At 68.8% G+C, this 45,240-nt stretch carries 41 protein-coding genes and 3 pseudogenes; 23 read left to right on the top strand and 21 right to left on the bottom strand.

Annotated features, from left to right (window positions below; genetic code table 11):
- Positions 1-767 precede the first annotated feature (767 nt).
- Positions 768-1,145 carry an alpha/beta fold hydrolase gene (locus MMF94_RS40320; protein WP_241042773.1) on the top strand — a complete coding sequence of 126 codons (378 nt, stop codon included), beginning with the start codon at positions 768-770 and terminating at the stop codon, positions 1,143-1,145.
- Positions 1,142-2,053: a DUF1028 domain-containing protein gene (locus MMF94_RS40325; RefSeq protein WP_241042774.1), complete on the top strand. Its 912-nt coding sequence runs from the start codon at positions 1,142-1,144 to the stop codon at positions 2,051-2,053. The genes MMF94_RS40320 and MMF94_RS40325 overlap by 4 nt, the downstream gene beginning before the upstream one ends.
- A gap of 298 nt (positions 2,054-2,351) precedes the next feature.
- On the opposite strand, the gene MMF94_RS40330 is transcribed toward MMF94_RS40325, so the two are convergent.
- The 4 genes from MMF94_RS40330 to MMF94_RS40340 all read right to left on the bottom strand — a co-directional run bounded on the left by MMF94_RS40330 (position 2,352) and on the right by MMF94_RS40340 (position 5,096).
- A complete protein-coding gene (locus MMF94_RS40330; protein WP_241042775.1) occupies positions 2,352-3,170 on the bottom strand; it encodes an endonuclease/exonuclease/phosphatase family protein in 819 nt (272 codons plus the stop codon).
- A gap of 506 nt (positions 3,171-3,676) precedes the next feature.
- Positions 3,677-3,811, bottom strand: a complete 135-nt coding sequence (locus MMF94_RS43515; protein WP_277398950.1) for a hypothetical protein — start codon at positions 3,809-3,811, stop codon at positions 3,677-3,679.
- 76 nt (positions 3,812-3,887) lie between these two features.
- Entirely contained in the window at positions 3,888-4,349 is a 462-nt protein-coding gene (locus MMF94_RS40335; RefSeq protein ID WP_241042776.1) for an SRPBCC family protein, read from the bottom strand.
- Between the two features lie 81 nt (positions 4,350-4,430).
- Entirely contained in the window at positions 4,431-5,096 is a 666-nt protein-coding gene (locus MMF94_RS40340) for a DUF2306 domain-containing protein (protein WP_241042777.1), read from the bottom strand.
- 309 nt (positions 5,097-5,405) lie between these two features.
- On the opposite strand from MMF94_RS40340, the gene MMF94_RS40345 reads away from it, so the two are divergent.
- The gene (locus MMF94_RS40345) at positions 5,406-7,697 is read left to right on the top strand and encodes an ATP-binding protein (protein WP_241042778.1); all 2,292 of its coding nucleotides are present in this window, start codon (positions 5,406-5,408) and stop codon (positions 7,695-7,697) included.
- Positions 7,698-7,745: 48 nt separating this feature from the next.
- Here MMF94_RS40345 and MMF94_RS40350 read toward each other — a convergent pair whose 3' ends face one another.
- From MMF94_RS40350 to MMF94_RS40360, 3 genes are all read right to left on the bottom strand, one after another.
- Complete coding sequence (locus tag MMF94_RS40350; protein ID WP_241042779.1) at positions 7,746-9,242, bottom strand: carboxylesterase/lipase family protein; 1,497 nt, start codon at positions 9,240-9,242, stop codon at positions 7,746-7,748.
- Between the two features lie 68 nt (positions 9,243-9,310).
- Positions 9,311-9,790, bottom strand: a complete 480-nt coding sequence (locus MMF94_RS40355; protein WP_241042780.1) for an SgcJ/EcaC family oxidoreductase — start codon at positions 9,788-9,790, stop codon at positions 9,311-9,313.
- A 415-nt stretch (positions 9,791-10,205) separates the two neighbouring features.
- On the bottom strand, positions 10,206-10,556 hold the full coding sequence (locus tag MMF94_RS40360) for a hypothetical protein (protein ID WP_241042781.1): 351 nt from the start codon (positions 10,554-10,556) through the stop codon (positions 10,206-10,208).
- Between the two features lie 243 nt (positions 10,557-10,799).
- Here MMF94_RS40360 and MMF94_RS40365 point away from each other — a divergent pair, with 243 nt between their 5' ends.
- From MMF94_RS40365 to MMF94_RS40380, 4 genes are all read left to right on the top strand, one after another.
- Positions 10,800-11,825, top strand: a complete 1,026-nt coding sequence (locus tag MMF94_RS40365) for an aldo/keto reductase (RefSeq protein WP_241042782.1) — start codon at positions 10,800-10,802, stop codon at positions 11,823-11,825.
- 529 nt (positions 11,826-12,354) lie between these two features.
- Positions 12,355-13,083 (top strand): SDR family NAD(P)-dependent oxidoreductase, encoded by a 729-nt coding sequence (locus MMF94_RS40370; RefSeq protein WP_241042783.1) that lies wholly within the window; start codon positions 12,355-12,357, stop codon positions 13,081-13,083.
- Positions 13,084-13,346: 263 nt separating this feature from the next.
- Positions 13,347-14,645 carry a hypothetical protein gene (locus MMF94_RS40375; protein WP_241042784.1) on the top strand — a complete coding sequence of 433 codons (1,299 nt, stop codon included), beginning with the start codon at positions 13,347-13,349 and terminating at the stop codon, positions 14,643-14,645.
- A gap of 182 nt (positions 14,646-14,827) precedes the next feature.
- A complete protein-coding gene (locus MMF94_RS40380) occupies positions 14,828-15,130 on the top strand; it encodes a hypothetical protein (RefSeq protein WP_241042785.1) in 303 nt (100 codons plus the stop codon).
- Between the two features lie 11 nt (positions 15,131-15,141).
- Here the strand turns inward: MMF94_RS40380 and MMF94_RS40385 are convergent, their stop codons facing one another.
- The 3 genes from MMF94_RS40385 to MMF94_RS40395 form a co-directional block, all read right to left on the bottom strand.
- Positions 15,142-16,002 carry an SAM-dependent methyltransferase gene (locus MMF94_RS40385; RefSeq protein WP_241042786.1) on the bottom strand — a complete coding sequence of 287 codons (861 nt, stop codon included), beginning with the start codon at positions 16,000-16,002 and terminating at the stop codon, positions 15,142-15,144.
- Positions 16,003-16,442: 440 nt separating this feature from the next.
- Positions 16,443-17,507 carry an alpha/beta hydrolase gene (locus MMF94_RS40390; RefSeq protein WP_241042787.1) on the bottom strand — a complete coding sequence of 355 codons (1,065 nt, stop codon included), beginning with the start codon at positions 17,505-17,507 and terminating at the stop codon, positions 16,443-16,445.
- 23 nt (positions 17,508-17,530) lie between these two features.
- A complete protein-coding gene (locus tag MMF94_RS40395; RefSeq protein WP_241042788.1) occupies positions 17,531-18,997 on the bottom strand; it encodes an FAD-dependent oxidoreductase in 1,467 nt (488 codons plus the stop codon).
- A gap of 659 nt (positions 18,998-19,656) precedes the next feature.
- Here MMF94_RS40395 and sfnG point away from each other — a divergent pair.
- Positions 19,657-20,781, top strand: a complete 1,125-nt coding sequence (gene sfnG, locus MMF94_RS40400) for a dimethylsulfone monooxygenase SfnG (protein WP_241042789.1) — start codon at positions 19,657-19,659, stop codon at positions 20,779-20,781.
- Positions 20,782-21,272: 491 nt separating this feature from the next.
- Here the strand turns inward: sfnG and MMF94_RS40405 are convergent, their stop codons facing one another.
- The 3 genes and pseudogenes from MMF94_RS40405 to MMF94_RS40420 form a co-directional block, all read right to left on the bottom strand.
- The gene (locus MMF94_RS40405) at positions 21,273-22,301 is read right to left on the bottom strand and encodes an LLM class flavin-dependent oxidoreductase (RefSeq protein WP_241042790.1); all 1,029 of its coding nucleotides are present in this window, start codon (positions 22,299-22,301) and stop codon (positions 21,273-21,275) included.
- Positions 22,302-22,564: 263 nt separating this feature from the next.
- A pseudogene (locus MMF94_RS43935) lies at positions 22,565-23,364 on the bottom strand (TauD/TfdA dioxygenase family protein).
- A 321-nt stretch (positions 23,365-23,685) separates the two neighbouring features.
- Positions 23,686-24,306 carry a TetR/AcrR family transcriptional regulator gene (locus MMF94_RS40420; RefSeq protein ID WP_241042793.1) on the bottom strand — a complete coding sequence of 207 codons (621 nt, stop codon included), beginning with the start codon at positions 24,304-24,306 and terminating at the stop codon, positions 23,686-23,688.
- Between the two features lie 60 nt (positions 24,307-24,366).
- Here MMF94_RS40420 and MMF94_RS43645 point away from each other — a divergent pair, with 60 nt between their 5' ends.
- The 8 genes from MMF94_RS43645 to MMF94_RS40455 all read left to right on the top strand — a co-directional run bounded on the left by MMF94_RS43645 (position 24,367) and on the right by MMF94_RS40455 (position 31,289).
- On the top strand, positions 24,367-24,459 hold the full coding sequence (locus MMF94_RS43645) for a putative leader peptide (RefSeq protein ID WP_338104434.1): 93 nt from the start codon (positions 24,367-24,369) through the stop codon (positions 24,457-24,459).
- Positions 24,460-24,551: 92 nt separating this feature from the next.
- On the top strand, positions 24,552-25,097 hold the full coding sequence (locus MMF94_RS40425) for a DUF4242 domain-containing protein (RefSeq protein WP_241042794.1): 546 nt from the start codon (positions 24,552-24,554) through the stop codon (positions 25,095-25,097).
- A complete protein-coding gene (locus MMF94_RS40430) occupies positions 25,094-26,164 on the top strand; it encodes an acyl-CoA/acyl-ACP dehydrogenase (protein WP_241042795.1) in 1,071 nt (356 codons plus the stop codon). The genes MMF94_RS40425 and MMF94_RS40430 overlap by 4 nt, the downstream gene beginning before the upstream one ends.
- On the top strand, positions 26,140-26,889 hold the full coding sequence (locus tag MMF94_RS40435; protein WP_241042796.1) for an ABC transporter ATP-binding protein: 750 nt from the start codon (positions 26,140-26,142) through the stop codon (positions 26,887-26,889). Before MMF94_RS40430 ends, MMF94_RS40435 begins: the two co-directional genes overlap by 25 nt.
- Complete coding sequence (locus MMF94_RS40440) at positions 26,886-28,064, top strand: ABC transporter substrate-binding protein (RefSeq protein WP_241042797.1); 1,179 nt, start codon at positions 26,886-26,888, stop codon at positions 28,062-28,064. The genes MMF94_RS40435 and MMF94_RS40440 overlap by 4 nt, the downstream gene beginning before the upstream one ends.
- On the top strand, positions 28,061-28,852 hold the full coding sequence (locus MMF94_RS40445; protein ID WP_241042798.1) for an ABC transporter permease: 792 nt from the start codon (positions 28,061-28,063) through the stop codon (positions 28,850-28,852). The genes MMF94_RS40440 and MMF94_RS40445 overlap by 4 nt, the downstream gene beginning before the upstream one ends.
- A 105-nt stretch (positions 28,853-28,957) precedes the next feature.
- Complete coding sequence (locus MMF94_RS40450; protein WP_241042799.1) at positions 28,958-30,544, top strand: ATP-binding cassette domain-containing protein; 1,587 nt, start codon at positions 28,958-28,960, stop codon at positions 30,542-30,544.
- 301 nt (positions 30,545-30,845) lie between these two features.
- Entirely contained in the window at positions 30,846-31,289 is a 444-nt protein-coding gene (locus MMF94_RS40455) for a VOC family protein (protein ID WP_241042800.1), read from the top strand.
- A 141-nt stretch (positions 31,290-31,430) separates the two neighbouring features.
- Here MMF94_RS40455 and MMF94_RS40460 read toward each other — a convergent pair whose 3' ends face one another.
- The 5 genes from MMF94_RS40460 to MMF94_RS40480 form a co-directional block, all read right to left on the bottom strand.
- Positions 31,431-32,333 (bottom strand): VOC family protein, encoded by a 903-nt coding sequence (locus MMF94_RS40460; RefSeq protein ID WP_241042801.1) that lies wholly within the window; start codon positions 32,331-32,333, stop codon positions 31,431-31,433.
- Positions 32,334-32,487: 154 nt separating this feature from the next.
- Complete coding sequence (locus MMF94_RS40465; protein ID WP_277398952.1) at positions 32,488-33,567, bottom strand: alcohol dehydrogenase catalytic domain-containing protein; 1,080 nt, start codon at positions 33,565-33,567, stop codon at positions 32,488-32,490.
- 197 nt (positions 33,568-33,764) lie between these two features.
- The gene (locus tag MMF94_RS40470) at positions 33,765-34,151 is read right to left on the bottom strand and encodes a nuclear transport factor 2 family protein (protein WP_241042803.1); all 387 of its coding nucleotides are present in this window, start codon (positions 34,149-34,151) and stop codon (positions 33,765-33,767) included.
- On the bottom strand, positions 34,148-34,609 hold the full coding sequence (locus tag MMF94_RS40475; RefSeq protein ID WP_241042804.1) for an AtaL-like protein: 462 nt from the start codon (positions 34,607-34,609) through the stop codon (positions 34,148-34,150). The genes MMF94_RS40470 and MMF94_RS40475 overlap by 4 nt, the downstream gene beginning before the upstream one ends.
- A gap of 203 nt (positions 34,610-34,812) precedes the next feature.
- Complete coding sequence (locus MMF94_RS40480) at positions 34,813-35,691, bottom strand: alpha/beta fold hydrolase (RefSeq protein ID WP_241042805.1); 879 nt, start codon at positions 35,689-35,691, stop codon at positions 34,813-34,815.
- 308 nt (positions 35,692-35,999) lie between these two features.
- Between MMF94_RS40480 and MMF94_RS40485 the strand changes: the two genes are divergently transcribed.
- Positions 36,000-37,070 carry a helix-turn-helix transcriptional regulator gene (locus MMF94_RS40485; RefSeq protein ID WP_241042806.1) on the top strand — a complete coding sequence of 357 codons (1,071 nt, stop codon included), beginning with the start codon at positions 36,000-36,002 and terminating at the stop codon, positions 37,068-37,070.
- Between the two features lie 318 nt (positions 37,071-37,388).
- Here the strand turns inward: MMF94_RS40485 and MMF94_RS40490 are convergent, their stop codons facing one another.
- The 3 genes and pseudogenes from MMF94_RS40490 to MMF94_RS40500 all read right to left on the bottom strand — a co-directional run bounded on the left by MMF94_RS40490 (position 37,389) and on the right by MMF94_RS40500 (position 39,561).
- Positions 37,389-37,973 carry a TetR/AcrR family transcriptional regulator gene (locus MMF94_RS40490; protein WP_241042807.1) on the bottom strand — a complete coding sequence of 195 codons (585 nt, stop codon included), beginning with the start codon at positions 37,971-37,973 and terminating at the stop codon, positions 37,389-37,391.
- Positions 37,974-38,410: 437 nt separating this feature from the next.
- Positions 38,411-38,688, bottom strand: a pseudogene (locus MMF94_RS40495) (IS481 family transposase); the annotation flags it as partial.
- Positions 38,689-38,766: 78 nt separating this feature from the next.
- Entirely contained in the window at positions 38,767-39,561 is a 795-nt protein-coding gene (locus MMF94_RS40500) for an SDR family NAD(P)-dependent oxidoreductase (protein WP_241042808.1), read from the bottom strand.
- A gap of 469 nt (positions 39,562-40,030) precedes the next feature.
- On the opposite strand from MMF94_RS40500, the pseudogene MMF94_RS40505 reads away from it, so the two are divergent.
- The 6 genes and pseudogenes from MMF94_RS40505 to MMF94_RS40530 all read left to right on the top strand — a co-directional run.
- Positions 40,031-40,504: pseudogene (locus MMF94_RS40505) on the top strand (hydantoinase/oxoprolinase N-terminal domain-containing protein); the annotation flags it as partial.
- 48 nt (positions 40,505-40,552) lie between these two features.
- Positions 40,553-42,064 carry a hydantoinase/oxoprolinase family protein gene (locus MMF94_RS40510; RefSeq protein ID WP_241042813.1) on the top strand — a complete coding sequence of 504 codons (1,512 nt, stop codon included), beginning with the start codon at positions 40,553-40,555 and terminating at the stop codon, positions 42,062-42,064.
- Positions 42,065-42,076: 12 nt separating this feature from the next.
- Positions 42,077-44,017 carry a hydantoinase B/oxoprolinase family protein gene (locus MMF94_RS40515; protein WP_241042809.1) on the top strand — a complete coding sequence of 647 codons (1,941 nt, stop codon included), beginning with the start codon at positions 42,077-42,079 and terminating at the stop codon, positions 44,015-44,017.
- 58 nt (positions 44,018-44,075) lie between these two features.
- Positions 44,076-44,498, top strand: a complete 423-nt coding sequence (locus MMF94_RS40520) for a hypothetical protein (protein WP_241042810.1) — start codon at positions 44,076-44,078, stop codon at positions 44,496-44,498.
- 152 nt (positions 44,499-44,650) lie between these two features.
- On the top strand, positions 44,651-45,034 hold the full coding sequence (locus MMF94_RS40525) for an MOSC domain-containing protein (RefSeq protein WP_241042811.1): 384 nt from the start codon (positions 44,651-44,653) through the stop codon (positions 45,032-45,034).
- Between the two features lie 11 nt (positions 45,035-45,045).
- Positions 45,046-45,240: NAD(P)-binding protein (locus MMF94_RS40530; RefSeq protein ID WP_241042812.1), on the top strand; the 195-nt coding region annotated here is incomplete at its 3' end.

The raw sequence follows: 45,240 nt of genomic DNA on the forward strand, positions 1-45,240 counted from the left end.
TACCCCTTCGACATGGGGCACTACGACCCACTCGGACAACTCGAGGGCGTGCACGGACTGAGCGAGGAAGACAAGGAACTCATCCGCAGCCAGACCGCGTCACGACTGCTCAACATCAAGGACTGACACCCGATCGACGCACTGGACGATCAGCCGAACCGCGACAGCGCGGTTGAGAGGGCCTGGCGTGGCGCGGCAGAAATCGCCGCAGGATTCTCATTGGACCAGCAGGACGAGGTAAACAGCATCTCCAGCTCGGGTGCGGATGCTCCAGGGGTAGATCTCGGCACACCTGCCGCGGGCGGGTAAGTGATCGCACCGCGGGCGGGTGGCCCTGCGCGTCGTCGACCGCGGGTTCGGCTGGGCGCCCGTCACCGCATTGACCGGGCGCGCCACGCCCTGAGCTGCAGGCGGCGCGTCACGTGCGGAAATCCGCATCGTGCCATCAGGGTCGGTTACCGGACGGTGGGTTCTCTCACCATGGTTGAACCGAGTCGTGTGTCAAATTCGCGTCCCGTAAGATCGTCGGTGAAATCATTCATGGGTCACCGGCGCCGCGAGCACTCGCACTGTGGTAATTTCGATCGTGGGACAACCGGTTGCGTTTCTTTTCGGCGCGCCGTTCGGGCGAATTCGCGTAGTCATGGCGAAAGGCCGGTGTGTTCAGTTCTACCGGCGCCACGACGGCACACGGAGCCCCGACTGGCGGATCTGACACATGCATATCAGCGAGGGCGCGCCTAAGCCCGGACGGAGTGAGGGGAGCTGTGACCACGAGCCGGACGGTGGACGGCCCTGCTGGGCCGCTGAACGTCACGATCTACGGAGACCCGGTGCTGGACGGGACCGTCGTGCTGATGCATCCGATCAACTCTGCGGCGATGGTGTGGGAACACGTGTCCGCAGTGCCGAGGCGCCCGACAGCGGCGCTGGACCTGCGTGGGCACGGCGGCTCCACCCTGCAGGGCCCCTTCACCGTCGAGGGCAGTCACGTCGACGACGCGCTTGACGTGCTGGGCCTGGGGTGGGTCCACGAGGTGGCGGCCCTGCATTCCGAGCGTCTGCCGATGCTGGGGGTGCCGGTCCGGGTCGGGGCGCTGATCGACGAGCACATCGCCGGTGTCGGGGCGGGGGCCGGCCGGTGACGTACTCGATCGTCGCCCGCGATCCGGGGACGGGGCAGCTCGGTGTGGGCTCGCAGTCGCACTTCTTCGGCGTAGGGCGGGTCGTCGGCTGGGCAGCCTCGGGCGTCGGGGCCGTCGCCACGCAGGCGTTCGTCAACGTCGGTTACGGGCCGGCCTCGCTCGAGGCGCTGGCTCGCGGGCTCCCGGCGCAGGAGGTCGTCGACACGGTGACTGCGGCCGACGAGCTGCGTGGCTACCGGCAGCTCGGGGTCGTCGACGCCTGTGGCACGGCGGCGTCGTTCACCGGGGAGAGCTGTGCGCCCGCGGCGGGTGGGCTGGTCGGCGACGGCGTGGCCGTGCAGGGCAACATGCTCGGCTCCGAGCGGGTGTGGCCGGCCATGCTCGAGGCCTACGAGAGCACTGGTGGCGATCTCGCCGACCGCCTGCTCGCGGCGCTGGCCGCGGCCGAGGAAGCGGGCGGCGACGTGCGGGGATCGCAGTCGGCGGTGCTGAAGGTGGTGTCGGGCGAACGGTCCGATACCCCTTGGGCCGAGACCGTCGTCGACATCAGGGTCGACGACCACCCGGATCCGGTCGGTGAGCTTGCCCGCCTGCTGCCCCGGCAACGGGCGTTCGACCTGATCGGCGGCGTGATCTTCGCGCCGGACCTGATGATCGGGCCCTACCGCCGGGTGCCTCCGGAGCTGCTCGCGGAGAAGCTCACCGGCCTGGCTGAGGCGGCGGAGCTACTCGGTGCCGGCAACCGGGAGGCGGACTTCTGGCGTGCGCTCCTGCTGGCCCGCAGCGGCGACCGGGAGACCGCCCGTGCCCTGTTCGACGACCTGTTCGCCGCCCGCCCGCGGCTGCGGGGCTTCTTGGCCGGGATCGCCCCGCTGGGATTCCTCGACGACGTCGAGGAGTACGTGTGACCGCTCGCGCGGCGAGCCGCGGCCCGCGCCGGGTGGACACCCGCCGATGCACCGACCTGGCCGTCGCGATGGTCCAGTGCGACACATGAAACCCGCGGGGGCGCAGTTGCCTCGCAGGCTACCTATACAGCGCACGGACAACTCGAGTCTGTACGTGCCGTAACGACTAGTCGATGGCGGCGTCGATCGCCACGCGCAAGATCTCCGCGCCAGCCGTCGCATACCTGCCACCCACAATTGCCGTGGGTCTTGCAGAGTTCGTGCTCGTGCAATCGGTACGGCCGAGGTTGTTGCCTCGTCACGGCGCTGCAGACCATGACCCTGAACGGTCACCGGATGACGAGCGATCCCGGTCGATGACAATTGTCGCGCTGACGATGCGGTGATCGCTGAGGCCGACGTAGTCGGTTCGGACGTCGGCAGGCTGCGCATCATGGGCCAGGATGTGATCCAACTGCAGGCACGGCCGCCGGGCAGGAAATGTAGGGCCCGCAGTCGCCGCCCGCCATCCACGTCCGGCGAGAACGCGACCCAGCACGCGGGCCGGTAGGTTGAGATCCCCGGCAAGCGCGATGGGCATCTTCACGCAGGCCGTCAGTGTGAGCGCACGTCGCAACTGCGACAGTGCCTGCCATGGCGGCCACGACAGATGCGTCGCGAGGACAGCGACGTCGCCGAAAGGCATGGTCATCACGGCCGGCAACGCCACCCGAGGCTCACGGTCGATGAGTCGGCCGCCAGCTGTCCGGCCATCGCGCGGACCGGACGACAGAACGATCCGGTTCCGCTGTTGCAACGGATGCCGACTGAGAAGTCCGATGCCGTACGCAGGGCTTCCGTCGTCCCCTCTGTCAGTGCAGTTGTCACTACCGTCACGACCGCCAACCAGCGCACCGCGATGGTCGAGCAGCATCGTTGGCGCGAACAGTCCACGCCACCCCAGTCGCATCGCAAGCTCGGTAACCTGATCGATGCCGCCACTGCGCGGCAGCCCGCGGTCAATCTCCTGCACCGCGAGGACATCGACCTCCAGGCCGGCGATCGCCGCTGCGACCACGCCGATATCGACCCGGCCGCTTCGTGGATCCCAGCAGTGGCGCAGGTTCCATGTCGCCATCCGAAATCTTGCTGATAGTGGGTCAACCCCGTACCGGTCATCTCCTCGCACAGCGAACATTCGATCCGGCTGGAGGCACGGTTCGGCCGCTGCGCATTGGGTCTGTCGCCCGTGATCGGTGTGGTCTCGTCGCGGTCTCTGCAGCCGAGCTGATCACCGTTCTCGGTCCCGCCACGCGCTGCAGAGCGATGAGACCGGTGACGGGCGCGGCTCGGGGTAGCCGGCGACTGCCTGATCGGTCGCGCGAGGTGTCGGTGCTTGATTCCTGGGCGTGCACGGCCATCCTTCCTCGACGCCGAATTCCCGTCGTACCAAGGAAACCGTGAGCAACGCGGACCGTGGTACGCGCGTTAGTGGTGGTGGTCTTGCCGCCCAGCACTGGTAAGTGACTCGGCCGCTGATCTGGTCTGAGATCTCCGGCCCCGGTAGTGATCTCGTCCGTTGGCCAGGCTGTCAGGTGCGTTGGCAGCGCACTTATGGCGTCCGTGGACTGCATGCGCACGGGTTCACAGCTGTGCCGGTAGCTCGGGCAGGCCGGCGAGTTGGGCGGCCACCACGGCGTTCGACCCCGCGGCCGCCCGGTCCGCGTCGTCCTGCACCCCGAGCCGGCCGGCCGCCAGGTGATCTTCCCGCGGCGTCATCCCGGCCGTGCGCTCCGCGTTGCCGATGGGTTCCGGCGGACGCGCACAGTCGTCGGAGACCTGCGAGGAGGTCGCGTCACGTCGTGGTCACCTGGCCCGGGGCGGTTGCCGCGTAGTCAGCAAGATCGGTCGCCATCCGCTGCATGACCCCGGGAAGGAAGAGTGGCGTCATCCAACCGATCCCAGGCCGCGTGCGCCAGGTGCCGTGCCAGTTGATCATCGTGCCGCCCGCCGCTGTCGGCTCCAGTTCAACTACTGCGCGATAGTCCTTGATCGAGAAGTTGAAGGCGTCCTCGTAGGCGATGCGCCGGCCATCCACGAGCTCGGTCAGTCGCTCGCCCGTGACGACCCGGCCCGTGCGGAAGGCGCGGACGGTCCCGACGTCATCACGGCCGCCCGGGCCGAGTCCGGTCGAGCGGTCTTCCACCAGTTCGTCCAGTCCGGAGGACCATTGCGGCCAGCTGCGTCCGTCGATCAGTAGGTTCCAGACGGTGGTGACGGGGGCCGAAGTCGTCGCGCTGACGTGGTAGTGCGGCATTTGCAGTGAACTCCTGAGTGGGATTCTCGGTGGAGCCTGGCGCGGCTTGGGGCGTCGGCCAGGGCGGTCAGTGTGCGTTGGTCAGGAGTGGATCTGCGCGGCGCCGACCGGCCCGCCGCTCTGCGCCGGGGTGATGCTGCTGTCGCGTCGCTGCTGGCGGCGGGCCAACGGCTGCAGGGTCCGGTTGACGATGAAGTACTCGGCCACCAGGACGTTGCCCAGGATGGATGCCCACACGGCGGTGACGTAGATGTCGGCGAACGTGAGCGACGGGAAGGTCGTCTGCTGCAGCGCGATGCCGCTGAAGAGGTAGATGCGCAGGGTCACGGCAGCGAAGGTGAGCGAGTAGTTGCGGATCATCCATATGCGGTGCAGCTGCACCTCGCCACGGCGGATTGTCCGGAACGCCCGGAAGAGGGTGTAGAGCCAGGCGACCGACAGGATGTAGAACGCGACCTGGGCGGCGAAACCGCTGATCGAGTAGGTGGCAGCGATGAACGCGGCAACCGCCGCCACGACGACGCTCACCATGTAAACGCGCCCGGAGACCCGGTGCAGCGCCGGGTAGCGGCCACGCAGCCGGGTGGCGAATTGGAACGGCCCGATGAACAACGCCAGGGCCCCGGGGGCCGCGTGGATGAGCAGTGACAGGAAATGTGGCATGGGGTCCGGGCCGAGTGGGAGCGCACCGGACAGCAAGGACGGGATGGCGATGAACGCGATGGCGATTGCTGAGATGGTCAGCACGCCCCACAGCACCCGCGACCTGTTCAGCGATGGTGATTCCGATGTCAAGGCATCCTCTTGTGGTCTGATGAATGTCCCGGATCGCGTCGATCACGGCGTGGACCGTGCGCGCGCAGCCCTTCACGTTCATGACTGTCAACGGCCGGTCACTCTTGCGACCGGTGACAGTCTTCGGCCGAGGCTCGCCGTGCGTACACCCACAGCGTGTCCACAGTGCCTTCACAACAGGCATGCTTGAACTGTGGAGCCGAAGTTCCCGTTCGTCCGCCGTCGTCCGATCATTGTCACCGGTGCCGGGAGGCTGCACGCGTGAGCGACTTCGCCGAGCTGCTGCGCCGGTACCGAACTGCCCGGTCGCTGACGCAGGGAGAGCTCGCGACCCGTGCGCATATCACGCAGAAGGCTGTCGGGGCGCTGGAGCGGGGCGAGCGGCGTCGACCCTATCCGCACACGGTGCGCGCGCTCGCCGACGCGCTCGGCCTGGACGACGACGAGCGTGCCCGACTGGTCGCGGCCGTCCCGCGGCCCGAGACGTCGACCGCGGCCCGAACGACGTCGTCCGGACTCGTCCGGATTCCCGCTGACGATCGGTTGCCCGCACCCGCCTCCCCGGTGATCGGTCGCGACGACCAAGTGGAAGCGATCGTGGGTGCTCTGAGAGTGCCATCGCGTCCCGTCATGACGTTGACGGGGCCAGGCGGGGTCGGCAAGACCACCCTCGCACTGCTGGTCGCGGCTGCGGCGCGCGAACAGTTCCCGGCCGGCACCGTGCTGGTCGAACTCGCCGACATCCGCGGCGCGGACGACGTCGTCCCGGCAATCGCCAGCGCGTTGGGTGTTCCCGACACCGGCACGGGCGACCTCGTCGGCGCCGTCGCATCCTTCGTGGGAAATCGACGCCTGCTGCTCGTGCTCGACAACATCGAGCATGTCCTTCCGTGCAGGGCGGCGGTGGCCACGCTGGTCTCGGCTTGCCCGGCGCTCACCATCCTGTCCACCGGTCGGACCCCGATGCGGATTCGAGCCGAACGCGAGGTGCGCGTGGAGCCGCTGGACCACGACACGTCGGTTCGGCTCTTCCGGGAGCGGATGAGCGCCCGTGGCGGCTGTGTCGCCGGGGACCAGCGCGACGCGGACGCGATAGCCCAGCTGTGCCGCCACGCCGACGGCCTGCCGCTGGCTCTCGAACTCGCGGCGACTGCAGCGTCCCGGATCGGCCCCCGCACACTCCTCCAGACGATGGACGCACCTCCGGACAGTGCCCCCCACGACCTGCCCACCCGACAGCGGAGCATCACGGCAACCCTCGACTGGAGCACGCGGCTACTCACCGAACCCGCACGAAGACTCCTGGCTCGCCTGTCGGTATGCGTCGGCGGGTTCACCTGGCCCGACGCCCAGGCCGTCAGCGGTCTCACCGCCGCTCATGCAACGTGGGCACTCACCGAACTCGTCGAGCACTCCCTGGTGATCCACGTCGGCGACATCGGGGGCGAAGAACGGTTCCGACTGCTGGAACCCATACGACAGCACGCCGCCGAGCACCTCGATCACGACCAGGCCGACGACGCCCGAACCGGCCTGACCAACTCCGTCCTGGCCACCGCCCGCGCCCTGGCCCGTGACCTACACGGCGCCGGCCAAGTGACCGCGCTGCACCGACTCGAAGCGGGGCTGGGCAACCTGCGGGTCGTGCTCGACCAGCTCATCGAGCACGACCGCGACGACGACGCCGCCGAGCTGCTCTGGCTTGTATGGCTGCACCTGGCCATCCGCGGACACGCTCGCGAGGGCAGCACCTGGGCCGCTCGCCTGCACCCCCGGGCGCTGACACTGCAGAGCCGGATCCGGCTGCTGGTGGCATGGGCAGGCCTGGAACACCTCGCCGCCCCCACGGACGCCTGCCGGCGCAGCCGGCAGGCCCTCGACCTCGCGACCGGCGACGATGAGGACGAGCTACTCGCCACCCAGGCCGCGACGCTCGCCGCGTCGACGGCAGTGTTCTCGCGGGACCTTCCCCTGGCCCGCGGACTGGTCGCCGAGGCCAACCGCCGAGCCGACGCTCTCGGCGACCCCTACTGGATCACTCACGCTCGCATGGCAACCACGCAGATCGCGCTGCTCGCCGGTCACGCACCCGACATCGAGCAGGCAGCACGGGATGCCGAAACGGCAGCGCGGTGCCTCGGGTCGGCGTTCGAGACAGGGGCGGCGCTGAATCTTCGCGCCGTCGCCGCGCAGCTGGGCGGCCGCAATGACGAGGCAGCCGGGCTGCTGGCGGAGTCGATCGACCTCGCGGTCGCCGCCGTGAACAGCTGGACGCTGACCTACATGCTCTCGACCCTTGCCGTCGTGGCGGTCCGGCTCGGAGACCCCGATGCCGGTGCCCGCCTGTTCGGTGCATGGACCGCCTACGCAAACGCGCACGGGGTGGTCGAGGACTTCCCCACCACCCATGACCTGGTCACCCGCGACATCGACCAGGCCCGCCGTGACCTCGGCTCCGACGCGTTCGACGTTGCCTGGCGATCCGGGCGGGAGGCGGGCATGGCAGAGCTCGTCGAGATCGCCCGGAAGGTTCGCGACCAGGCAATCCACTGACCTTCCCGTGGTGCGGTGGGCTCTCCCGTGGCCGCGGGCGGGCGCTGGTCAGCGCACGCCCTCCCAGAGCCGGCGCTCGTCACCAGCCGGGTCGTCGACCGCCCCCACCCCATCGTTGATCAGACCGGTCGTGCGGGCATCGACGGTGTAGGGCGCCCACCCGGGGTCGCCGCGGCGGATGAAGCTCACCCACGTGGCGTGCGCGGTGTCGGCCACGACCTGTGACGCGGAGTCGCCGACCCGCGGGCGCGTGCTCGGTGCGTGCAGGGTGTCGAACACGAAGGGGATCTCCACGCCGTGGCAGGCGCCGAGCTGGCCGTCATAGGCGGGCGACCAGTAGTCGAAGCGGTATACCCAGGTCGAGGCGGTGCTGCCGGTGCGGGCCTCGGCCACGCGGACAGCCGGGACGCGGTAGAACCAGTCGCTGACGATCGCGGCCAGCAGGTCGCCGGGGCGGGCGTCGGGCCGGTTACGGCGGTAGACCTCGACGCCCTCCGCAGGCAGCCCGTACGCGCCGGCCGCGGAGGCGAGCGTGGCCTCGTCGACGGCGCCGATGCTGCCGTCGGCGACGAAGAACAGCCGTGCCTCGTCCTGGTTGGAACCGATCAGCAGTGCCACGTCGGCGCCCCGGCCGGCGGCGATCGCCTCGAGCGGCGGGCGGGGCACGACTTCGCCGTCCACAGTCGGCATGAACGGGAGCAGGCTGAGCGCCAGCGTGCCCCACTTCGCAGGGTCCGGAGCGGTCTGCACCTCCTCGGTGAGCGCCGACACGGCCGCGGTCACCTGCCGCACCGGGATCGCCGCGATCGCCTCCCGGGTGGGCTCGACGCCCAGCGCTTCGGCCAGGAAGCCGGCGACCATGCGCCCGTCCTGCGGGTCCAGAGTGTGCGCGGCGGCGCCGCTCTGCGCGATGGCCTGGTGGAACAGCCCAGCGGCGGCGGGCATCGACAGCAGCGTGATCACGCTCATCGCGCCGGCCGACTCGCCGGCGACGGTGACCCGGGCGGGGTCGCCGCCGAACGCGGCGATGTTGTTGCGCACCCAGGTCAGCGCGGCGACCTGGTCGAGCAGACCGGGATTCGCGACGTTGTCGCCGGTGTAGAGGAAGCCCTCGGCGCCGAGGCGGTAGTTGATGGTCACGGTGACCACGCCGTGGCGGGCGAAGGCGGCGCCGTTGTACTCGGCGACCGAGCCGGAACCGTTCGTGAACGAGCCGCCGTGGATCCACACCAGCACGGGCAGCGAGCCGGTGGTGTCGGGGGTCCAGACGTTGAGGTTCAGGCAGTCCTCGCCGGGGATGTCGACCTCGGGGAACAGCGGCCGGTACTGCGGTGGGTACGGTCCCTTCGGGCTGGTGGGGCCGTACCCGGTGGCGTCGCGGACGCCGTTCCAGGGTGACGCAGGGCGGGGGGCACGCATCCGGTCGGGCCCGAACGGCGGGGCCGCGAACGGCACTCCGAAGAAGGCCAGTGCTCCGCGGTCGGTGGTGCCGCGCAGCTCACCCTCCTTGACGCGGACGACCGGTGTGGACGACGTCTTGCTCATCTGTCACCTCAGTGCGACAAAGGTTCGGCTGGTGGTCAGGTCACGTTGGGGAGGGCCTCTGCACCTACCTATCGACGACCTTCGTGCACGTTCGTCTCAGCGTCAGGCTCTCGCTGGGCGCTGGTCATGGATTCAAGGGCCGCGACAGCTTCCAGTGAGAGCAGGCGGGAATTCTGCAGGGCCACGACTTCCCAGCGGTTGTGCTGCCACGCCATGACGAACAGCTGCATCGAGCGGCGGCTCTGCGGCGGCTCTTCCTCGGACGGCAGCATGATGCCGACGCGGTGGTGCACCACGCCCCAATCCGGCCGGAGGATCTTGGCGAACAGCACGTCGCCCTGAACCAGTCGTGACCCCTTCATCACCGTGTCGAAGATCCCCTGATGGATCGCGATCATTTCCTGGCGTCCCCGGTAGATCGTCCCCTCGAAATCTGCGAAGACGGCGTCGTCCGCGAAGTCTGCGAAGAAGCTGGTGGCGTCGCCGCGGTTCCATGCCTCGTTCATCCGGGCCGGGATGGCGCTCATCGCCTCAACCAACTCATTCATCCGATCACCTTCCTGTGCTGTCTATCAACATCAATTCAGAGGAGACGGCGCGTCTCCTGATCGTCGCCATGGCCGGCTCCTCCTGACCGTCGACGGCCGGCCGCACTCTCGTGACCGGTGACAGTCTTCGATCGGAGCTCGCTGTGCGTACACCCACAGCATGTCCACAGCACCACCACAATTGACTCGATCGATTCCGAGGAATCCCGCGGTACTGCCATCGCGACATCACACGCCGGGCGCAACACCGAGGGGTGCCGTGACGCTCGGGCCGTTCGCGGCTGATCTGGACGTCGCGCTCAGGATGTCCCTCGGAGGCGGAGAAGGATGCACGCTGCGTGAGGCTGCCCGTCTCCGGTTAAAGCGATCGACCGGTAGCGACGCTCGCGTCAATGGGTGGTGCTACCGGTGTCCGTCATCTGCGGGAGTTGTCCAGGTATTGCAGGATCTCGTGGGCGGCGAGCTCGATGTCCTTGTGGCCCCACTCCGCGGCTCGGTAATGGCAGGAGATGATCCCCATCCGATGGATGCGCGTGTAGTCGCCGAGGACGAAGGCGTAGCGGCGCTTGGTGTTATCGGCTGCGCCGTCGGTGAGGCCGAGATGCCAGGCGCCGTACTCGTCCCAGGTGTGGGTCTTGAGATAGCGGGTGCCGTCGGCAGCGGAGGGTTGGACGTCTCCCCAGCGGCTTCGGAGAACGTAGCGGCGGGCGTCGATGAGGTGGTGGGCGTGGTCGACTGCAGCGTCGTTGACCCGGTACTTCGGCATGCGGTGATGGTGGCGTAGCAGGGCTGTTCGTGCAGGACCGCTGTCGCGGTTGCCTTGGCGACGCCCTTGGGCCGCCCGCGATCGTGAGCCTCGCGGGGCGCGGGGAAAGGGCGGGCGCTTCGCTGCATGTCGACGGGTCCGTGGGCCGGTGGCCGAGATCACCCACCACCGGTCGGCTCGATCGACAGGATGTGCGGGATGGGGCCGCGACCAGCAGCGGCGGCCCTCGTGGAGGACAGCGGAATGGAATATCGCACGCTCGGCGGCACCGGAACGATCGTGTCGTCCCTGTGCCTGGGCACCATGACGTTCGGCAACGAGAGCGTCGAGGAGGTGTCGCACGCGCAGCTGGACCGGTTCGTGGAACGGGGAGGCAACTTCGTCGACACTGCCAACGTCTACTCCCGAGGCGTCTCGGAGGAGATCATCGGACGCTGGTTGAAGAAGCGCCCGCAAGCCCGTGACCAGGTCGTCATCGCGACGAAGGGCCGCTTCCCGATGGGGGAGGGGCCCAACGACGTCGGCTTGAGCCGGGTGGGGCTCACCCGTGCGCTGGAAGGGAGTCTCCGGCGGCTGCAGGTCGATTCCGTCGATCTCTACCAGGCGCACGCGTGGGATGCGTTGACACCGCTGGAGGAGACGCTCCGGTTCTTCGACGACGCCGTGCGGGCCGGCAAGATCCGTTACGCCGGAGTGAGCAACTTCCTCGGTTGGCAGCTGCAGAAGGCCGCGATGCTCACCGGGTTTCTCGGGCTGGCCCCGATCGCCACACTGCAGCCGCAGTACAACCTCCTGGTAAGGGAGATCGAGTTCGAGCTCACCGACGTCTGCGAGAGCGAGAACATCGGCATCCTGCCGTGGTCACCGTTGGCCGGGGGCTGGCTGACCGGCAAGTACCGCCGTGACGAGGTCCCGACGGGTACCAGTCGGCTCGGCGACAACCCCGAGCGGGGCATGGAGGCCTACGCGCCGCGCAACTCCCAGGAGCGGACGTGGCAGGTCATCGATGCGGTCGGCAAGATCGCCGAGTCGCGCGGGGTGTCGATGGCGCAGGTCGCACTGGCCTGGACCGCGGACCGGCCCGCGGTCACCTCGGTGATCCTCGGCGCCCGCACGGTCGAGCAGCTGGACGACAACCTGGCCGCGGCCGGACTGCACCTGTCCGACGATGAGACGCAACTGCTGGACGAGGTCAGCGCCCCGATCGTCGGCGACTACCCGTACGGCTTGCCGGGGCGCAGGCAGCGCGCCAATGGGCGGGAGCTCTGACCCCTCGGAACGCCACTGCCGGCAGTGGGCGGTGATCGAGCCGCTGCTCCCGCAGTTCAACATCCGGTGCGTTCGTCGTCGGCGGCGGGGCGGGCGAGAGATTCGTACCCACGGGGCACCCCTGATCGATTTGGGCTGGGCCGGGCTGTCCCTGCGGCTTGCAGATTTTTGTACGACAAGCATACAGTCGGATGCCACCGTCCGCCGCAGTTGCGACCCGAGGGAGCCGAGATGTCCGACGTCCCGCGGCGGCACGGCACCCTCGAACCGAAGGTGAAGAAGCTCATCTACATCGCCTCCGACGCGGCGGCGCACCGTAGGTGAAAGGCCGAAGCTGCACGTCGAGAATGCGATCGGCTCTGGCGGGACGCCCTAGGAGATTCTCGAGATCATGGAGATCCCATCGGTTCTCGGCATTCGCGCCCCGACGTCGGCGGTGCCGATCCTCCTCGAGGAGATCGATGCGGCGGGGGTGGCGCCGCCCGACGACAAGTCCTGACCCCCGACCTCGAGCTAGGAGCGGAATCCGATGGTGGATCGCCTGAAGGACAAGGTCGCGCTCATCACCGGCGCAGCCCGCGGCCAGGGCCGTGAGATGGCCGAGTTGTTCATGCGCGAGGGCGCGATGGCCGTGGTGTCGGGCGACGTCGTCGACGCAGCCGACGCCGAGGACAGCAAGGTCACCTTCGTGAAGATGGATGTCACGCAGCCCGATCAGTGGAAGTCCGTCGTGGCCGACATCGTGGCCGAGCACGGCCGTATCGATATTTTGATCAACAACGCGGCGGTGTGCGAGTACGAGCCGATCCTCGAGACGACGGACGAGCAGTACGACCGGGTGCTCGATATCGACCTGAAGAGCATCTTCCTCGGCATGCGCGAGGTGCTGCCCCACATGATCCGGCAGCAGGCGGGCTCGATCATCAACGTCTCGTCCATCTGGGGCCTCGCCGGCGTGCCCAGCTCGTACGCGTATCAGGCCGCCAAGGGCGCGATCCTCAACGTCAGCAAGAACGTCGCGGCCACCCACGGCCAGGACGGGGTGCGCTGCAACTCCCTCCACCCCGGCTACATCCTCTCGCCGATGAACGAGCACCAGGCACCTGAGATCAATGCGGCGCTCATCGCGGGCACCGTGCTCAAGCGACCGGGCGTGCCGATCGAGACCGCGTACGCGGCGTTGTTCCTCGCCAGCGACGAGGCCAGCTATGTCACCGGCACCTCGCTCGTCGTCGACGGCGGTTACCTCGCGCCCTGATCCGAAGGTGATGCCGGGGACGGGCGAGGGGGATCCGTCGGGCTCGGATGCGGTGGGGTCGGCGGGTCGGTTACGGGCTGGGCCTGCGACGTGGTTTCGGTTCTTGTGTGTGCCCACCTCTCGGTCCGCCCGGGGATGACGGCCGGCATCCGCATCCCGGGATCGGGCTGGCAGCAGGACAAGTACCAGTAACGCGCGTACCGCAGTTCTCCTGACGCTCGGTAAGCCTGATCCGAGGGGTCCGGCCTCGAGGAGGGGTGCTCGTGCGCGCACAGGAAAAGCGGACCGACACCACGCACGAGCGGTCCGTTAGTCGTCGATTACCCCGATCCACCTCAGCCGCGGGGCTCCTCGGTCTGCAGGGCGCGGCGGGCAACGCCGCCGTGACACGCGCCATCCACGCTCGACGACTGGAACTCGCCCACGCGCCGCACGTTCAGCGACCTGCGGTGCAGAACGTCTTGCTTTCTACCGCCCGGCCTTTGGTGGCCACGATCGGTACCGAGATGCGCACCCGATTCGGTCGCACCGACCTCAGCAATGCGGGTGACGCAGCCGTGGTGCAGATGATCGGCCAGGCAGGGCAGGCGCCGGACATGCACCGCCACAGTGCGGGCTGCGGCCACCGCGAGGTGGGGCAGCCCACCGTGCAACGCTCAGCCGTCCACGAGGTCCATACCGACAATGGTTCCGGACTGCGTGTCTCGGATCCGTCGGAGCCCCACGCCGGAGGGGCGACGTCAGGGGCTGCCGTGTCCGGTGCGAAGGAGAGCGCCGCGTCCGCGCCGGGCTCCCAGGCGGGGATGCAGACTGTGCAGCGCTATTACCAGGATGACGAATTCAGGATCCGACATACCCGGGACAACCAATACGCGGTGGACGGAATGAGTGAGGATTATCGGTCCAGAGTGCTGTGGGTGAGGGAGCGAGCGCGGGGACCGCGGTACTGTGTTCCGGTCAACGGACGGCACCGCACGATGCTCGACGGCGTTTATCGCGCGTACGTTCCGAGCACGCAGTTCTACGCCGACTGCGTGCAGACAGCCGAGGACATCATGCACAACGCGCCGCGCGAACTCGGCAATGAAGACAGCCAGTTCCGGGGAACCGGACAGGTCTTCGGCAGGGACGAAGAGGGCAATATCACGGGGGCGCTGGAGTACGACCGGAAACGGAGAGGGAGGGGCAAGCCGAGAGGCAGAGGCAACCCGAACCTGCACGAGCGCCCCAGCCTCGGCCAGGCGTACGCCATGGTCGAGACGAACTATAGGGATGACGTCGACAAGGACGGCGACATCGTCCTCGACGAGAACGGCAGACCAAGACGGGTGCCGAACAATAAGTCGCACTACCCCTATCACGCGGCGGCCGTGGTAGCCGAGGACGGTGAGGACCAGGTCACTCTGGAGGAGACCGCGGGAGACGCGCACGCCGAACGACGGGACCAAGCGGGATGGTTCTCCCTGTACAGGGTGGGCGACGAAGAACTGAGTTTCTTCGGCCAGCAGAAAAACCAGTTCAGCAAGGGTGCGGTCGCCGTGGTCATCGAAGCCCGCCTGTGACGCAGGCCCGCCAGGAGTCCGGGAACGACACGCTTTGCGTATCGGCCGTTGCCGGGCACTGGGCGGCTATGGGGATCCAGGTCGGAGGGCGATACGGGCACACCCGAGCGTCGATCGTTAACGCTCCGCGAGCCCGGTGCGAGGCATGGGGCATGACCGAACCGCGCAGCAGGTCGGGCAGATTGATCAAGGCCGGCCTTTTGCTGATCTGCGCAACCGCCGCGCTCTTCCTGCTGCCCGTGTTCGTGCACGCCGGGTTGACCCCGCCGGTCGATGGTGAGTCGTCCAGTTCGAGCAGCGGCCTGGAGATGTTCGCTACCTGGGGCGGCATCATTTCCGGGATCACGGGAATCGTCACGGCGATCGTCGGGATGGTGTCGAAGAGGAGGCGGACGCCACCCGGCCTGATCGGGCCACCAGCTGCAGGGCCCGGCGAACGCATTGCGGCCGATCTCGGCGAACACGATCGTGACCGGAACGTATGAGCGCATACGCGTTAGCGCTTGTGGCCCATCCCGGCCACCATCACGGTCGCCCACGGCCCGCCCACTCGGTCGGGGTCGGTCGGGCGCCAGTCGTTTGCGTACACAAGCCCTGGGTCCACCCACTCCAGGCCGTCGTAGTAGCGGCGGATCTGGTCCCACGTGCGCATGTACCCGCTCCCGACTTGCGACACGACTTCGGCCTCTAACTCCGCGCCGGCCTGCGGGTGGTCCTCGCGCAGCAGGTTGACCGTGAACAGGTAGGAGCCCGACGGCATTCGCTCGATGAGCCGCCGCGTCACGCCTGCCGGGTCATCCTCGTCGGTCAGGTGGTGCAGCACGCTCGCCATGAGCACGGCCCACGGCTGGTCCAGGTCGATCAGCGCCCGCGTGTCGGCTGCGTCGAGGATCGAGTCCGGGTTGACGGCGTCTGCCTGGGCCACGGACGTGGTCCGGTTATCCGCCAGCAGGGCCCGGCCGTGCGCGAGCACGATCGGGTCCTTGTCGACGTAGACCACCCGTGCGGCCGGGTCGATCTCGTGCGCGATCTCGTGAACGTTCTGCTGGGTCGGCAGCCCCGACCCGATGTCGATGAACTGCCGGATGCCGGCCTCACCGGCGAGGTAGCGCACGGCGCGCTGCAGGGCCCGGCGGTTGGTCACACAGACTTCCGTGGCGCCGCCGTTGTACTTCTTGTTGAGCATGTCGGCCGCGAGCCGGTCGACCTCGAAGTTGTTCTGACCACCGAGCAGGTAGTCGTATACCCGCGCTACGGACGGCTTGCTGAGGTCGATGGTCGGCCGCCGGCTGCCCCCATCGGACTTCGCGTAGTGCTCGGCGATCTTGTCCTGGAGCCACTGGGCGGGCTCGGCCATGTTTCAACCTCCGGCAAGTTGTGTGCTACTCACCGTAGCGTATACACGATCGACCGGAGCCGGAGTCACGACCGGCTGACAAACCGCATGTGCGAAGCGCAGCGTGCAACCAGAAACGATTGGGCCCGAACCGAGGTGTTCAAGATCTAGGCGCAAAAGTTTCCCTGGGTGCTCGTCCCGGAAAAGGGGAGTCAAGAGCGTCCACCGAATTCAGCGATGTGAGTCGACGCGACGAGTTCGTCAGGAGCATCGAGCCGTTCGTGGCGCGGCAGGGCCATTGCTATGTGAGGAGACAGCGCTGCGCAGCCTTCGCGCGACGCGCCTGGACCGGCCGGGTCTCAGCGGTCCTGGGCGCGTTCCGGCCGTGGTGCAGGCGGGCGGCGACGAGCAGTGGGCTGGTCGTGCTACAGCACGACGATGGGGCTTTGATCGAACACGGATCAACCTGTCAGCTGTTCAGGGAAATGAGTGCGGGTCCATTCGATGGCTTTCTCGAAGAAGAGATGGGCGTTGGGGTGAAGGTTGATGTTGTGGCCGGTGCTGGGCACTATCAGGCTGTCGTAGCTCGGGACCTGCGGGAAGAGCAGGCGCTCGGCGTTCCATGGGCTGAGCGGCGATGAGCAGGGGATGAGCTGGCAGAAGACGAGGTCGTCATCGCCCATCACGTTGAGCACCGGCTTGCGGAAGTTGAGAGTGGAGAGCAGTGGCAGTGCGATGGTGCCCAGATCGGTCGCGCTCTGCACGTCCTTGGTCGCCTCGTCGACCGCGACGACCTGGGGATCGATCGCCGGCCGGTGGTAGAAGTCGCCGCGCTGCCCCGGGACGGTGGTGAGATAGCCGGGGTCCATTCCGGCGAAGCGGCCCCCTTCCAGCCGCGCCGGGTGGGTGAAGGTCACCAGGATCTCGAACAGGCCTGGCAGGTCGGGGCCCCGGGAGACGCCGGTGGCGATGACGCCGTCGACCAGGTCCGGCTCGGACCCGACCGCGGCGTAGGTGACCAGGGTGCCGAAGCTGTGCCCGACGATCACTACCTTCTCGAAGGACTGCCCCCCGATCAAGCCGGTGCGCAGCGCAGGGACCAGCTGGCGGACGACCTCGGCATGGGAGAGGAGCGACATCTCCACGGAGGCAGGGCGGTTGCTCTCGCCCGTTCCCAACCGGTCGAGCCGGAAGGTGGCGATTCCGGCGGCGCGCATGGCGCGGACATAGGAGTAGCGCTCGGGTTGGTAGGGAAAGTCCCAATAGGAGCTGTTGTAGGTGGCGCCGGGAACGAGCAGGTGCACGACCCTGTCGCGCGGCGCGGCGCACAGTTCGCCGGAGACCCGAGCCGGCGTGCTGACGACGAGCGGAACACGGGTGGCGGTGAACTCGGTGCGACGGCAGTCCGGTTCGGCCGCCACGGCCGGAGCCAGGGCAAGAACGACCCCGGGGACGGCGACACCGGCCAGCCCGATCGCACAGAATACGAGGGCCAGTCTGATCGCAACTGCTCTCAGCTCCTGCATGCGCCCTCCCGGGCGGCGGTTCGTCACGGCAGCTCCTGACGGGCGGTCGACGAGACGGCCGGGCCACGGCTTTTCAGGCGGGCCAGCGCGGCATGAATCAGCACACCCGGCCGGGCCAGCGAGTTGGGATGAGCGAGCATCGTCGTGACCATGCTCAGCCGCCGGTTGAGCTCTCGGTCGTCGGCCGATGTCATGAAGATCAGGTTGGCCAAGCCCGCGATGAGTCGGTACCCGGGCGGGTAGGGCCCGTCGACGTGGGGGAGTGCGAGGTCGGCTGTGGTGGAGGTCTGCCATGCCGCGTCCACGACGACCCGCACCATCGCGAAATAACCTGCCGCGGGCTCGTCGAGGCGCGGATCGCGGCACAGGTAGGCCGACAGCGCCGAGGCGTGCAGCGACGCCGCGGCCATGCCCTGGCCGTAGACCGGGTTGAACGACGCCACCGCATCGCCCACTGCGATCAGTCCGGCGGGCAGTCCGTCCAGCGCGTGGAAGTCGCGGCGTCTGCTGTCGGCCTGGTGATAGGTGACGACGTCGCCCAGCATCTCGCCGCGCTCGGCGATGTCCCCGAACACCGCCGGGAAGTCCCGGCGGCACCGGCTGACGAAGTCCGCCCGTTCGCGGCTCGGCCGATCCTCGTTGTACCCGGCCACGAGCATGATCCAGCGGTCGTCCTCGACCGCGGTGATCCCGCCGATCCGCGCGACGCACCCCGGTGCGGGCAGGGCCTGCGCAAAGGCGACATCGATGTCGCTGATCTGCGGGTCACGCCGGAACAGCGCCGTCGCGTACGTGAGCTTGATGGGCATCCGCCGCACAGGCGGGCTCGGCAGGCCGTGCTCGGCCAGCCAACCGCCGAGCCTGCTGGAGCGACCCATCGCGTCCACCACGAAATCCGCCGGCTCGGTCTGCGGGACGCCGGTTGCGCCGCCGTCCGGGCTGGTGCCCGGGTGGTGGTGCACTCCCGTCACCTTGCCCCCGGTCATCACGAGCCCGGCCGCCTGCCCGTGCACGATGTGGACGTTCGCGAGCTGTGCCACCCGGGCACGCACCAGGCCCTCGAGGAACGGTCTCGTCGCCGAGAGCGCCCGGCCTCTGATCGTCAGGTCGTTCGCGTAGCGGCGCTGCGTCCCGTTGACGTAGTGGCGGACAGCGGCGGGATCAGGCACCACAGCACCGGCGGCGACGGCCTCGTCGGCGAAGCCGGGAAACCACCGCTCGAGCTGCAACTGTCCCGACGGGAGCAGCGCGTGCACGTGGCTGCCCTGTGGCACGCCCGGACGCGGCTCGAACCCCGTGGTGTCGGCTGCTGGGCCGATGTCGTCTCGTTCGATGATGACGACCTGGTCGGCGTGGTCGCTCAGGACCCTGGCGGCCAGCAGCCCCGCCATACTCCCGCCGAGAACCACCGCGCGGCCGATCACCCGCCGGGGATCGTCGGGCCGGCCTGTTTCGCTGAGCTCAGCGAAGACACGGGACGGGCTCAGCACGGCCGATGCCTCTGTCCGCAGTCCTGCCTGCCGCTGCCCCGGGTCTCCCTGTCGCCGGCCGCTCTCGCGCCGACGAAAGGCACCCACACGGCGCGCTCGACGTGAAAGTGGGCGCTCGCTCCGTTGCTTTCTACGCTCATCGTTCCTCGTTGATGACGGATTGCCGTGCGTCGCAGCGGGACGGTGCCCCGAGCGACGGAGGCGAGGCGTGCTCGGCGGGGTAGTGGTCCAGGTACCGACTGTGAATGGTGATTTGATCACACCGAGCACCGGACGGGTGTTCGAGGTCTCCCCCAACGCCGGTGGACGGCCGGCCTGATCGGTGATGGCCGGCTCGGCCGGCACGACGAGTACCAGGGAAAGCGGCAGGCCCCAAGAATGTGACAGAAGTTCGCGCCGTTTCGTCGGCGGGGTTGCTTGCCGTGCCACAGTCAGCAGCAGGGATTGTCCGTACCGTTGCAGCCAGGTCGGCCACCTGGACCGCATCGCGGGAATCCTTTGCGACCGCCTTGACAGCCCGGAGAACCGTCTGGTGTGTTCGAGCCGTGACCACGTCGCCGCTCGTCCGCAGGCGCCATGTGGATCATCTGCGCGTCGTCTCCTGTGCGTGTCGCTGACCGGCGATCCCGCCACCGGTCACCACGTTCGAGGAGACACGCATGACTGCGCACGAACCGCTGAAGTTCGCCTACTGGGTGCCCAACGTCAGCGGCGGCCTCGTCACGAGCGCCATCGAGCAACGCACCGACTGGGGATACGACTACAACAAGCGCCTCGCCCGGCTCGCCGAGGACAACGGCTTCGAGTACGCGCTCTCCCAGGTGCGCTACATCGCCAGCTACGGCGCCGCGTATCAGCACGAGTCGACGAGCTTCTCGCTCGCGCTGCTTCTCGCGACCGAGCGGCTGAAGGCCATCGCCGCCGTCCACCCAGGACTGTGGCAGCCCGGCGTGCTCGCCAAGCTCGTCGCCACCGCCGACCACCTCTCCGGTGGCCGGGCCGCCGTCAACGTGGTCTCGGGCTGGTTCAAGGACGAGTTCACGAAGCTGGGCGAGCCGTGGCTCGAGCACGACGAGCGCTACCGCCGCAGCGAGGAGTTCATCCGGGTCCTGCGCGAGATCTGGACGAGCGACCACGCGGAGTTCAACGGCGACTTCTACCGCCTCCACGACTTCGACCTCAAGCCCAAGCCTCTCGATGTGCCGGGCCGCCCGCACCCGGAGATCTTCCAGGGCGGCAACTCGACGGCCGCGCGCCGCAACGGCGGCCGCGTGTCGGACTGGTACTTCTCCAACGGCAAGGACTACGACGGCTTCACCGAGCAGGTCGACGAGGTCAACGGGTATGCGGTCGACGCGGGCCGGGCGGGCGCGGTCCGGTTCGGCTTGAACGCCTTCCTCATCGCCCGCGACTCCGAGCGGGAGGCCCGCGAGACGCTCCGCGAGATCATCGCGAAGGCGGACGTCGACGCCGTGGAGGGTTTCCGCAGCGCTGTGCAGCAGGCGGGCGCCTCCACCGGGGACAAGCGCGGTATGTGGGCCGACTCGTCGTTCGACGACCTCGTCCAGTACAACGACGGCTTCCGCAGCCAGCTCATCGGCACTCCCGAGCAGATCGCCGACCGGGCGATCGAGTACAAGCGGCGCGGCGCCAACCTGTTGCTCCTCGGCTTCCTCCACTACCACGAGGAGGTCGAGTACTTCGGCCACCACGTGATCCCGATCATCCGGGAGAAGGAGGCTGAACAAGCCGCCCGCGAAGATCCGCTCGTCGCCGCCCGCTGACGTGCCGACCGCCGGGCTGACCCGTCGGCGTCACATCGACTACTCCCTCGTCGGGACGACGTCCTGTCGATGCCGCCCACGCACTCGATACCGCCGTGCCCGGCCGCCCGGGCCCTGCTCCGGACGCCGGTGACACCGACCCGGACCCCGGATGCCTCTCACCCCGTCACCCCCGGCGGGCGGGCGGGCACGGCACCATCCACCGGCCGGCGCCGCCGGCGAGGAGCTCCCGCGCGATCGGTGAAACGACGCGTACTGCCGGCGTTTCCGCCGATTTGCGGTAGCCGCCGCGGGCGCCGCTCGTCTGTCGTCGTGGCCGGGGCTGGTACGGGGCGACGACGAACACGACCCGCGACGCACACGGGCGCTCGCCGCGTCGTTCGCCGAGCACGGCATCACCCATGAGTGGCTCGACGTCGACGAGGCGTCGCGCCGGTGGCCGGGGATGGTGTTCAGCGGGCGCGGCGAGGACGAGCGGCTCGCACGGCCTGTCACGACCGGTCGTGCGGATCGTCGGGCAGTCCGGGAAGGACGGTCTCGGCGACGGTCTCCAAGATGCGTCGGGAGACGGCGGGGGAGTGACCGAACGGCAGGACGACGACGAGCTCGTCGGCGGCGGCGAGTGCGACGTCGGTCCGCAGCGAGGCGATGATCTGGTCGGGGCTGCCGCTGTGGACGATGCCGAAGTCGATCGGCGGTGCACCCGGGGTGCCGCGGGCGGCCTGACGCTGCCGGTCCCGTTCGAGGAGGAAGGCGTAGTCCTCGCGGTCGGACTCGCGTAGCAGCGGAAGGATCATCCTGCCGACGGAGACGGTGCCGAACCGGCCGGTCGCTGCCAGGTGCGCGGCCTGGTACTCCTCGATCTGCTTCGCCTGGTAGTTCTCGAAGCCCAGGTCGGTGAGCTCGGTCGCGAGCGTGGAGAGCTGCAGGCCGAGCCCGAGGGACCCGGTTCGCACCGCGCTCGCCACGCGGCCGGCGCCGTAGGAGAGCCGCTCGGGAAGCGTGGGGCTCAACGGCTGTGCGGTGAGCGCCGTCCCGGCAGGTGCGACGGCACTGTCGGTCTCGGTGACGGCCAGGGTCTCGCCGCGGACTGCGGCGAGGAATCGCCGTAGCCGCAGCTCGACCTCCTCGTCGAAGGGGCGGTCCGTCTCTCCGTAGACCGGCCCGAACAGCGCCTCGCCGTTGGCGTAGCCGGCGCTGAGGCCGAGGTGCAGGCGGCCGCCGGTGAGCAGGTCGGTGGTGGCGGCCTCCTCGGCCAGGCGAACCGGGTTCTCGTACCGGATCGGCACGACCGAGGTGCCGAAGGAGATGCGGTCGGTGCGCTGGGCCAGCGCGGCGAAGAAGGGGAGCGGCGCGGAGAGGTACGGCTCGAGGTGCCGGGTGCGGACCCACCCCGCGTCGTAGCCGAGGCGCTCGGCGAGGTCGAAGAGCCGGAATCCCTCCTCAAGCCCCTCGGAGCGGGTTCCGCTGACCCCGGAGTGCTCCACGAATGCCAGGAAACCGATGCGAGACGGGCTCATCGGGGACGGTCCTTTCGCCGGGACCCGGGCCGGGTCCTGTACCGAGATCATGGCCCCACAGCAGCGGGATGGTTCCGTCGTCGGGCCGATCATCTCGGCTGCTCGTCCGAGCGCCCTCCGCGCGGAGCGCTGGCTCACTGCGCCCCGTTCCTCTCGCCGAACCCCGGAGATCGCCCGGGTCCGGCGCGATCACGCGGACACGGCTCGCGAACCCGCCGGCAGCCTCCGCCCACGCGTCGGGGACGGAGGCGGGGCGGGCGGCGTCAGATCGCCGGGTCCGCCGCGATCACCTTCTGGTAGGCGCGCGGTCCGTCGCCGTAGTCGTCGACCGCATAGTGCCAGGTCGCGAGGTTGTCCCAGAGCACGAAGTCGCCGGTCTTCCAGCTGTAGCGGACGGTGTAGTTCGGTGAGGAGGCGTGGCGGAGCAGGTAGGGCAGCAGTGCGTCGGACTCCGCCTGAGTGACGCCGGTGAGGCGCAGGGCGCCGTGGGAGAGGAACAGGCCCTTGCGGCCGGTGTCCGGGTGGGCCAGCACGACCGGGTGCTCGACGGTGGTCGTGACGGCGCCTTCTCGCTGCCCTGGGCGTAGTGCGCGGGATCGGCGTCGTAGAGCGCGCCGAGCGCGCCGGTCAGCACCTTGAGCGGTTCCGACAAGTCGTCGTAGGCGGCCTGCAGGTCGGCCCACAGGGTGGCGCCCCCGACGTCGGCAACCTCCTGGTAGGTGAGCGACTCGATCCGGAACGGTGGGGTGCGCCACGTGCCGCCGACGTGCCAGTGGCTGGCCTTGCCGGTCTGCTCCACCCGGTAGGGATACACGAGCGGGTTGTCCGGGTGGCGCACAGCCGTCGGGTGATCGAACGGCTCGCCGAAGATCCGGACTGCCTCGATGTGCCGGTCGGGAGAGAGGTGCTGGTCGCGGAACACGAGCACTTTGTGCTCCCGGAAGGCAGCGCGCAGCTGCCCGGCCGTCGCCGGATCGATGTCGTGCTTCAGATCGAGGCCGACGATTTCCGCGCCGATGCGCGGGCTGGTGCGCTGCACCTCGAAATAGACGGACGTGGTCATCGTGAATTGCGCTCCTCAGTGTTCTCGGGCATGCCGAAAAGGCACCCGGACTGGGTGGGAATGGGGAACGCCGCGAACTCGGACGGCGGCGTCAGCGGGATGAGCGCGGACAGCGCGCGGCGTGGACCAGCATGAGGTCCACGAACAGCCTGCTCGTGAGGCGAGTGGCAGATGACACGCCCGTCATATTGGTGACGCTAAGCGGGTGGATGAAAGCACACAACCAGCTGTGATCGGCATCACTACAGACGTGAATATGCCCGGACATTGTGCGGGTGTGTTCCCGGGTTCCTTCGATATTCGGCAGGCACCGGATCTGTCTCAGTCGACCGTCGTCGGCTCGCCGACCGTGGTCGCCGTGGTGCCCCGGAGCGCGGTGGTGACGACGTCGGCGGCCATCGCGCCGGCGAGCCGGATCGGGTCGGCGGAGCGTGTGGCCTTGCTGCCGGCGAGTCCGCCGTCGTAAATGAGCTGGATGCGCCGGGCCGCCTCCTCCGGGTCGGTCCCGCTCGCCTGCCGCAGCGTGGCGACGAGCACGGTGTGCAGCCAGTGGCGGTGAGCGGCGACAACGGCATGGACGGGGTGGGCGGGATCGGGGAACTCGGTGGCCGCGTTGAGGTAGAGGCAGCCGCGGAACCGGCGCCGCCGCGCGGCTGCGGCAGCCCTGTCGAAGATCACCTGCACCCGGGAGGCCGCGTCGTCGGCCATTGCGCGCACCGCCCGCTCATATCCCTCCCGGTCGAGCCGGTCCTGATGCTCCAGCCACGACGTGACCAGTCCGTCCTTGGAGCCGAAGTTCTGGTAGAGGCTCGCCCGGGCGACGTCGGCGTCGGCGACGAGTTGGTCGACGCCCACCGCGCGGATGCCGTGCCGGTCGAACAGTCGGGACGCGCTGGCGACGAGCCTTTCCGCCGGAAGCGGACGATTGCTGGGAGAAGGCACCTGATCAGCATAGAACCGACGCACTACAGACCGATCATTCTGTCTGTTACTGTCGGCCGCGTGAGCCCCGCCCTGTTGGTGCAGCGCCGCCACGTCGACCTGCTTCGGGTCGTCTCCGCGGCGTGTCGGGCCTCGCTGTCCGGGTTGGTCTGAGCCGGCCCCGTCCCCCCTCGCCACTCATCCGAGGGCGTCGCGCTGCCGCGCCGCGCCGTGGCCGACGCCTGCGTCGTATCTGGGAGAGAGCCATGCCGTTGTTCCTGTTCGAGCTGACCGCCGCCCCTGCCGAGCGCACGGCTGTGAACGCACTCGTCGACGAGGTGGGCAAGGCCGCGACCGACGTCGGAGCCGATCTCATCGAGTCGCAGGTCACCGCTGGGCTGGACCGTGTCTTCGCCGTCGTGGAGGCCGCCGGCGCCGCCGCGCTGTCCGCGGGGATCAACCGGACGACGGTCCCCTCGGCCGCGGACGTCAGCGGTCCTGACGAGGTCCGGCTGGTCGGTGCCGACCTGGCCGCGCTCAAGGCTGCCCGCCCGAGCGCGGGTTACCTCGTCGAGTGGGACCTGCCCGCCGACCTGGACATGGAGACCTACCTCGAGCGCAAGCGCGCGAAGGCCCCCCGGTACGCCGACGTTCCCGAGGTGAGCTTCCTGCGCACCTACGTGCGGGAGGACATGGAGAAGTGTCTGTGCTTCTACGACGCCCCGGACGAGGACGTGGTGCGCCGCGGCCGCGCGGCCGTCGACACCCCGATCGACCGCTTGCACGCACTCGACGCCGGGACATCCGAATGAGTCCGGACGGCTCCGCCGCGCTCGCCGCGGCACCCGTCGACGCCGCCGACCCCGTGGTGGCTCAGGCCCGCGAGCGGGCGGCTGACATCGACGCCGGACGGGAGGACCCGCGTGCCACCGTCCGGCTCGCTGGTGACCTCGGGTTGCTCGACGCCCCGCTCGTGCGGGTGACCGGTCTCGTCGAGGAGGTGGCGGGGGAGTGCCTGAGCACGGCGTTCTCCCTGTGGGCACAGCGCATGGTCCTCACCTATCTCCGCACCGCCGCCCTCCACACCGCGGCGGCGGCCGACGGCGAGCTGATCGAGGGTGTCGGCAGCGGAGCCGTGCCCGGCTGCACCGCGATGGCTCCCACACTGCGCGACGTGGCAGGAATCGCCCCGGTTCCCGTCGTCGCCGAACGCACGTCCGTCGGGCTGCGGCGGCACGGACCGATCCACTGGGCCTCCCAGCTCTACCCGGACGCGGTGGTGGTGCTCCCGGTGCGCGTCGGTGAGGACCCCGGCACGGCGGAGCGCGCCGTCGTCCGGATCAGGCTCTCCGATCCGGGGGTGCAGGTGGCCCCGGCCCCGCCGCTGCTCGCGTTGGACGCCACCGCGTCGTCGTCCGCCCGGCTCGACGGCGTGGCCGTCGCGCCCGACGCCGTGCTCTCCACCGACCTGGCCGGGTTCGTCGCGACGGTCCGCCCGACGTTCCTGCTGCTGCAGACGGCCTTCTGCACCGGCCTCGCCACGCGGTGCGTGACGGACTGCGCCGCGCACCTCACCGGCGTGAACGCCGCCCTGCAGCCGGACCACGACGAGCTCGGCGCCCGTCTCCTCGACGTGCGCCGCCGGCTGCACCGCTGGGCGGCCCGTCCCGACGAGCCCGACAAGGCCGGGCTGCTGCGGCTGCGGCTGGACGCCGCCACGGTAGCCGTGGCAGCGGCACGGCTCGAGGCCACGCTCCGCGGTGGAGCGGGCTACCGATCCGGCAGCGCGGTGGCCCGGCGTCTGCGTGAGGCGTCGTTCCTGCCCGTGCAGGCCCCGACCGAAGGACAACTGCGGTGGGAACTGTCGCGCTGCGCCTGACCGGCGCCACGAAGCGCTACCAGGGCAAGGTCGTGCTCGACGGTGTGGACCTCGACGTCGAGCGGGACGCCCGGCTCGTCGTGCTGGGTCCGAGCGGCAGCGGGAAGTCCACTTTGCTGCGGCTGCTCGCCGGGCTGGAGCCGCTCGACGCCGGCACGGTGAGCAGGCCCGACGGCGGCACCGGGGTGATCGGCACGGTGTTCCAGCAGCCCCTGCTGCTGCCGTGGCTGAACGTTCGGGAGAACGTGGCGCTGGGCGGGCGTTACCGGGTCAACCGCAAGCGCTTCGAGCCGACGCGCGTGGATGAGCTCCTCGATCTGTTCGGGCTCGCCGACCTCGCGCCGGCCCGGCCCGCGCAGCTCTCGGGCGGGGAGGCGCAGCGGGTGGCGATCGCACGGGCGGCGGCTGTGGCGCCCGAGGTCCTGCTGCTGGACGAGCCGTTCAGCGCGCTCGATCCCGCCACCCGCCGGGGCATGCAGACCTGGCTGCGGGAGACCGCCGACCGGCTGGGTGTCGCCGTCGTGCTGGTCACCCACGACGTCGACGAGGCGCTCTACCTCGCCTCCGAGATCGCGCTGCTCGACGGCTCGGGCGCGCTCGCCGGGCGCTGGCCGCGGCTGCCCCCGGTCGCGCACGACGACCTCGCCACCCACCCCCTGCGGGGGGAGCTGTTCGCCGGCTACCGGTCTCAGATCGGCGCCGTAGCCGGGGGAGCAGTGACGTGACGGCCGGCCGCATCGGGCGTCGCGCGTTGCTCGCGCTGGGCGCCGCCGGTGCGGCCGGAGGGGTTGCCGGTGTCGCCGACCTGGTGACGGCGCCGCGCTCGACGGCGCGGGGCGGCACGGCCGGCAGGTCGGTGAGGATCGGCTACCTGCCGATCACCGACGCGTCCCCGCTGCTCGTCGCACACGCCGACGGGCGGTTCGCCTCCGCAGGCCTGTCCGTCGAGCGGCCGGTGCTGTTCCGCGCCTGGGAGTCGCTCGCGCAGGCCTTCCTGGCCCGCGAGATCGACGTCGCGCACATGCTGATGCCCTTCGCGATCCAGCTGCGCTACGCGCTGGGAGCGCAGCTGCGTGTGCTGGCCTGGAACCACACCAACGGTTCCGCGCTCACCGTGGGCCCCGAGGTCACCGCCCTCACCGACCTGGCCGGGCGCCAGGTGGCGATCCCGTTCTGGTGGTCGATCCACAACGTGCTGCTCCAGCGGATGCTGCGCGATGCAGGTCTCGTCCCGGTGGTGCGCCGTCAGCCGTCCGCGGCAGGGCGCACGGTCGGGCTCGTCGTGATGAGCCCGGCGGACATGCTGCCCGCCTTGGACACGGGCACGATCGCGGGCTACGTCGTCGCGGATCCGTTCAACGCCGCTGCCGAGCTGCGCGGGGTCGGACGGGTGCTGCGCTTCCTCGGCGACGTGTGGCGCGACCACGCTTGCTGCGTGGTCGTGGTCCGTCGCGAGCTCGTCGAGCGGTCGCCAGCCACCGTGCGGGCGCTCACCGACTCGCTCGTCGGAGCCCAGCTGTGGATCGGCGGGCACCGCGACGAGACGGCCACCCTGCTCACGAACGGCCGGTACCTCCCGCAGCCGCAGCCTGCGGTCGCGAAGGCGCTCGACCGCTCCGCTGCCCAGTACGCGGGCGTTCTCCAGGAGCCGACATGGCACGGCGAGCGCATCGGCTTCGCGCCCTACCCGTTCCCGACCTATACCGCGGCTCTCGTCGCCGCGATGCGCGAGACCGTCGTCGACGGCGACACCAGCTTCCTCGACCCTCTCGATCCGGCCGCCGTGCACGCCGACCTGGTCGACGATCGGTTCGTCACCGCGAGCCTGGCCGCGGCCGGCGGACTCGCGGCGTTCGGCCTGTCCCCCTCGCTCTCCCGCACCGAAGGGCTCCTCCCGTGACGGTGACCGCCTCCCCCCGCCCCCGCACCGCGCAGCAGCGGGTCGCAGGACCGAGGGGCACGCTCCTCCCTGCCGTCGGCGGAATCCTCGTCGCCACCGCCTTGTGGTGGACGATCACCACCGTCCTGACCGCACCGGACTCGATGCTGCGCGCGTTCGCCCCGCAGCACGCGCTGCCCGCCGTCGTCGACCTCGCCCGGCAGGGTGTCCTCCTCGACGACGTCGCGACGAGCCTGTGGCGGCTCCTCGTCGGCCTCCTGGTCGCCGCCGTGCTCGGCCTCGCGATCGGGCTCGCGGTGGGGCTCCTCCCGCTCCTCGACGCGGCAACCGGGCCGGTGTTCCAGTTCCTGCGCATGGTCTCGCCGCTGTCGTGGGCGCCGGTGGCGATCGGGCTCTTCGGGATCGGGCACCGGCCGGTGTATTTCCTCGTGGCCGCCGCCGCGATCTGGCCGATCGTGCTCAACACGATCGCCGGGGTCCGCTCGATCGACCCTGGCTTCCTGCTCGCCGCCCGGTCGCTGGGCGCGACCCGTGCGGAGGCCCTCACCACCGTCGTGCTGCCGGCGATCCGACCGCACGTCCTGACCGGGCTGCGGCTCGCACTCGGCATCGCCTGGGTGGTGCTGGTGCCCGCGGAGATGCTGGGTGTCACCTCCGGGCTGGGGTACGAGATCCTGAACTCCCGCGACCAGCTCGCCTACGACCAGGTGATGGCGGTGATCCTGGTGATCGGGCTGCTCGGCTTCGTGCTGGACACGCTCGCCCGTTGGCTGCTGGGCGGCCGGTAGGGCATCGCGCGGGCGGGGGCAGGTCCGGACCTTCCGGCGCGGCCTCGCGGTGGCGGGTCAGCGGGCCCGCCGGGCGAGATCGGCGAAGAGCGCGATCGTGCGAGGGTGGTCGCTCTGCGGCCCGCCTGGGAACAGCACGAGCTCGGTCGCACCGACGTCCGCGTAGCGCCGCACGGCGGCCCCCACGACTTCTTCGTCCCCGGCGACGATGACGTCCTCCAGCCTCGCGGCGCCCTGCCGATCCAGCGAGCCGCGAGTGCCACGGCGAGCGGCTCGGTCGAGGTCACCGGCGAGCAGGTGCTCGGCGCGGCGGAGAGCGAGTTGAACCGCGTGCGCGGTTCGCGCGCGGCGATGGTGTTCCAAGAGCCGCAGACTGCCGTCAACCCCGTCCGGACCGTCGGCTGGCAGCTCGCGGAGGCGCTGCGCGCCCGCGGACCGATCTCCCGTAGCGATGCCCGGGCGCGTGCGGTCGAGCTGCTGGAGATGGTCGGCATCCCGGAGCCGCGGAGCCGCGTGCGCTACTACCCGCACCAGCTCTCGGGCGGTCAGAAGCAGCGCGTCGTCATCGCGCTGGCGCTCTCGGGCGCTCCCGACCTGCTCATCGCGGACGAGCCGACGACGGCACTCGGTGTCACGGTGCAGGCCCAGATCCTGACCCTGCTCGCAGAGCTGCGCGACCTGACCGGGGTCGCCGTCCTGCTCATCACGCACAACCTCGGTGTGGTGGCCGAGCTGGCTGACCGGGTCGTCGTGCTGCGCAGCGGGCGGGTCGTCGAGCAGCGGCGGATGACCGACCTCTTCGCGCGGCCTGCGACGGACTACACGCGAAACCTTCTGGACTCCGTGCCGGCTCTGCCGTCCATCGCACCGGAGCCCGGGCCGGCCGCGTCGCCGCACCCCGCGGTGCCCGACCCGGTTCTCACCCTGGCCGGGGTGTCGGTGACCTACCCGGCCCGGCGGGGGCGGCCCGCGTTCCGGGCGGTCCACGACGTGACGCTGCAGGTCGGACGGCACGAGGTGCTGGGGCTCGTGGGGGAGTCGGGCTCGGGCAAGACGACGATCGGCCGCGTGGCCGTCGGCCTCGTCCCGGTCTCCGCGGGCACCGTGCATCTCGACGGTGCCGACCTCGCCCGGGCGGGCCGGTCGCGGCTGCGGGAGCTGCGCCGCGGGCTCGCGATGGTCCACCAGGACCCGGCCGCGTCCCTCGACCCTCGCCTGCCCGTCGGTGAGAGCGTCGCCGAGCCGCTGCGGGTGCCCCGGGTGGTGTCGGGCCCGGCCCTCGATGCCCGGATCGTCGAGCTCCTGGAGAACGTCCGCCTGCCCGCGTCCTACTCGGTGCGGCTGCCCTCGGAGCTGTCCGGAGGGCAGCGCCAACGGATCGCGCTGGCACGTGCCCTGGCGCTGTCGCCGCAACTGGTGATCGCGGACGAGCCGACGAGCGCACTGGACGTCTCGGTGCAGGCGGACGTACTGGCGCTCTTCGCCGGGCTCCAGCGCGAGCTCGGGTTCGCGTGTGTGTTCGTGAGCCACGACCTCGCGGTCGTGCACGAGGTGGCCGACCGCGTCGCGGTGCTGCGTGCGGGTGAGCTCCTCGAACTGGGACGGCCGAGGGAGGTGCGCGTAGCCGCACGCAGCGACGCACATCGGGAAGATCATCTACACCACGAACGCAGTGCCCGTGCCAGCGGGTGACCTCCACGTCGACCGTCTGGTCGGGGCGAAACGGACGCTGTTGCCAGTTCGTTCGATCATGCATGATCGAACGAACTGATCTCTGCGGCCTCGCTGGGGACAGTTCGATGAGGCGGCAACCGAGACACCGCTGATTGTTCGCCGGCCGCCTCGACGGACAACCGCTGGATCAACAAGCTCGGCATCCTGGCCGGGCCGGCGGCCGCCGCCGTGTTGCCGAGGAAGTCGAGAACCGCGCGGCAGCTCCGTCTCAGGGGCGGATGCGGCCGCTGTGGCCGCAGCGCACGTAGGGAGACCCAGCATGACGATCCAGCGGATGGACAACGTTCTGATCGTTGTCGACGACCTTGACGCTGTTATTTCGTTCTTCGTCGAACTTGGCATGGAACCGGAGGGCGGCAAGGCACCTATCGAGGGACGTTGGGTGGAGCGTGTCATCGGGATCGACGACGTCCGGCAGGACGTCGCAATGCTGCGGACCCCGGACGGACATGGCCGAATTGAGCTGGCGATGTTCCACACGCCGAAGGCGATCAGTGCCGAGCCCAGGGACGCACCGGCGAACACGTTGGGCATTCGTCGCATCATGTTCGCCGTCGACGACATCGAGGACGTCGTTACGCGCCTGCGCACCCACGGCGCCGAACTCGTCGGCGAACTGGCGCAGTATGAGGACATCTATCGGCTCTGTTACATCCGTGGCCCCGAGGGCATCATCGTCGGACTGGCCGAACAGCTCGGCTGAGGGCCGCCGAAGGGTCCATACGCCCAGGCGGCTGCGCGTGAGCCGGCATAGGGCCGGCCCTGTGCCTGTTGATGGGAGCCACGTGCGCACGGGGCTCCCGCTCCCGATGTGACCTCGGGCGCTGGAACTTCGGGCGCTGCCTCAGTGGTCGAGGATCTCGGGTAGGACGGGTCCCCACGCGTTGGCGGTGGCGATGTCGACGTCCCACGTCTTCGGGAATTGCGGGCTGTCTTCGTGCCAGGGGCGGGGCTCGAAGTAGCCGTTTGCTTCGTCGATCATTTGGTCGAGCTGGGTGAAGAGCTCGATGGTGTTGCCGTCAGGGTCGTGGTGGTAGGTGAAGATGTTGTGGCCTGGGCCGTGTCGCCCCGGGCCCCAGTGCAGCCGGTAGTTGTTGCGTGCCAGGTGGTCGAGTGTGGTCTGCAGGTGGTTGAGGTCGCGCATTTCGTAGGCGACGTGGTGCATTCCGGAGAACTTCGAACTCTCGAGGAAGTTCGCCGCATGGTGGTCGGCGTTGCACCGCAGGAAGACGAAGAAGTCTCCGATGGTGTCTGACCATCGGAAGCCCAGCAGGTCCTGGTAGAAGCCCTGGATCTGCGTGAGGCTGGGGCTGAACGCAGCGACGTGACCGAGCTTGGTGGGTTGGTGGGCGGGACCGGGACCTTTGCCGCTCGGTTTCTGCGACTCATAAAGGTGCAGGGGGACGTCCGTGCCCGGCTCGGCCAGCACCAGAACGTCGGGCGTGCTCGGTGCGATGTCACTGCGCCGGGACCCCTCGTACCCGGCGTCGGTGATGCGCCTCGCTGCGTCGTCGAGGGAGCCGACGACCTGGTACCCGACAGCCGTGCGGGCCGCGACGCCCCCTTTCCGGATCACCACGCTGTGGTGGTCGAAGCCGGTGGTGAGGTACGCCCCTTCCGGGGAGCGCTCTTCCACGTGGAAGCCGAGGCAGGTCTGGTAGTACTCGACCAGGCGGTCCGGCTCGGGCGTGGTGAACTCCACGTAGCCGACCTTTGACACGCGGGTGGCTGCATTGTCCGTGTACATCGGTGACTCCTTGGTATCAGGCGGCGAGGTAGCCGCCATCGACGGGCAGCACGGCACGATTGATCGGCGCCGCGGGGAGAAACGAGGCAGGTACCGACCACGCCGTCGCGGCCTGGCGTCGTCCGGCCGAGGACCGGTCCCAGCGCATCCGTCGTCATGAGCGGTTCTTCGGGGAGTGCGGGGCGGGCGCCCAGTCCTCGTCGGCCGTGGTGAGCAGGACCCGGCCGGTATTCGCGAACTCCTCGAGATGCCTGTGGGCCTCGGCAGCCTGCGCAATGGGATACGAACGGTCGATCATGGGCCGGAAGCCCTCCGCCACCGCCTCCCAGAGACGACGCGCGCTGCGCAGGTTCCCGCTGCGGACGCCGACGATCCGTTGCGACCGGGAGTACAGCCGCAACAGATCCAGCTCGACCCGTCCGCCGAGGAACGCGCCGGAGGCGACCACCCGGCCCCGCACCGCGAGGACCTCCATCGTCGCGTTCCAGATCCCCGGATGGCCGAGGTTGTCCACCACCAGACCGACCCCGGCGTCGCCCGTCAGGCCCCGCACCTGATCAGCGAAGCCGGGATCGGTGGGATCGACCACCGCCTCGGCCCTGAGCGCAAGCAGCCGCTCCCGCTTGGCGGCCGAGCGCGACGCCGCGATGACCCGAGCACCACGATGGATCGCGAGTGCCGCGGTCAGCGAGCCCAAGGCGGACGAGGCGCCGTGTATCAGGACCCACTCACCGGACACGAGCCCGGACGCGTCGAACTGGTTCTGTGCGATCGCTCCGGACAGCACCAGAGCGGCAGCCTCCTCGGGGCCCACACCCGCTGGGACGGCGATCACGTTGGACTCGGGGACGACGGTGTACTCGGCGTAGGCGCCCCAGGTGTGCACGCCCATGATCCGCGCGGAACTGCAGGCCTCCATGGCGCCGGCGCGGCACTCCACGCAGTCACCGCAGGTAAGGAGCGGGAACACCGCGACGTGGTCGCCGAGCCGGACCGACTCGACTCCGGCCCCGACTGCTGCGATCGTTCCCGCGTGCTCGGCCCCTGGGACGTGGGGGAGCCCGATCCGGGCGTACGGGTGAGTCCCTGCCCGGAGTCTCACGTCGAGCAGTCTGCCGACGCTCACAGCCGCCACCCGCACGGCCACCTCACCAGGTCCGACCTTGGGTGTATCTACCTCTCGGATTACGAGTACGTCCGGGTCTCCGAAGTGATCGAACGACACCGCCCGCATCCGTGACGGCAGGCTGCTCGTTACCCGGTCCACAACGGGCCAGGGAGCAGCCTGGATATCGGTGAGCGAACTGGACATCTGTATCCTTCTTGATCGAATGAGAATTGCTCGGGGATCCCGCGCCGGCCCAGCGCCAGTCCCCGGGTCAGCCCGCCGATCCCGGCGCCGATCACCGCAATGTCAGTACGGTCCATGACTCAGCCGGGCTGGACCGAGGTCGGGTCGATGAAGATGCGCATGGCGTCGATGAGACCGTCGCGGTGCTCGATGATCGTTAGCGCCGGAATGGTGACGTCGCGCCCGTCGGGGCACCCATAGGTGACAGCCACCTCGAGCAACAGGGTCGACTCGCAGATCCAGAGGTTGAGGAACTCGTGCTCGATCCGGCGGTAGTGGGTGAACAACGCGATCAGGACTGCTCGGATGGCGTCGTGTCCGGCCGTCGGATCGCCGGACCCGTACCGCATGGTCGCCTCCGGGGCGAATCCGGCAAGCACCGCCTCGGTGTCCAACGCGTCGACCTTGGCGAAGAAGTCGGTCAGCCAGGTAGGTGCGTCAGCGACACGTGAGGTCGCGCCCGTCATGGGGCCGGTTCCGTGGTCCGGGTCCGGACGGCAGTCAGCGTTGTCTCGACGGCCGACTGGTAGGCCGTGGCCATCTCGCGGGACAGTTCCCCCTCTGTGATCGACAGGTCGTCGCCCGGGCGGATCGCCAGGGCGAACTGGAACCGGACCGCGAGCTCGCCGTCCACCTCGAGGATCTCGTTCCCGATGGTGCCCAGGACGGGTCCGTCGAGTCGGGTGAAGACGATGCGGTCGGGCTCGCCGAGCCAAACCCGCTCTACGTAGCGGGCACCGCCCAGCTCGATCTCGCGATCGAAGACCGTGGCGCTCAGCCGCGCGATCTCGCGGCAGGACGTGATCACCTCGACGAATGGCACCGCGTCCAGAGCCTTCTGCTCGAGCCCATGCCAGATCTGGGCGCGGTTGAGCGGTACGGCTCCGGGTGGGTTGGCGGACAGCGTTACCTCGCTGAAAATCATTGTTCCTCCATCTCGAAATTCGCTCGCAGCGAGCAGCGCCCGCGACTGAGTGCACCGGGCTGATCGGGTCGACGGCGCCGGATCGCGACGTGTGTCGCGCCTTCCCGTCCCACGTGTCCACCACGATGCGCAGAACGGTGAGCACGTCCTACGTCCGGGAGCGCCGGCGGAGCTGGGTTGTGCCGGTGCGGCGTGGGGGTGGCTCAGGACGAGCCCGCGGAGAGCGTGCGGCCGAGGAATCCGCGGATGTCCCCGATCACGACGTCCAGCGCGCTCTCGAGGAGAAAGTGCCCGCCCTTGACCAGGTGGATCTCGGCATCGGGCAGATCGCGGGCGAAAGCCGTGGCGCCTGCGGGTCCGAAGATCGGGTCGCCGGCTCCCCAGATGGCCAGCAGGGGGACCTGGCTGTTGCGGAAGTACTCCTGCACGGCGGGGTAGCGCGGAGGGTTGGTGGCGTAGTCGCGGAACAGCGCCAGCTGGATCTTGTCGTTGCCGGGGCGGTTGATCTCGGCGTGGTCGAGGACCCAGGTATCCGGGTCGACGAGGTCAGGGTCCGGCACGCCGGTGAGGTACTGCCAGCGGATGGCTTCGAGCTCGAATGCGGCGCGAACCGCCGATTCGGTCTGCGGTCCAGGAGCTTGGGCGTAGGCCCATATCGGAGACCAGAACTCGGGGACGAATCCCTCGTCATAGGCGTTGCCGCTCTGGCTGATGATCGCTGTGACCGACGTCGGCCGGCCCAGTGCGAGGCGCCAGCCGATCGGGGCCCCGTAGTCCTGCACGTACATCGCGAAGTGATCGATGCCGAGGTGGTCGAGCAGACCTTCCGTGGTCTCGGTCAGGGCGTCGAAGGTGTAGGTGAACTCCTCGATCGGAGGCGTGGCCGAGTGTCCGAACCCGAGGTGGTCGGGCGCGATGACGTGGTAGCGGTCAGCGAGCGCGGGTATCAGCCGGCGGAACATCCGCGAGCTGCTCGGGAATCCGTGCAGGAGCACAACCACGGGGGCTTCGGGCGGCCCGGCCTCGCGGTAGAAGACCTCGTGGCCCTTCACGGTAGCGGTGCGGTGATGCAGATCAGTCATGTGATAAATACCAAACATCGTCTTGATGGCTAGATGGGCTGGACGAGACGCCGTACTCGCGGCGGACGGCCATAGAAGTCCGTTCATCCACCGCGCCTGCCAGGGCTGGGTGTCTTGGAGCTGCGCTCGGATCGAACGCGGCTATGCGCTCGACCGGCGATCCGGCGTGTCATCCATGCCCGACGCTATGCAGACCCCCGTAGCCGGGGGAACCCCGCTGCTGGTGGAGCTGTTCCCCCCGGATGAGCGGCCTTGCCCCCTCATTTGCGGGGGGTGACACGGTGAGCGTGGTGTACGTACCGTCGAGCATGGCTGTCGAGCGATTCGTGACTGCTCGGGACCGGCTGTTGCGCGTCGGCGAGGACGCCGACATGGCGCTGATCCTGGACGAGACCGTGGCTGCGCTCCACGAGGTGACCGCGTTCAGCCGGTGCGCGGTGCTGACGGTCGACCCGTGGACGCTCCTGCCGACCGGCGGTGTAGTGGAGGGATTTCCTCCAGAGGCGTGTGGGCCGTTCTGGGACAACGAGCTGTTGAGTCCGGGATTCAACAAGTTTCGGGAGCTCGCCCGCAGCACCGAGACCGTCGCTACGCTCGTCGAGGCCACCGACGGCGACATCGACCGCGCCCCGATCTACACCGACCTCTACGCATCTCTTGGCATCGCCGACGAGATGCGCGCTGCGTTCGTGCTCGGCACAACCTGCTGGGGCATCGCGGTCCTGGCCCGTGATCTGGCGGACGGGGCGTTCCCCGACCACCAGATCGACGAGGTCCGCAGGCTTGCACCCGTTGTGGCCCGCGTGTTGCGGAGCGGTGCCTGCAGGCTCGATGCGGACGCCCACGGCCGCGCAGCCGTGATCGTGGTCGACGAGCACAACGAGATCCGCGACCTCACGGCCGACTCGCGTGCACTCCTCGACGAGCTGCGCATCAGCGGAGTTGCCGAGCCGGGCCTACCGTCGCTGATCGGCGTCGTGGCGAGAAGGGCCCGGCGCAACCGAACCTCGACGCACGTGGCAACGCGTGTCTGCGGTACGTCAGGTCGATGGCTCAGGGTCGCCGCAGCACCAATGGAAGGCGGGGAGGGCTACGTGGCCGTAACGATCGAGCCCGCACGGCCCGGCGATCTCGTGCCGATCGTGATCGAGTCCTACGGCCTGACGCCACGCGAGGTCGAGATCGTTCTGCTGCTCGCCCGCGGGTTCACGACGAAGGCGATCGCCGCGGAGCTGGCCCTGTCGAGCCACACCGTGCGTGACCACGTCAAAACGGTTCTCGCGAGAGCGGGCGTCAGCAGCCGTGGCGAGCTCGTCGCCCGACTCTTCACCGAACACCTGCTCGACGGCTTCGAGAACGCGCTGCGCCACGTCGTCTGAGCCGACCCAGACGCAGCACCGCCTGGGCCGCCGCACGATCGGCTTCCAGGCGCAGGCCGGACTGGTGGCGGGTGCAAACCCAATTGGATCGGCGCAACGTGGCGGCCGCCCCACGTGGAGCAGCCGCTCGCATTGACCTACCGCCGCGCTCAGCAATGCCCTCATTCGTGCCCGCCACCGGCACGTGAGCCGACGGCTCGCGGAGCCTGAACTGACGAGCAGTCGGGGCTGGACTCACCCTGCTCGAGCTCCCGGACCGGGCGATCGGGCGGTCGGGTTGCGCGCCGGCAGCAAAGCGCGGCGGCGCCAGCACCGTCGTCAGCGTACTGTCACCCCGTTGAGGAATGTGTCCACGATCTCCTCGGCAATCTCGCGGTAGCTGAACAAGCCGCCGGGTCGGTACCATTGATAGGACCAGTTAGTCATTCCGAACAGTGCCATGGTCTTGAGGCGGACATTCACTGGGCGGAACAGGCCGCGCTCGATTCCGTCCTGCACGAGCGACTCCACCAGGTGTAGATAACGGTTGCGTCTGTCAACTACCTTGTGCCGGAGGGGCTCGGGTAGCTCCCGATGGTTCTCGAAGAAGACCTGCAGGTAACCTGGCCGCTTGTCCACGACCTCCAAGATGTCGATCACGACGTTGCGCAGCCCCTCCCTGGGGTCGAGCCCGTCCTTCACATAGCCCTCGAGGCGGTCCAGGACCGAGTCCATCATCTCCTCGTGAATCAGGTAAAGAATTTCGCCCTTGCCCTTAACGTAATGGTAGAGGGTCGGCTTGCGGAGTGTCACGGCGTCAGCAATGTCGTCCACGCTGGTTTGATGGTACCCTTTTTCTTGAAACAACTGTGCCGCTGCACGTGCGATCTGCAGTCGTCGATTATCCGCTTCTGGCGTTACCATGCGTACCTTGCACTCCCTGAGTGACGTGCGTGCCGATCCGTGGCGCTGAGCCCGGACGTATCCGGACACCGCTGGCGGATCACACCTTACGCCGACCAGTCGGTCGGGCGGATGCTGATGGACCCGCGTCCGCTCCTGATCTGTCCTGACCAGCGGTCTAAGGCCCTCCCCGGCTCGTGACCGACTGGTTGGTCGTGCCAGCAGCGGCAGTCGAGGCCGAGGAGCAGGACCGGGCCGGCACCTCGTCGCCAACCATGTTGCCGACGAGGTGTCAGACATGAGGGCCGCGCCGTTGACGTGGTGCGAGTCGGAACTGCGATGGCGACGGCGCCCTCCGTGTGATCGGGCGGCCGCTCCGCATTTCCGACGGATCTCGGCGACGACGCCGTTCGTGGACTGCCGAACCGCCACGGTGACCGCGTGGCTGTACTCGGCCACCAGGTTGGCGACAGTCGGCTGACGGGTGGGAGTCCGCCGGGTGCGCTGTTGCTACGGAAGATCTGTTTGTAGGCCTACTCGTTTGCAGGGTCCGGTGGAGTCGCTCGACTTCGCCGTGGAGCAGTGCGGTCTGCTGAACACCTGCCGCGCGCCGAGTTCGGCGACGACCGCGCGCATGGACCATTTGTAGACCCAGGCGTTGTCGGTCATCGCGATGCGCGCTGGTGCCGTGGGATGCGAAGTAGGCCGCCGCGTGGGCGAGGAACCCAGCGTATGTGGGATCCGCGAGACCGTCCGGGCAGGGACGCCGGTTTCGGAGCCGATCCGGTCTGCCCGCGGCGGTCTGTCGGCTTCTTCATCCGGCGACCTCGTGTGCGCGTACACCACCGTAGGCCTGCCAGGTGGGCGAGATGAGCCACCCGGCATCGACCGGGATGGTGACACCGGTGATGGCCGAAGCCTGGGGGCCCGCCAAGAAGACGACGGCGTTCGCGACCTCCTCGGGCTCGACCATCCGCCCCATGGCAGATGCGGCCTTCATGCTGGAAACGTCGCGCTCGCCTGCCTCGATGAGTCGCCTCATGAGAGGTGTGAGCGTGTAGCCAGGCGCGACGCCATTGACCCGTACGCCGGCCCGGCTCCACTCCCCAGCGAGGTTCTCGGTCATCCGCACGACCGCAGCCTTGCCAATGCCGTACGAGTGCAGCGGTGTCGACCGAAACCCGGTGACCGACGAGATGGTGACGACCGAGCCCTTGCGCCGCTTCGCCATGGGCAGGCCGAAGGCGAGGGCGGCGGACCAGGTACCGCGGACGTCCACCCGGATCACCTCGTCCCAGGTGTCCGTGGCGAGGTCTTGGGGTGGGACGGGCAGGTGGGTGATGCCTGCCGCGGTCACGAGGATCGAGACCGGGCCCACTTCCTGCTCGATCCGCTTCGCCTCCTCTCGTACCGCTGCCTCGTCGACGACGTCCAGCGCGACCGCGACGTGACCGTTCCCATTCAGCCGGCCGACTGCGTCGTTCGCTGCCGCCTCGTCACGGTCTGATATCACGATCCGGGCGCCTTGTTCCGCAAGCAGCTTCGCGCTCGCGAACCCGATCCCGCTGGCTCCTCCGGTCACAACCGCGATCCCGCCGTTGAAGCTCATCGCGTACTCCTCGCTGATTTCTCGGTGTCGACCGATCGGTCGGTCGACACCCATGCTGCAGTGCACGAAGCGCGCGGGTCAACGCTCGAAGATGACGAATCACCGCAGCTCTTGTCGGGTTCCGGAGGTCACTGTAGCGTCGAGGGCAGATGTTCGACCGACTGGTCGGTAGAAATATCCGATTCGCGCACAATTGTTGGAGGACGATCCATGTCGCAACCTGCTGGTGCGCCAGCCGTGTCCCGTGAGCCGGTCGACGGCACCTGTCCGTGGTGCGGCGCTCGGGATCTTCGTCGTTATCCGGTGCTGTCGGAGGGCGGCTGGTTCCAGGTCGTCAAATGCCAGACCTGCCTGCGCTCGACCAGCCGCGACAGGTGGGAGCTGCTCGGTCCGGTGCAGCTCACATCGACTGGGTTGAGCTTCGACTGACGCCGATGTTCACGACAACATTCCAGAAAGGTGAAACGCGATGATCGGAGTTGACGTCGGGGGCACCTTCACCGACGTAGTGGCAGTGGCGGACGGGTTGATCCGGACCGTCAAGGTTCCGACCGACGTCCGCAGCACCGAGCAGGGCGTGCTTCGTGGAGTGCGCGACATCGGTGTGCAGGACTCGGCGATCTTCAATCATGCGAGTACGCACGGCTTGAACGCGGTGATCACTCGGCGGCTTCCGAAGATCGCCTTCCTCACCACGCTGGGTCACCGCGACATCCTCGACATGGGTCGCACCTGGCGGCCTGTTGAAGGGCTGACCAACGCAGCGTGGCGGCGCCCGTTCGGCGACGCCGCGCGCCCGCTGGTACCCCGATATCTGCGGCGCGGTGTCCGGGAGAGGATCACCGCCTCGGGCGACGTGCTGTTCCCGCTCGACGAGGACCAGGCCCGGGAGGAGCTACGGACCCTCAAGGAGTGCGAGGTCGCGGGTGTGGCGATCTGCCTGATCAACGCCTACGTCACCGCGCAACATGAGCAGCGGCTGCGTGAGCTCGTGCGTGAGGAGCTCGGCGATGGCGTGGAAGTCTCCCTGTCGAGCGAGGTCTCACCGCTGGCCAAGGAGTATGCCCGCGCGTCGTCAACCGTCATCGACGTGCTGATGAAGCTCATCTACAAGTGCTACACCGACCGACTCGACGCCGGCCTCCGGGAGCTGGGGTTCACGGGCGAATTCAACTACGCCGACTGCGCGGCACACCTGATTCCGGCGCATGTCGCGATGCGGCAGCCGTTCCGCATAGTTTTCGCCGGCCCGGCGGCCGGCACGATGTCCAGCGCCCACTTCGGCAGTCAGATCGAGCTGCAGAATCTGCTCTGCTGTGACGTCGGTGGCACCTCTGCGGACATCAGCGTCGTCAGCGCCGGTATGCCATTCGTCAATACCAGTTTCGAGCTCGAGCACGACCTCGTCGTCAACGCGCTGTCCAATGAGGTCTCCAGCATCGGCGCCGGCGGTGGCAGCCTCGTCACGATCAGCGACGTCGGTGAACTGCGAGTCGGGCCCGGTAGCGCCGGCGCGGATCCCGGGCCGGCGTGCTATGGGTTAGGAGGCGAACAGCCCACCATGACCGACGCTTGTTTGCTGATCGGCATCATCGATCCGGACGGTTTTGCGGGCGGTCGGATGTCGCTTCAGCCGGGGCTCGCCGAGCAGGCTTTCGCCGGCCTCGAGACCGCGATCAGCGTCGACCAGCGTGTCCGCCATGCCTTCGAGATCGGCATCAACAACATCGCCGAGGGCATCGTCAACATCGCGATCCAACACGGCATCGATCCTCGTGACTACAGCCTCGTCGCCTACGGCGCGGCCGGCCCGATGCTGCTGCCCGCAGTCCTCGGGCAGGTCCGGGCCCGAGAGGTCGTCATCCCGCCGCACCCGGGGTTGTTCTCCGCGCTCGGCCTGGTCAGCTCGGATCTCGTCTACGCCGAGAGTCGGTGCTCCTACACCCTGCTCGACGCCGACGCCGCTCCCTCGATCGACGCGATCTACCAAGAAATGGAGGACGCGCTCTGGGAGCGCCTGCGGCCGGAGGAGCGGGAGAGGGCCATGTTCATGCGCAGCTTCGACGGCCGGCTCCTCGGGCAGACCTGGGAGACCCCGTTCGTCGACGTTCCGCCCGGCGCGATCGACGCCGCCGCGGTGGATCAGCTGATCCGCAACTTCCACAAGACCTACGGCGAACGCTGGGGCAAGACCTTCGAGATGATGCCGGTCCAGGGCGTCACGTACCGGGTCGATGCGCAGGTACCCGCCGACAAGGTCACCTACCCGCGGGTGCCACGCCGAGAAGACGGCTCGGCGCCCGTCCCGACCCGGTGCCTGACTCTGCGCTACCTCGGCGAGGAGGATCAAGACGCGCACGAGTATGCGCGCGCTGATCTGCGCCAAGGCGATCGGATCGAAGGCCCCGCGATCATCCGAGAGCCGATGTCGACCACCTTCTTCCTTGCCGGACAGGCGGCCGAGGTGGGCCGGGTCGGCGAGCTGCGCATTGTTTCGATCTGACGAGGAGCTGTTGTGATCTATCCCGACCAGAATCCCGTCCGCCTTCGCGACCTCGACGACGCCGCTTTCGTCGAGCGTTATGGTGGGGACCGATTCACCATGTCCGTGCTGTCCAGCCGGATCCACTACATCGTCCAGCATATGTGCACCGGGCTGCTCAACACCGCCTTCTCAGGGATCCTGCGCGACTGGTACGACTTCGCGGCTACCGTTTCGGGTCCGCCGGCCGACGACTACCCGATGGGGTCGGTGAGCAACAGCCTCGCAGTGTTCTTCGGGACAATGGCCGATGGCTTACGCAACGCGGTCGAGGAGTACGGGCGTGACCGGCTCAAGCAGGGTGACCTATTGATCTGCAACGATCCGTATCGCACGGGTACCCACGTCAATGACATCCTGTTCATCCGCCCCGTGCTTCACGACGGGGAGATCGTGTCGTTCGTGACGATGCGCGCTCATCAGCTCGACATGGGTGGTGTAGTCCCGGCCGGATTCAGCGCGACCAAGCGAAACGTCTACGAATCCGGCCTTGTGCTCGCGCCGCAGCTGCTCTACGACGAGGACCGCCCGGTCGACTCGACATTCAACACCATTCTCGACAACGCCCGCTTCGGCGCGCTGCTATTGCCAGACCTCAAGACGATCCACCAGAATCTGTGCCTCGGGGAGCAACTGATCGGGGAGAGCATCGATCGCTATGGGCCCGCCGCGGTGCGCGGTTCCATCCGCTACAGCTGTGACGCCTCGGCCGAGGCGATGGCGCACGCAATCGCCCAACTGCCCGACGGGGTCTTCGACGGCGAAGAGCACATCGACTGCGACGGCGTCGGGGACGACATCGAGTACCGCGTGCACGTCACCGTGCGTAAACAGAGCGAGAACGTCGAGGTTGATCTCTCCGGGACGTCGCCACAGGCGAGGACGAGCATCAACGCCACGATGCTGGATACCAAGACCGCAGTCGGCGTCGGCCTCAAGTACCTGCTCGACCCGGCCTCCCCGTTCACCTCGGGCACCTACCGCTACATAGACGTCGTCATCCCCCCGGGCACCATCGGCAGCGCAGTGCCACCCGACGGGCCGGTCTTCCTCTACTGGGAAGCCACCATGCCGATCATGATGGCGATCTTCCGTGCGCTGTCGGAGGCGCTCGGGGTGGACGCCATCGGTGGCGACTACGGCACCCTGGCGCTGCACAACGCCAACGGCGTGCGAAATGGCGTGCCCTGGGTCACCACTGCCCAGTGCGGCGGCGAACACGGGCCCTGGGGAGCCACTCGTCACGGCGACGCCGACAGCTATGAGGTCATCTACATGGCCAACAACCTCGACCCTGCCACCGAGGCGATCGAGGCCGACATCCCTGTCGTCGTACTCCGCAAGGAGTACGCGCCCGACACAGCGGGAGAAGGTACCCACCGAGGCGGAGCAGCAGTGGTCAAGGACACGCTGTGGCTCTCCGCGGCCGAGCACTGGTCCAGCGCGCTGCGTACCAAGCGAGCTTCGGGTTTCGGTGTGAACGGCGGCCGTGACGGCTCGGCTGCGGCGACCTGGCTGTTCGACAAGGAGAGTTTCGACGTCGCCGAGGAGAAAGATCTACTGCCCGTCGACCCGTCCATCTATGCCAGGTCCATTCCGGTCGCAGGCGTGTTGAACCCGGAGACGAAAGACCGTGACCTGGAGGGGGGTCAGTACTTCTACTTCGCCAGCAACCCAATCTGGTACACCAAGCCCGGTGCGCAGTTCCGCTACCAGACGGCTGGTGGCGGTGGATGGGGAGACCCGCTGGGGCGATCCCCGCAGCGAGTCCTACTGGACGTTCGTGACGAGTATCTGACCATTGAGGCAGCGGCCGAACGGTACGGAGTCGTCATCACCGGTGACCCGGTCCGGCATCCCGAGAAGTTGAGGATCGACAAGGAGGCCACGGCGCAGCGACGCGCGGCAACGTGACAAGCTGGGTCCGCTACCGACCGGTCGGTCTCGGAAGACATCCCCTACAGGGCTGGCGGTGGTGATCGCCGTCGGCTGGGCAGCATCAAGGACGAGCTCACCCCCACCCTCGCCGATTCAGGAAGACCCCCACACCTGGGGCGCGGAGCAGCGCGGCGAACGCGGCATCTGGCCGTTGCCCGCCACCGTGGACGAGCAGCTCGCCGCGATCATGGACAGCAAGCGCGTCCGTGCCACCCTGGGTGAAGAGCTGGTCGACGTGTACCGCGTGGTCGGCGCCTCCGACGCCGCCGAGATCATCCGGGCCTCCCGCTTGACTACTGATCGGCACGCCGCGCCCGCCGTGGCACCCCCGCAAATGAGGGGTCAGGGCCGCTCCTCCGCGGGGGACACCACCACCAGCAGCGGGGTTCCCCCGGTGCCGGGGATCTGCATAGCGTCGGGCACGGATGACACACCGGATTGCCGGTCGAGCGCATAGCCGCGTTCGATGCCGGCGCAGTTCCCGGACACCCAGCCCCGCCAGAGCGGTGGACTGACGGTCAAGGCCGTCCCGCGGTGTCCTGACGACGCAGGGAGCGGGGCGGCTCATCCAGCCATCTGACCATCAAGATGATGTTTGGTAGTTATCGCATGACTGATCTGCATCACCGCACCGCCACCGGCGACACCTACGGTCACGGCGGCGAGCAGCGGGCCGTGCTGGTCTACCGGATCCAGTCCTATCAGCACCGGCAGCAACACTTCGGACCAGCCGATTTCAGCTTCGGCCAGTTCGGCCAGGACCTCACCGTCGACGGCCTGCCCGACGACGAGGTGTGTATCGGAAAGCGGTACCGGATCGGCGAAGCCGAGTTCGAGGGGCGCTGCCCGTCCTGCGGAACCGACCGGGCGGGTCACCCAGCCGCGGGTCACCTGCTACCGGGTCGGCCTACGCCTGGCCGAGCCCGCCATACCCGCACTGCCGGCCGATCACCACCGACCCGGTGGGTTTCGCGGACTCGTCGATCAGAGTAGGCAGGGGAGAGATGATGACTATTGCTAATAAGGACGCTGCGACGACGGACGTGCTTGTCGTTGGCGCCGGCTTCGCGGGGCTCTACATGCTTCACCGTCTGCGTGGCCTCGGGTTCTCGGCGACTGTGTTGGAGGCGGGTGACGGGGTCGGTGGCACGTGGTATTGGAATCGCTATCCGGGTGCGCGGTGTGACTCGGAGAGCTAC

The organism is Pseudonocardia alaniniphila, from assembly GCF_022524485.1.
GTDB classification, from domain to species: Bacteria; Actinomycetota; Actinomycetes; order Mycobacteriales; family Pseudonocardiaceae; genus Pseudonocardia; species Pseudonocardia alaniniphila.

Excerpts from the sequence above, each read along its gene's own strand:
- MMF94_RS40465 (WP_277398952.1), bottom strand. The coding sequence starts at position 33,567 with ATGCGGGCGGTGTCGTTCGATCACTTCGGAGACCCGGACGTACTCGTA.
- MMF94_RS40485 (WP_241042806.1), top strand. The coding sequence starts at position 36,000 with ATGGCTGTCGAGCGATTCGTGACTGCTCGGGACCGGCTGTTGCGCGTC.
- MMF94_RS40425 (WP_241042794.1), top strand. The coding sequence starts at position 24,552 with ATGCCGTTGTTCCTGTTCGAGCTGACCGCCGCCCCTGCCGAGCGCACG.
- MMF94_RS40475 (WP_241042804.1), bottom strand. The coding sequence starts at position 34,609 with ATGATTTTCAGCGAGGTAACGCTGTCCGCCAACCCACCCGGAGCCGTA.
- MMF94_RS40405 (WP_241042790.1), bottom strand. The coding sequence starts at position 22,301 with ATGAGCCCGTCTCGCATCGGTTTCCTGGCATTCGTGGAGCACTCCGGG.
- MMF94_RS40490 (WP_241042807.1), bottom strand. The coding sequence starts at position 37,973 with ATGGTAACGCCAGAAGCGGATAATCGACGACTGCAGATCGCACGTGCA.
- MMF94_RS40500 (WP_241042808.1), bottom strand. The coding sequence starts at position 39,561 with ATGAGCTTCAACGGCGGGATCGCGGTTGTGACCGGAGGAGCCAGCGGG.
- MMF94_RS40455 (WP_241042800.1), top strand. The coding sequence starts at position 30,846 with ATGACGATCCAGCGGATGGACAACGTTCTGATCGTTGTCGACGACCTT.
- MMF94_RS40525 (WP_241042811.1), top strand. The coding sequence starts at position 44,651 with ATGACTGATCTGCATCACCGCACCGCCACCGGCGACACCTACGGTCAC.
- sfnG (WP_241042789.1), top strand. The coding sequence starts at position 19,657 with ATGACTGCGCACGAACCGCTGAAGTTCGCCTACTGGGTGCCCAACGTC.
- MMF94_RS40390 (WP_241042787.1), bottom strand. The coding sequence starts at position 17,507 with ATGCAGGAGCTGAGAGCAGTTGCGATCAGACTGGCCCTCGTATTCTGT.
- MMF94_RS43515 (WP_277398950.1), bottom strand. The coding sequence starts at position 3,811 with ATGACGCCGCGGGAAGATCACCTGGCGGCCGGCCGGCTCGGGGTGCAG.
- MMF94_RS40370 (WP_241042783.1), top strand. The coding sequence starts at position 12,355 with ATGGTGGATCGCCTGAAGGACAAGGTCGCGCTCATCACCGGCGCAGCC.
- MMF94_RS40430 (WP_241042795.1), top strand. The coding sequence starts at position 25,094 with ATGAGTCCGGACGGCTCCGCCGCGCTCGCCGCGGCACCCGTCGACGCC.
- MMF94_RS40360 (WP_241042781.1), bottom strand. The coding sequence starts at position 10,556 with ATGCCGAAGTACCGGGTCAACGACGCTGCAGTCGACCACGCCCACCAC.
- MMF94_RS40335 (WP_241042776.1), bottom strand. The coding sequence starts at position 4,349 with ATGCCGCACTACCACGTCAGCGCGACGACTTCGGCCCCCGTCACCACC.
- MMF94_RS40480 (WP_241042805.1), bottom strand. The coding sequence starts at position 35,691 with ATGACTGATCTGCATCACCGCACCGCTACCGTGAAGGGCCACGAGGTC.
- MMF94_RS40365 (WP_241042782.1), top strand. The coding sequence starts at position 10,800 with ATGGAATATCGCACGCTCGGCGGCACCGGAACGATCGTGTCGTCCCTG.
- MMF94_RS40330 (WP_241042775.1), bottom strand. The coding sequence starts at position 3,170 with ATGGCGACATGGAACCTGCGCCACTGCTGGGATCCACGAAGCGGCCGG.
- MMF94_RS40460 (WP_241042801.1), bottom strand. The coding sequence starts at position 32,333 with ATGTACACGGACAATGCAGCCACCCGCGTGTCAAAGGTCGGCTACGTG.
- MMF94_RS40355 (WP_241042780.1), bottom strand. The coding sequence starts at position 9,790 with ATGAATGAGTTGGTTGAGGCGATGAGCGCCATCCCGGCCCGGATGAAC.
- MMF94_RS40470 (WP_241042803.1), bottom strand. The coding sequence starts at position 34,151 with ATGACGGGCGCGACCTCACGTGTCGCTGACGCACCTACCTGGCTGACC.
- MMF94_RS40385 (WP_241042786.1), bottom strand. The coding sequence starts at position 16,002 with ATGGCCGAGCCCGCCCAGTGGCTCCAGGACAAGATCGCCGAGCACTAC.
- MMF94_RS40350 (WP_241042779.1), bottom strand. The coding sequence starts at position 9,242 with ATGAGCAAGACGTCGTCCACACCGGTCGTCCGCGTCAAGGAGGGTGAG.